Source organism: Leptospira congkakensis, assembly GCF_004770265.1.
In the GTDB taxonomy this organism is placed as follows: Bacteria; Spirochaetota; Leptospiria; order Leptospirales; family Leptospiraceae; genus Leptospira_A; species Leptospira_A congkakensis.
This window is the reverse complement of sequence record NZ_RQGQ01000022.1, coordinates 1-57,671: the sequence shown is the minus strand read 5'-3', so window position 1 is coordinate 57,671 and position 57,671 is coordinate 1. Positions and strand designations below refer to the sequence as shown.

General features: G+C 37.2%; 54 protein-coding genes and 1 riboswitch (1 of these 55 running past the window's edge). Of the genes, 26 read left to right on the top strand and 28 right to left on the bottom strand.

Annotation, left to right across the window (positions count from 1 at the left end):
* Positions 1-24, top strand: partial view of a GAF domain-containing protein gene (locus EHQ70_RS18345; protein WP_135588906.1) — the end only. Its footprint begins 1,071 nt before the window's first position; 24 of the gene's 1,095 nt are visible here — the last part of the coding sequence; the start codon falls outside the window, past its left edge; the stop codon is at positions 22-24.
* Between the two features lie 73 nt (positions 25-97).
* Here the strand turns inward: EHQ70_RS18345 and EHQ70_RS18340 are convergent, their stop codons facing one another.
* A complete protein-coding gene (locus EHQ70_RS18340) occupies positions 98-463 on the bottom strand; it encodes a DUF4180 domain-containing protein (protein WP_135588904.1) in 366 nt (121 codons plus the stop codon).
* Between the two features lie 229 nt (positions 464-692).
* On the opposite strand from EHQ70_RS18340, the gene EHQ70_RS18335 reads away from it, so the two are divergent.
* Together EHQ70_RS18335 and EHQ70_RS18330 are read left to right on the top strand one after the other, a co-directional pair.
* Complete coding sequence (locus tag EHQ70_RS18335; protein WP_135588902.1) at positions 693-1,052, top strand: ArsR/SmtB family transcription factor; 360 nt, start codon at positions 693-695, stop codon at positions 1,050-1,052.
* Positions 1,033-1,545, top strand: a complete 513-nt coding sequence (locus EHQ70_RS18330; protein WP_135588901.1) for an SRPBCC family protein — start codon at positions 1,033-1,035, stop codon at positions 1,543-1,545. The genes EHQ70_RS18335 and EHQ70_RS18330 overlap by 20 nt, the downstream gene beginning before the upstream one ends.
* 162 nt (positions 1,546-1,707) lie before the next feature.
* Here the strand turns inward: EHQ70_RS18330 and EHQ70_RS18325 are convergent, their stop codons facing one another.
* The 4 genes from EHQ70_RS18325 to EHQ70_RS18310 all read right to left on the bottom strand — a co-directional run bounded on the left by EHQ70_RS18325 (position 1,708) and on the right by EHQ70_RS18310 (position 6,765).
* Positions 1,708-4,194 (bottom strand): NACHT domain-containing protein, encoded by a 2,487-nt coding sequence (locus tag EHQ70_RS18325; RefSeq protein WP_135588899.1) that lies wholly within the window; start codon positions 4,192-4,194, stop codon positions 1,708-1,710.
* 195 nt (positions 4,195-4,389) lie between these two features.
* Positions 4,390-4,806 carry a restriction endonuclease gene (locus EHQ70_RS18320; RefSeq protein ID WP_135588897.1) on the bottom strand — a complete coding sequence of 139 codons (417 nt, stop codon included), beginning with the start codon at positions 4,804-4,806 and terminating at the stop codon, positions 4,390-4,392.
* A 127-nt stretch (positions 4,807-4,933) separates the two neighbouring features.
* Entirely contained in the window at positions 4,934-5,638 is a 705-nt protein-coding gene (locus tag EHQ70_RS18315; protein ID WP_135588895.1) for an SDR family NAD(P)-dependent oxidoreductase, read from the bottom strand.
* Between the two features lie 53 nt (positions 5,639-5,691).
* The gene (locus tag EHQ70_RS18310; protein ID WP_135588893.1) at positions 5,692-6,765 is read right to left on the bottom strand and encodes an alpha/beta hydrolase; all 1,074 of its coding nucleotides are present in this window, start codon (positions 6,763-6,765) and stop codon (positions 5,692-5,694) included.
* A 59-nt stretch (positions 6,766-6,824) separates the two neighbouring features.
* Between EHQ70_RS18310 and EHQ70_RS18305 the strand changes: the two genes are divergently transcribed.
* The 8 genes from EHQ70_RS18305 to EHQ70_RS18270 all read left to right on the top strand — a co-directional run bounded on the left by EHQ70_RS18305 (position 6,825) and on the right by EHQ70_RS18270 (position 14,667).
* The gene (locus EHQ70_RS18305; protein WP_004785316.1) at positions 6,825-7,991 is read left to right on the top strand and encodes an acyl-CoA dehydrogenase family protein; all 1,167 of its coding nucleotides are present in this window, start codon (positions 6,825-6,827) and stop codon (positions 7,989-7,991) included.
* 242 nt (positions 7,992-8,233) lie between these two features.
* Positions 8,234-8,707 (top strand): GNAT family N-acetyltransferase, encoded by a 474-nt coding sequence (locus EHQ70_RS18300; RefSeq protein ID WP_135588891.1) that lies wholly within the window; start codon positions 8,234-8,236, stop codon positions 8,705-8,707.
* Positions 8,708-8,798: 91 nt separating this feature from the next.
* Positions 8,799-9,755 carry a YHYH protein gene (locus EHQ70_RS18295; protein ID WP_244288414.1) on the top strand — a complete coding sequence of 319 codons (957 nt, stop codon included), beginning with the start codon at positions 8,799-8,801 and terminating at the stop codon, positions 9,753-9,755.
* A gap of 26 nt (positions 9,756-9,781) precedes the next feature.
* Positions 9,782-10,348, top strand: coding sequence for a toxin-antitoxin system YwqK family antitoxin (locus EHQ70_RS18290; RefSeq protein WP_244288413.1), 567 nt, complete (start codon positions 9,782-9,784; stop codon positions 10,346-10,348).
* Positions 10,345-11,058, top strand: a complete 714-nt coding sequence (locus tag EHQ70_RS18285) for an SCO family protein (RefSeq protein ID WP_135588889.1) — start codon at positions 10,345-10,347, stop codon at positions 11,056-11,058. The genes EHQ70_RS18290 and EHQ70_RS18285 overlap by 4 nt, the downstream gene beginning before the upstream one ends.
* A gap of 119 nt (positions 11,059-11,177) precedes the next feature.
* A complete protein-coding gene (locus EHQ70_RS18280) occupies positions 11,178-12,965 on the top strand; it encodes a PAS domain S-box protein (protein ID WP_425270056.1) in 1,788 nt (595 codons plus the stop codon).
* A gap of 65 nt (positions 12,966-13,030) precedes the next feature.
* Positions 13,031-13,618, top strand: coding sequence for a DUF6962 family protein (locus tag EHQ70_RS18275; protein WP_135588885.1), 588 nt, complete (start codon positions 13,031-13,033; stop codon positions 13,616-13,618).
* A gap of 41 nt (positions 13,619-13,659) precedes the next feature.
* Positions 13,660-14,667: a sensor domain-containing diguanylate cyclase gene (locus tag EHQ70_RS18270; RefSeq protein WP_135588883.1), complete on the top strand. Its 1,008-nt coding sequence runs from the start codon at positions 13,660-13,662 to the stop codon at positions 14,665-14,667.
* Positions 14,668-14,678: 11 nt separating this feature from the next.
* Here the strand turns inward: EHQ70_RS18270 and EHQ70_RS18265 are convergent, their stop codons facing one another.
* The 6 genes from EHQ70_RS18265 to EHQ70_RS18240 form a co-directional block, all read right to left on the bottom strand.
* Entirely contained in the window at positions 14,679-15,215 is a 537-nt protein-coding gene (locus EHQ70_RS18265) for a DUF6428 family protein (RefSeq protein WP_135588881.1), read from the bottom strand.
* Positions 15,212-15,649 carry an arsenate reductase ArsC gene (locus EHQ70_RS18260; protein WP_135588879.1) on the bottom strand — a complete coding sequence of 146 codons (438 nt, stop codon included), beginning with the start codon at positions 15,647-15,649 and terminating at the stop codon, positions 15,212-15,214. Before EHQ70_RS18260 ends, EHQ70_RS18265 begins: the two co-directional genes overlap by 4 nt.
* Positions 15,642-15,989: an ArsR/SmtB family transcription factor gene (locus EHQ70_RS18255; RefSeq protein WP_135588877.1), complete on the bottom strand. Its 348-nt coding sequence runs from the start codon at positions 15,987-15,989 to the stop codon at positions 15,642-15,644. The genes EHQ70_RS18260 and EHQ70_RS18255 overlap by 8 nt, the downstream gene beginning before the upstream one ends.
* A 145-nt stretch (positions 15,990-16,134) precedes the next feature.
* On the bottom strand, positions 16,135-16,944 hold the full coding sequence (locus EHQ70_RS18250; protein ID WP_135588875.1) for a hypothetical protein: 810 nt from the start codon (positions 16,942-16,944) through the stop codon (positions 16,135-16,137).
* Between the two features lie 29 nt (positions 16,945-16,973).
* The gene (locus EHQ70_RS18245; protein ID WP_135588873.1) at positions 16,974-17,936 is read right to left on the bottom strand and encodes an NAD-dependent epimerase/dehydratase family protein; all 963 of its coding nucleotides are present in this window, start codon (positions 17,934-17,936) and stop codon (positions 16,974-16,976) included.
* The gene (locus EHQ70_RS18240; protein WP_135588871.1) at positions 17,933-19,111 is read right to left on the bottom strand and encodes a DUF445 domain-containing protein; all 1,179 of its coding nucleotides are present in this window, start codon (positions 19,109-19,111) and stop codon (positions 17,933-17,935) included. Before EHQ70_RS18240 ends, EHQ70_RS18245 begins: the two co-directional genes overlap by 4 nt.
* A gap of 285 nt (positions 19,112-19,396) precedes the next feature.
* Between EHQ70_RS18240 and EHQ70_RS18235 the strand changes: the two genes are divergently transcribed.
* Positions 19,397-23,128 carry a Cna protein B-type domain protein gene (locus EHQ70_RS18235; protein ID WP_135588869.1) on the top strand — a complete coding sequence of 1,244 codons (3,732 nt, stop codon included), beginning with the start codon at positions 19,397-19,399 and terminating at the stop codon, positions 23,126-23,128.
* Positions 23,129-23,256: 128 nt separating this feature from the next.
* Here the strand turns inward: EHQ70_RS18235 and EHQ70_RS18230 are convergent, their stop codons facing one another.
* Both EHQ70_RS18230 and EHQ70_RS18225 read right to left on the bottom strand, forming a co-directional pair.
* Positions 23,257-24,039, bottom strand: coding sequence for an ABC transporter ATP-binding protein (locus tag EHQ70_RS18230; RefSeq protein ID WP_135588867.1), 783 nt, complete (start codon positions 24,037-24,039; stop codon positions 23,257-23,259).
* Positions 24,032-25,504: an HDOD domain-containing protein gene (locus tag EHQ70_RS18225; protein ID WP_135588865.1), complete on the bottom strand. Its 1,473-nt coding sequence runs from the start codon at positions 25,502-25,504 to the stop codon at positions 24,032-24,034. Before EHQ70_RS18225 ends, EHQ70_RS18230 begins: the two co-directional genes overlap by 8 nt.
* Positions 25,505-25,605: 101 nt before the next feature.
* Here EHQ70_RS18225 and EHQ70_RS18220 point away from each other — a divergent pair, with 101 nt between their 5' ends.
* Positions 25,606-25,818, top strand: coding sequence for a hypothetical protein (locus EHQ70_RS18220; protein WP_244288412.1), 213 nt, complete (start codon positions 25,606-25,608; stop codon positions 25,816-25,818).
* Here EHQ70_RS18220 and EHQ70_RS18215 read toward each other — a convergent pair.
* Both EHQ70_RS18215 and EHQ70_RS18210 read right to left on the bottom strand, forming a co-directional pair.
* Positions 25,815-26,969 (bottom strand): 6-hydroxymethylpterin diphosphokinase MptE-like protein, encoded by a 1,155-nt coding sequence (locus EHQ70_RS18215; RefSeq protein WP_244288411.1) that lies wholly within the window; start codon positions 26,967-26,969, stop codon positions 25,815-25,817. The genes EHQ70_RS18220 and EHQ70_RS18215 overlap by 4 nt on opposite strands.
* A gap of 276 nt (positions 26,970-27,245) precedes the next feature.
* The gene (locus tag EHQ70_RS18210; protein WP_100735070.1) at positions 27,246-27,725 is read right to left on the bottom strand and encodes a DNA primase; all 480 of its coding nucleotides are present in this window, start codon (positions 27,723-27,725) and stop codon (positions 27,246-27,248) included.
* 147 nt (positions 27,726-27,872) lie between these two features.
* Here EHQ70_RS18210 and EHQ70_RS18205 point away from each other — a divergent pair, with 147 nt between their 5' ends.
* The 3 genes from EHQ70_RS18205 to secA are packed head-to-tail and all read left to right on the top strand — an operon-like array spanning position 27,873 to position 31,907.
* Positions 27,873-28,454 (top strand): hypothetical protein, encoded by a 582-nt coding sequence (locus tag EHQ70_RS18205; RefSeq protein WP_244288410.1) that lies wholly within the window; start codon positions 27,873-27,875, stop codon positions 28,452-28,454.
* On the top strand, positions 28,451-29,140 hold the full coding sequence (locus EHQ70_RS18200) for a type 1 glutamine amidotransferase (RefSeq protein WP_135588857.1): 690 nt from the start codon (positions 28,451-28,453) through the stop codon (positions 29,138-29,140). Before EHQ70_RS18205 ends, EHQ70_RS18200 begins: the two co-directional genes overlap by 4 nt.
* A 10-nt stretch (positions 29,141-29,150) precedes the next feature.
* A complete protein-coding gene (secA, locus tag EHQ70_RS18195; protein WP_135588855.1) occupies positions 29,151-31,907 on the top strand; it encodes a preprotein translocase subunit SecA in 2,757 nt (918 codons plus the stop codon).
* 169 nt (positions 31,908-32,076) lie between these two features.
* On the opposite strand, the gene EHQ70_RS18190 is transcribed toward secA, so the two are convergent.
* The 5 genes from EHQ70_RS18190 to EHQ70_RS18170 all read right to left on the bottom strand — a co-directional run bounded on the left by EHQ70_RS18190 (position 32,077) and on the right by EHQ70_RS18170 (position 39,381).
* On the bottom strand, positions 32,077-32,934 hold the full coding sequence (locus EHQ70_RS18190) for an LIC_13355 family lipoprotein (protein ID WP_135588853.1): 858 nt from the start codon (positions 32,932-32,934) through the stop codon (positions 32,077-32,079).
* A 53-nt stretch (positions 32,935-32,987) separates the two neighbouring features.
* Complete coding sequence (locus EHQ70_RS18185) at positions 32,988-33,569, bottom strand: hypothetical protein (protein ID WP_135588851.1); 582 nt, start codon at positions 33,567-33,569, stop codon at positions 32,988-32,990.
* A gap of 205 nt (positions 33,570-33,774) precedes the next feature.
* Positions 33,775-33,926, bottom strand: a riboswitch (cobalamin riboswitch).
* Positions 33,927-33,930: 4 nt separating this feature from the next.
* Positions 33,931-34,857: a cytochrome-c peroxidase gene (locus EHQ70_RS18180; protein ID WP_244288409.1), complete on the bottom strand. Its 927-nt coding sequence runs from the start codon at positions 34,855-34,857 to the stop codon at positions 33,931-33,933.
* Between the two features lie 268 nt (positions 34,858-35,125).
* Complete coding sequence (locus EHQ70_RS18175; protein WP_135588847.1) at positions 35,126-37,168, bottom strand: methyl-accepting chemotaxis protein; 2,043 nt, start codon at positions 37,166-37,168, stop codon at positions 35,126-35,128.
* Positions 37,169-37,338: 170 nt separating this feature from the next.
* On the bottom strand, positions 37,339-39,381 hold the full coding sequence (locus EHQ70_RS18170; protein WP_135588845.1) for a methyl-accepting chemotaxis protein: 2,043 nt from the start codon (positions 39,379-39,381) through the stop codon (positions 37,339-37,341).
* 401 nt (positions 39,382-39,782) lie between these two features.
* Between EHQ70_RS18170 and EHQ70_RS18165 the strand changes: the two genes are divergently transcribed.
* Positions 39,783-40,340 carry a hypothetical protein gene (locus EHQ70_RS18165; protein ID WP_135588843.1) on the top strand — a complete coding sequence of 186 codons (558 nt, stop codon included), beginning with the start codon at positions 39,783-39,785 and terminating at the stop codon, positions 40,338-40,340.
* Between the two features lie 59 nt (positions 40,341-40,399).
* Here the strand turns inward: EHQ70_RS18165 and EHQ70_RS18160 are convergent, their stop codons facing one another.
* From EHQ70_RS18160 to EHQ70_RS18135, 6 genes are all read right to left on the bottom strand, one after another.
* A complete protein-coding gene (locus tag EHQ70_RS18160) occupies positions 40,400-40,825 on the bottom strand; it encodes a hypothetical protein (protein WP_135588841.1) in 426 nt (141 codons plus the stop codon).
* 58 nt (positions 40,826-40,883) lie between these two features.
* The gene (locus EHQ70_RS18155) at positions 40,884-42,257 is read right to left on the bottom strand and encodes an outer membrane beta-barrel protein (protein WP_135588839.1); all 1,374 of its coding nucleotides are present in this window, start codon (positions 42,255-42,257) and stop codon (positions 40,884-40,886) included.
* A 178-nt stretch (positions 42,258-42,435) separates the two neighbouring features.
* The gene (locus EHQ70_RS18150; RefSeq protein WP_135588837.1) at positions 42,436-43,722 is read right to left on the bottom strand and encodes a CCA tRNA nucleotidyltransferase; all 1,287 of its coding nucleotides are present in this window, start codon (positions 43,720-43,722) and stop codon (positions 42,436-42,438) included.
* Positions 43,713-44,135, bottom strand: a complete 423-nt coding sequence (locus EHQ70_RS18145) for a Fur family transcriptional regulator (protein WP_135588835.1) — start codon at positions 44,133-44,135, stop codon at positions 43,713-43,715. The genes EHQ70_RS18150 and EHQ70_RS18145 overlap by 10 nt, the downstream gene beginning before the upstream one ends.
* 32 nt (positions 44,136-44,167) lie before the next feature.
* Positions 44,168-44,533, bottom strand: a complete 366-nt coding sequence (locus EHQ70_RS18140) for a hypothetical protein (RefSeq protein ID WP_135588833.1) — start codon at positions 44,531-44,533, stop codon at positions 44,168-44,170.
* A 2-nt stretch (positions 44,534-44,535) separates the two neighbouring features.
* Positions 44,536-44,949, bottom strand: a complete 414-nt coding sequence (locus tag EHQ70_RS18135) for a ribonuclease HI family protein (RefSeq protein ID WP_135588831.1) — start codon at positions 44,947-44,949, stop codon at positions 44,536-44,538.
* A gap of 211 nt (positions 44,950-45,160) precedes the next feature.
* Here EHQ70_RS18135 and EHQ70_RS18130 point away from each other — a divergent pair, with 211 nt between their 5' ends.
* Complete coding sequence (locus EHQ70_RS18130) at positions 45,161-46,150, top strand: class I SAM-dependent methyltransferase (protein WP_135588829.1); 990 nt, start codon at positions 45,161-45,163, stop codon at positions 46,148-46,150.
* 2 nt (positions 46,151-46,152) lie between these two features.
* Here EHQ70_RS18130 and EHQ70_RS18125 read toward each other — a convergent pair whose 3' ends face one another.
* Together EHQ70_RS18125 and EHQ70_RS18120 are read right to left on the bottom strand one after the other, a co-directional pair.
* On the bottom strand, positions 46,153-46,893 hold the full coding sequence (locus tag EHQ70_RS18125) for a motility protein A (protein WP_135588827.1): 741 nt from the start codon (positions 46,891-46,893) through the stop codon (positions 46,153-46,155).
* Positions 46,890-49,073: a hypothetical protein gene (locus tag EHQ70_RS18120; RefSeq protein ID WP_135588825.1), complete on the bottom strand. Its 2,184-nt coding sequence runs from the start codon at positions 49,071-49,073 to the stop codon at positions 46,890-46,892. The genes EHQ70_RS18125 and EHQ70_RS18120 overlap by 4 nt, the downstream gene beginning before the upstream one ends.
* A gap of 120 nt (positions 49,074-49,193) precedes the next feature.
* On the opposite strand from EHQ70_RS18120, the gene EHQ70_RS18115 reads away from it, so the two are divergent.
* The 8 genes from EHQ70_RS18115 to EHQ70_RS18080 all read left to right on the top strand — a co-directional run bounded on the left by EHQ70_RS18115 (position 49,194) and on the right by EHQ70_RS18080 (position 56,957).
* Positions 49,194-50,735, top strand: coding sequence for a cellulose synthase family protein (locus EHQ70_RS18115; RefSeq protein ID WP_167481732.1), 1,542 nt, complete (start codon positions 49,194-49,196; stop codon positions 50,733-50,735).
* Between the two features lie 80 nt (positions 50,736-50,815).
* Positions 50,816-51,094 carry a hypothetical protein gene (locus EHQ70_RS18110; RefSeq protein WP_002973362.1) on the top strand — a complete coding sequence of 93 codons (279 nt, stop codon included), beginning with the start codon at positions 50,816-50,818 and terminating at the stop codon, positions 51,092-51,094.
* A gap of 168 nt (positions 51,095-51,262) precedes the next feature.
* Positions 51,263-52,264 (top strand): ATP-binding protein, encoded by a 1,002-nt coding sequence (locus EHQ70_RS18105; RefSeq protein ID WP_135588960.1) that lies wholly within the window; start codon positions 51,263-51,265, stop codon positions 52,262-52,264.
* Between the two features lie 13 nt (positions 52,265-52,277).
* Positions 52,278-53,168 carry a hypothetical protein gene (locus EHQ70_RS18100; protein ID WP_135588823.1) on the top strand — a complete coding sequence of 297 codons (891 nt, stop codon included), beginning with the start codon at positions 52,278-52,280 and terminating at the stop codon, positions 53,166-53,168.
* A 35-nt stretch (positions 53,169-53,203) separates the two neighbouring features.
* Positions 53,204-53,665 carry a PTS sugar transporter subunit IIA gene (locus EHQ70_RS18095; protein ID WP_135588821.1) on the top strand — a complete coding sequence of 154 codons (462 nt, stop codon included), beginning with the start codon at positions 53,204-53,206 and terminating at the stop codon, positions 53,663-53,665.
* A 4-nt stretch (positions 53,666-53,669) separates the two neighbouring features.
* Entirely contained in the window at positions 53,670-54,548 is an 879-nt protein-coding gene (locus EHQ70_RS18090) for an ABC transporter permease subunit (RefSeq protein ID WP_135588819.1), read from the top strand.
* Positions 54,545-55,324, top strand: a complete 780-nt coding sequence (locus EHQ70_RS18085) for an ABC transporter permease subunit (protein ID WP_135588817.1) — start codon at positions 54,545-54,547, stop codon at positions 55,322-55,324. The genes EHQ70_RS18090 and EHQ70_RS18085 overlap by 4 nt, the downstream gene beginning before the upstream one ends.
* Positions 55,314-56,957 (top strand): PEGA domain-containing protein, encoded by a 1,644-nt coding sequence (locus EHQ70_RS18080; protein ID WP_135588815.1) that lies wholly within the window; start codon positions 55,314-55,316, stop codon positions 56,955-56,957. Before EHQ70_RS18085 ends, EHQ70_RS18080 begins: the two co-directional genes overlap by 11 nt.
* The last annotated feature ends 714 nt before the right edge of the window (positions 56,958-57,671 follow it).

Below are 57,671 nucleotides of genomic sequence, written 5' to 3'. Positions count from 1 at the left end.
GAAAAGGAATCTTCAGCTTCTTAGATTTGGATACAAATTATTTCAGTTTTGTTTTGATAAAAAAATATCTCAACAAAACTTTGTGATTGTGTGATTGTTAAACTTTACTCAGACGAAGAATTCCTTCTTCTTCTGAATTTAGAAAAAAAACATCTTTTCCTGAGTTCATTTCGTAAATAAAATCATTTAGGCTTTTGCTAGAATAAATAGAAAAATCGCCGATGATTGCTAGTTTCATTCGGTAGTTGATTATCTTTTGTAACACGATTCCTGCTAGTCCTGTTTTTAAATCAAAGAAGTCTTCCGCAAAATGAGATAGTTTCAATATGAAGCGATCACATCCAGAATCGTATTGAATTGTGGCAAACAAATCCAGGGCAGAGGATCCGTCCGTGATCAAAGTTTCGTTTGAGTCGACTACTGCGATTTCAATATTGTTTTTGTTAATTTTACGAATGTTCATTGGTTACTTTGCAGATCCATTTGAGATATTCTATGGATTTTCGTAGTTTCATTAAAGTTTTGATCTTTCTTTAGACAGGTTCGAGATCCGGTTTTAAAGGAACCTTGGAGCCAAACGAAAGAAAAACTGAAAAATCCGCCGGCAAAGGCAATTGTTTTCCTCATTTCTTTTCAAAATAGATTTGACATTCCTATATTATATATCTAAATATTTATATAACCAATTAGTTATGCAAACACTTGACGCTACTTTTTCTGCCCTTGCTGACCCCACTCGTAGGGCCATCCTTATGCGCCTTGCGAAAGGTGATTTAACCGTTATGGAACTTGCCAAACCGTTTCGTATGAGCCAACCTGCTATTTCCAAACACCTCAAAGTTTTGGAAGAGGCTGGACTTGTTTCTACTACCATCCGAGCCCAAGAGAGGCCACGTAGACTGGAAACAGCACCACTTAAAACGGCAATCGACTGGATCGAAAAATATCGGCAAATGTGGGAAAAACGATATCAAGTGTTAGATGGACTACTTTTAGAATTACAAACAATACAAACCAAGGGAGAGAAAAAAAATGACAACAAACAAAAATGAAGTTAAGTTAGAACGTCGAGGTGAAACAGAAGTTGTATTTACAAGATACTTCGACGCACCAAGAGAATTGGTTTTTGACTGTCATACCAAACCTGAGTTAATGAAAAAGTGGCTAATTGGTCCAGAAGGTATGGTTCTTGATACTTGCGAACAAGATTTGAAAGTCGGTGGTAAATACTTGTATCTCTATGCGGATCAAAATGGAAATAAATCTGGTGTATACGGAACTTTTCGAGAAGTGGTTGTTCCTGAAACTTTAGCCAATACCGAAAATTATATTATGGATATGGCAACCTTCGACCCTAAGGCTCCCGAAGATCCAAATGCCACATTCGAATCACGTACCTTTATTACGGAAGGCAAACGAACACTGATGAGACACCTCTGTCGATATGCTTCAGCGGAAATGTGTAAGATGATGGTGGAATCGGGTGCCGCAGATGGAATGGCGGAATGTTATATGGAGTTGGATAAATTGTTGGCTGAGATTTGATCGGAGATGGAAACAATTCGATAGTAGTGAGCGATTTTGATTTGCCTCGGTTTTATTTCCGAGGTTCAGAATGTTGCATAACCTGTAACGATTAGAAAAAACGTTCTCTTGTTATGAGTTCTAAAAGGGTAATGGATCAAGAGTAATTCCAAAATGAATTAGTTAGCGGGTGTTATCGATACTAATATTTTCATAAATTTTTTCAAATATTGCTTCTTCTGGAAAGTGATACATTTTATTAGAAATAATCACTGTTGAATTCATCTCATTTCTGAGAAATAAATATAACTTACTAAATCTAGAAACATAATTATCGTCGGAATTTAAGTTTTCCTTTGAAAATATGAGCAATTCTTGTATAGGTTTTTCAATCCTAAAATTATTTGAAAATGGAAGAATTGCAATTGTTCTAATATAAAGCATGAATAATTCATTCTTTGAGTCTCTTATGTGTTCTAATTTTGCATAAATAATTTTCAAGATCTCGTCATATTCCATCTTGAGCTCTGCTTCAATCATGAGTCTCGTCAAAAATTTTAGTGTTTTTAGCGATTGATTAAGTTGTCTGTCATTAATGATATTATTTTTAATTAACTCCAGAGATTGAGTAAAAAACTCACCAATTATTTTTTCTTTCAGGTTTTCGCTGAATTTACTCATAGACAAAGCATAAAAGATATCATACATCGCTAATGAAAAAGTTTTGTTTATTTTTTCGTCATTAGTTTTTAGCGCATTTAGAATAAAGGTAATCCATTCGAATAGAAATATTTTATTGATGCATAGATCATTGAAATTTTCGGAAAAAATTGAAATCAGAAGGCGTGAATAATCGTTATCACTCTGCAGGTGCTTCAAAAAACAAGTATCAAAGATATCCTTGTATTTGTTTATTAAGAGTAGCTTGGAGATTTTGGTTCCAATTGATAAATTGTAGTATTTAAATAAATAATCAATACAGTCTTCAACTAAATCTTTGCTTATAAGTATTTCATCGATTAAGGAATTAAATAGCAAATCCAGGAGAGGTTGAATTTTTTCTTCGTTGTTTAAGTTATAACTAATATTCTCTAAAATTAAATTTATTACTTTTTTGCTTTCTCTGCCTGATAGAACGTTATACAATAGGATTGTTTCTTTCCATGATTCTTGAAATAAAAATTTTTCAATAATATTTTCTTTCTCTAAACTTAAATTTTGTGGTAAAAATCCTTCTTTGATCGCATATGCAGCCAGAAATTCCTGAAATGTTAAATGTCTAAATTCATAAATTGCTTCACTGAGCCCGTTAGAGTAATCGAATCCGGCCATTACCAATAGACTTGACCTCATTTCAATTTTTTCTACGAAGTCGTTTACGGAAATAGTGTATTCAATTTCTGGAAAAGCATCTCTAGACTCTTGTAAAATTTTTCTTAATTTATTTAATGCAATTCTAGCCTCTCCACTTTCCATCATATAATATGCTAAATAACTTAATTGAGGGAGAACTTGATCTTTATCTAATATTTGGTATGATTCTATGTTCCAAGTCATTAGTAGAACTTCAATTGCTTTGTCATAGAGGGTTGATCTTTTGGTCGGAAGTTGACCAACCCATCTTTTAACTAAAAGCAAGGTTGTTAGTAATAAAGGATTTTTAGCAATTTTTGTTATTCGATCATAATCACTAATAGACTTTGCAAGTGCAATTGCTTCGTTAGCTCTTTCGGCAGAGGTTCCATAGATAATGCTATACCATTTAGATACTAGTGATTCTATATGAAAATCATCAAAATCTGCTATTTCAAAATGGTAACAATGATTTACTAATGAAGAGGCTATAATTCTGTAGCCTGTTTCTCGTGATGTAATCAAGAACTTTATTTTAGGATAAGCATCCATAAATTGTCTGAGCTTATTTATAAATCTAGTTCTAATGCCTGGTTCAGAAATTTCATCTAGGCCATCTACAAGAATCAAAAGCTTGCCTTCTGAAATATAATCATCAATCAGTGATTTGAATTCCTTTTCATAGCCAAGTAATTTTTCTGAACGAGTAAAAGTGGAATATAGTAATTTAGTGAAATTTTCTAAGTTTAGAAAATCAAAATCTCTACATCTAATCAGAAGTGGTAGAAATAAAGTGTTATTATTCGAATTATGTATAGATTCTCTGAAGTTTTTTGCGTGATTTATTGCTATATTTTTCAAAAACATAGACTTTCCGCTTCCCGGCATACCCAAGATTACAGAATTATAAGATAAGTTAAGAATTTCCTCATCATGCAAGTTGTTGAAAAATGGAAGTGGATAGAAATCCATATCCATATCCATATCTATATATGTCTTTTTGTTATGGGACTCTAATAGAGCTTTTCTTTCTGCTTTGAATTCTGGATATTTTTGGTCTTTTTTCCAAAAAATAAATCTGAGTTGAACATACAAATTTTCAATGTTTACTTTGGTATGCATCTCATTGTCTGAAGGCAATCCATCGAAATATATGCTTCCTAATTCTAACTCTAAATGTTCTAAGTAGAGTAAAATTAATGACGTTCTATCGATTTTCTCTTTAATCTCTCTCTCGTTTTGAACCACTAACACTTTAACCTGAAAGAAAAGCGGAATGATAATTTCTTCATAAAATATAATATATTGGTTTAACATTGTATTATAAATATAAGAAATTCTTATATTGATAAGCGTATCCTCTAATTTAGTTCGATCGACTGCTTCATTATATTGGCTTTTTATTGTGGGATTTCCATTGAGTATTTGGAGAATCCATTTATCTAATTCATCTTTATCTTCGAAAATTCGAGCATTGAAATCGGAAAGTAAAGTTTTTGCAGATTCTGTAAATTAACTAGCAGTCACAAGATAATAATCAAATTTTTTTTCTTCAATAAATTCTTTATTGAATAAGGAGTTTAAACAGAATTTAATAATTTCTTTTGCAGCAAGTGATTTATCAATAGGTGAATTGTATCTCTTGCATTGAACAACACCATTGTTTTTTCCAACACTTGAAAGAATGATATCTCTTCCGCCATCTTTAATACCTCTGCATAAGTGGACTTTATCAAAATTACTTTTGATATGACTCAGCTTATTTTTATCTGGATATTTTATTACACTTTCAAAAAGAGTATATATGAAGATTTCAAAAACTCGATGATCTAGGTCATTAATCGGATAATCCTTTATATCTTTATAGGCAAACGGTGGCTTGCTATTTGCTAGCTCTTTTTTTATTAGATCTTCTGTTAAAATTTTCATTTAAAATATGAAATCCTTTTGATAAATGTAGCTAGTTGTTGATATTTCCAATATTACTCAAGTTACTGATCATTCATTTAGTAACCCTATGCTTGTTCAAACGATTAACAAAATCTGTTTTGCATATCTACCAACTAATCTCTTTTTTATCCCGAAAGAATTTTCCGGTTGGCCCACTATCCGGTAACGTTGCTGCCCAAACGATGGTTTCCGCACCTTTTTCCACAGGCCTTGTGGCACTGGCACCGCCCATATCCGTTTTCACCCAACCAGGGCATACCGAATTGATTTTGATATTTTTTCCCACTGCTTCCACACTAGAAAGAGCCGTGAGCGAGTTGATCGCAGTTTTTGAAATGCGGTAGGCTGGATACCCACCGCCCATTTCTGATAGTTGTCCCATACCTGAGCTAACATTCACAATGCGACCGAAGTTATTTTGGATCATCATCGGTAGAAATACTTGAATCATTCGGAGTGGGCCGTAAAGATTCACAAGAAGGGTTCTATGTAGGTCTTCACTTGTGGTATCAAAGAAAGAACCGGGGTCAGCAAAAATCCCCGCATTGTTTACAAGGATGTCTAATTTCCCAAAACTCCCTGTGATGGTATCGAGTGCTTCACTGATACTTTGTTCCTTGGAAACATCAAGGGAAAGGATTTCCCCTTTGCCAACGGCCTGAACAGCGGCAAGTGTATCTTCTGCTTCTCCAGGATTTCGGGAACCTATGAGAACATAGATTCCTTGTTTTGCCAGATCGATGGAGACTTGTTTTCCAATCCCTCGGTTGGCCCCTGTGACAAGTGCAATGCGTTCCTTGGATTCTTTCATGGAATCAAATCTCCTTTGGTAGTTTTGACCTACCGTCCTTTTATAGACTGTTTCTACTTAGACTTAGAAAGTTCGGTTAGCCATTTTTCTGTTTGTGCTTCGATAAAGGCTTTGTCTGTGATGATCCACTTAGACATCAGAACGTGCATTCCATTTTCGACTGCCACTTTCCTGTTGAGAGGATTTGGCGTTTTGTCCAAACCAAAATTGGTATACCCTTCTAACATTTTAGGAACACTCGCTGTTGGGTCTTGTTCTTTATCACTTTTGTAGTAGTACAAAAGTAATGCGGGAGAAGTTACTTTTCTAAACACATCAGGAACAGCGGCATAATTTCGTAAATCATTCACACCAGTAAGGGCTGCAAAGTATTGCTCCGGATACCAATAGTTATTTCTTTCTGGCAACACCTTGGGATTGTTATTATGCGCGGATGCTCTTACTTTTCCTTTGAGCAAATGGATGAAGGTAAGTCCACCAGGATAGTTGAATAAATTCAAACTACTATCCACTGGTGCGTAAAATGGATTTGCTAAAACCAAACCATCTACTTCTTCTGGGTACTCGGACGCAAGCCAAGTGGCAAGAAGACCACCCATGGAACTTCCAAACACAACCACACGATCTCCTTGTGACTGCATCATATACAAAGCTTCGCGCGATGCATCTAAGTAGTTGTTAAAATTTTGATCCCTTTGGTCTTCTTTGTTGGTTCCATGACCTGGCAAACGAAGTAGGTAAGTATTGGCCTTGAATTTTTTAGCCAACTTTTCCATCACCTCTTCTCCTTCTGCACGGGAAGCACCGTATCCATGAATGTATAAAAAAGCTAAGGGAGTTTTTTTCCCAAAACTGATATAACGTTCTTCGTTACCTGGTCTGTGATTCTTTTGTTTGCTTTCGTTTAACTTCTCTTGGAAGTAAACTTCAAAGTTCGCATAACTTAGATTTGCTTTGGGTTCGTATTTCGGTCGGCCAGAACAGGTAATTAGGACGAAGGAAACAGTGATTAGGAAAACAGCAGACAGCTGTCGAAGGTTGTGGAATAAAGAACACGATTTAGCCATACAAATGGAAAATTTTACAATGAATTTGCTTTCTTGTAAAGAGAGAAAAACCCTTGGCATAGGAAGGGTCGTACGAAAAAAGGTAGTAAATACCCCATTCTCAGAAGGAACATCCCGGAATGTATAGCCAATTCACAGAGCAACAACTTGAAATCAGAGATTTAGTTCGTAACTTCGTAAAAAAAGAAATCCCACATGAAGTCGCATTGCACTGGGATGAGAAAAACCAACACCCAACAGAACTCATCAATAAAATGCGTTCGGAACTCGGAATTAACGGTCTTGTCATTCCAGAAGAATACGGTGGATGGGGACTTGGCGCGATCGAGCAGTGTTTAGCCATCGAGGAACTTTCTCGTGGATGCCTAGGAATCGCTCTCGGATTTGCTTACACTGGTCTTGGAATCCTTCCAATTTTAAAAGGTGCCACTCACGAACAAAAATTAAAATGGCTTCCTGAAATTGCAGACGGAAAGTTCGGAGTTTCTTTCTGTTTGTCTGAGCCAGGTGCTGGTTCTGACGTTCCTGGTATGACCACTCGTGCAGAGAAAAAAGGCGACAAATGGATCATCAACGGGGCGAAACAATGGATCACTGGTGCATCTGATGCACAAGCCTTTACTGTATTTGCTTATACTGATAAAAATCGCGGAACACGTGGAGTTTCTTGTTTCTACGTTCCACGTAACGCAAAAGGTCTTACTGTTGGTAAAAAAGAAGACAAACTCGGAATTAGAGCATCTTCCACTCACCAAGTTATTTTTGAAGATTGTGAAGTAGGTGAAGACGCACTTGTAGGAAAAGAAAACCTCGGTTTCGTTTACGCTCTTCAAACTTTGAATGCTTCTCGTCCGTTCGTAGCGGTTATGGGTGTGGGTGTGGCGCAAGCAGCACTTGACCACGCAGCTCGTTATGCTCGTGAGAGAGAACAGTTCGGAGTTAAAATCGGAACTTTCCAAGCAGTGCAACACATGTTAGCTGATATGTCTATCAAAGTAGAAACTGCAAGAGAGATCACTTACAAAGCAGCTCGTCTTTCTGATGCAAACGATCCTAACCTTCCAAAATACTCTGCGATTGCAAAAGCATACGCTTCTGAATGTGCGGTTCAGTGTGCTACTGACGCAGTTCAAATTTTTGGTGGATACGGATACACGAAAGAGTATCCTGTTGAGAAGTTGATGAGAGATTCCAAAATTCTCACAATCTTCGAAGGAACTACTCAAATCCAAAAGAACGAAATTGCAGCTTACGTAATCAAAGAAGCAGCTTCTAAAAAAGACTAATTCAAATATTCTAATAGAATACTGAATTGTTTTTAAATGGACCCTCTGGCATTGTCAGGGGGTTTTTTATTTTGGGGTTTGCTGGGGTGTACAGGATTGGATGTACGTATCCCCGCCCTGAATTGGGTGGGGTGTGACCACCCGCCACCCAATGACTTCCCTATACAACACCTTCCAATTTCTCTCCACCTAAAAATAGGATTTGCAAATTTAAATTTCTAAACGTTCATCTTTCTACATTTATGAATCAAAATTTTACCATTCGAGTCGTCGAAACCATAGATCCAAACTCCAAACAATGTTCGGATCATCTCTGGGAGGAAATCCAAAATCGATACGGTTTCCAAGCACCCAATCCAATGGATTTCCAAGATTTTTTACCTCCCCAAGGTAGGTTTTTCATCGCTGAACATTCCGCGACAGGTGAAGTTATGGGATCAGTCGCTTATACAAAGTTCAATGATTTACAATGCGAGTTGGATGCAGTTTATGTATTTCCCAAGTTTCGAAAGAATAGCATCGCTAAATCTTTGTTAAGCGAATTAGAAAAACAAGCCCAAATCGACGGTTATTCTTCTATCATCCTCCGAGCGGGCGCACCACAACCGGAAGCTCTTGCATTATACAAAAACTTTGGATTCAAAGAAATTCCCGCATTTGGTAAATGGGTATCAGATCCTACGGCCATTTGTTTTGAGAAAAAAATAATTCTCTAAAATCATACTTCTGAATTCTAAAGGTTTTTATCAAAACGCGCATTGTGGCAATGGAGTTTTGTGCGGATAAATCCTTAGTGCAAATCCGAGATTGTTTTCTAATGATTTTATCGAAATTCCTAAACAATTCAAAAATAAACTTTACATACGAATTTCTGTTCGTATGTTTTTCCCTATGTTTAAAAAAACATTATCTTTAGCGTTTGTTTTTGTTTTCTCTATGAACTGTGCCGGTGAAAAAAAAGAAACCGACCTAACTTCATTCGCACTACTTGGACTTCTCAGTAGTTCCTCCAGTTATACGGGAACTTGTACAACAACCTTTGGGGCGGGAGTTCCTAATTGGATTCAGACAAGTTTCACATGTGTGACGGTGTCTGTTAGTGGATCCAACTATGTTTTTAAGTTTAACTCACTGCCAACATACAAAAGTATTTATTGGGGTTCGTCTAGTGCGGGTTACGAATCTACTATGTATGTGAACTCAGGCCAGGCAAATGCCAAAAATCCCAATTTAATCAAATCACAAAATTATACCTTAACCGTTCCTATGGATAACCAAAATACAACCGCAACAACTTCAAGTTTTGGTATGATTGGAGTTTCTACGAATGGTATTGCCATCTACAATGACCAAGCAGCTCCTGGAGACTCTCTTTCTACTGAGTATTATACATTTGATTCCTCACAAGGACATCCTACGAATACTGGTGCCTACCATTACCATGTAGAACCACCAAAAATTTCCAATAACGATAGTAACTTAGTTGGGATCGCACAAGATGGGTATTTGATTTTTGGAAAAAAACATAATGCGATAACGACAGGTCTGACAACTGGATTTACATTAGGTGGTGCAAATAGTAGCACAAAGTGTACGGATGCTGGTTCCAGTACTGCTGTGCCAACCACTTGGGCAGGGGCAACGAATTACAATACAACCAAAACGACTAACACGGGTCATCATTATCATGTGAATAATGGGACAGAGGTCAATGGTATCCTTCTTTCTGGTAAACTCATCGGAGCAGGCGGGTCCGCAAACTAATTCATTTTAGTGATTCATTAGAATTCGTGAAACTAAAACAAATTCCTATTTTTATCTTCCTACTTACCTCTCTACTCCATTGTGGAGAGGTAGTCATGGATAACGATCCTGAAATCAGTCTTGGTTTAGAAAGTACCTATTACTACAAAGGCCAGAAGTTCTCAGGGAAAATGAAATCAATCCATCCGAATGGAACCATTCGTATCACATCTTTTTGGAACGGCCTTGAAGACGGACCAACGATTGATATTTTTCCCGATGGCCAAACCAGTGCTGAGTATTTTTATAAACAAGGAAAACGGACCGGTATTCATCGAGGTTGGTATGAAAATGGCAAAGCTAGATTCCAATATTCCTATCAAGATGATCTAGCCGTAGGAGATCATTGGGAATGGCATGATGATGGAAGGGTCTATCGGTATGCTAAGTTTGAAAATGGAATCAATGTTGGGACTAAAGTTTGGCGTAAAGATGGAAAAATTTATTCCAATTATACCTATTCGCCTGAAAGATTATTCGGAGTGGTAGGTTCTAAACTTTGTTTTAAACTCAAAGGTGACGAAACAAATAAAAAAACAGTAATCAATCCATGATCATTTCCAATCGTCTATTCTTCTGGTTCGTTTTTATATGTATCTCCAATACCATTTCTTGTGGTTGGTTCTATCGAGAAGATGGAGAAAAAGATTCTAAGTTAACATTCTTTGATACTCCTAAAAAAGATACTCTGCCATATTTTCGTGGTCGCGATTTGGAATCTTTTTGGATGGATAAAAATCTAAAACCTTCTGATGCGCGAAAGGTAGACACCTTCACGTTTAAAAATCAACTCGATGAGAACATCAGTGAATCACATTTTAAAGACAAAGTGACAATCGTATCATTTTTTTTTGCTAAATGCCATGGCCTTTGTCCCAATATCATTCGAAATTTAAAATTTGTACAATCTGAAATTGCAAAATCTAAGGACATTCAAATTGTCTCTTACTCAGTGACTCCAGATTTGGACACTCCTCCTGAATTGAAAAAATTTGCAGAAGAAAAGGGGATTCATTCCCGTTATTGGAATTTGGTCACAGGAGATAGAGAGGAAATTTTTAAAATTGCACGAAATACATTCCAAGCCGACACAAATACAACAAATAAAAATGCTACTAAAGACTTTGTTCATTCAGAACAAATTTTTCTAATAGATAAGGATTTATACTTTCGCGGAATTTATAATGGAAATCGAAGTGAGTCTATCAAAACAATGTTAGAAGATATCAAAATTCTCACTAAGGAATCTGTTGTAGCTAAATAATGGATTTGTTTTTCATTTTTAATTAAAAAAAAAGGCTGACTTATATTTTTTCCTCTGTGAGAATCATACTCCTGTTTCAGGAGGTATGACTGTTTGTGGAAAAAGAAGATAATCAAAATATAATCCCTCCTTCAAATGCAAAAGGAGAAGACAAAAATCACAAACTCATACTTCGTCAGATGGAAACCTTGGGGAAACTCGGGCATTGGGAAGTAGACTTCGTGGCTCAAACTTTACATTGGTCAGAAGGTGTGTTTCATATTTTGGAAATGGATCCTTCTGACATGCCTGTGGACTTAGAAAAAGGATTTTTATCTGTCCATCCAGATGACCGCGAACGTGCTGTCAAACATATGCAGGAAGTTTTAGAAACGGGAATCGATTACGATTTAGAATGTAGGCTCATCACCACTACAGGCAAAGTAAAAATCATTCATTCCCTTGCTGATGTGGTTCGAAACGAAAAAAATGAACCCTTACAAATTGTTGGAATTTTCCAAGACATCACCGAACAAAGAGAAGCTTATCAAAATCTTTTACAAAAAGAAATGAGACTAAGTTCCATCTTACAATCAGAACCAGAATGTGTGAAAGTAGTTTCTCCAGATGGGATTCTTGTTGAGATGAATCCTGCCGGTTTACAAATGATCGAAGCAGACCATCTAGAAGATGCATTGGGTCAGAAAGTAGAAAACTTAGTGTATCCAGAAGATTTAGTATTTTATCAATCCTTACATAAAAATGCTCTCCAGGGAATTCAGTCCAGTGCACGATTTCGAATCATTGGTTTTAAAGGAACACAACGTTGGATGGAAAGTACAGCAGTTCCTCTCACCAATCAAACGGGAGAAATTATCTCTGTGCTTAGTGTCACACGTGATATTTCCGAAAAAGTGATCGCTGAAGAAAATCTAATTCGTACCAAACAAAATCAAGAAGCACTCATCAATAGTACTTCCGATTTGGTATGGTCACTCGACTCTAACTTCCGTTTGATTGCTGCAAACCAAGCCTTTTTGGATGTGATGGGATTTCTTCTTGGGACAATTGCCAAAGAAGGGGATTCTGTTCTGATTCTAAACCAAGGAGAAGCCTTCTATGAAAAATGGAAGGGTTATTATGAAAGAGGATTATCTGGAGAAACTTTTAAATCATATGAAAGATTCATTAGTCCCATTACAGGTAAAGAGGAACATCGCGAAGTATTTTTTAATCCTATCAAAAATGGAAACAAACAAATTTCAGGCCTTGCTTGTTTTTCCAAAGACATTACCGATTTGATAGTAAAACGAATGGAGCTTGCTTCGAGCGAAAAACGTTACCGAGCCCTCGTAGAAAATGGGGCAGATGCCATCGCCATACTTAGCACAAATGGTAATCCTAAATATGTTTCCCCTTCCATTACAAAAGTTTTAGGATACTCGGAATTGGAAGCATTGGATATGAATTTGTTTGATATCATCCATCCCGATGACATTCCCAAAATCAAAAATCGTTTGGAAGAGGTTGTGACACTTCCGGAAGGAAACTCTCTTCCAAGTCATAATTTCAGAGTCAAACATCGGAATGGTTCTTGGCGTTGGTTGGAATCTACGATCACCAACTTAATGGATGATGAGAGTATTGGTGGGATCGTAGATAATTTTCATGATGTGACCGAACGAGTTGTTCAGATTACGGCCATCCAAACCCAAAACGAAAAACTAAAAGCCATTGCTTGGACCCAGTCTCATGTGGTGCGAAATCCTTTGGCCAAACTTATGGGGATTGTGGATTTGATCAAAACGGGCACTTTGTCTCCTACGGAAGAGCGAAAAAGCCTGGACCATCTCATCGAATCAGCAAAGGAACTAGACGAAATCATCCAAGACATTGTGCTAAAATCGCAAAGAGTCATAGTTCCTTGAATTTATTCTAATCAGGTAATTTATTTTATCTTGCATCTTGTACTAAATTAGTTCTAATTCGTGCCATGGTTTTCTCAACATTTCTTTCGGACTTAGTCCTATCCTTAGTTTCCCTGGCGATGGCTTACCGGTTCGTCGGAAAGTCTTCCATTCCCTCTCGATCTGCACTCTATGGATTTGCCATCATTGGAATTTCTGCAGGGCTCGGATCGATTCACTTTCTCGGGATAAACACACTCGATTCTATCTATCGTTTTTTTGTGGGATTGTCGGGATGTGTAGGTGTTCCTCTTTTAGGGTTGGCGTTCTTTCACTTCACTTTTCGTTCTTTGTCGGAAAAAACTTTTTTCCTTTTCATTGCTGTCGCCTTTCTTCTTTACTTAGCTTTCTCTTATCTCTATCCACTAGGTATTTATTCGACAGTTGTTGGTGGAATTGCAATGTTCATCATTCTTATCAGCTCTCTTGTTCGATTTCCTAGAAAATCAAATGCAGCAGTGATGGGAATCATCGGTTCTGTTTTGTTTATTGTTGCAGGTCTAGTGATTGGTACTAAAGGATCAACGGGTTCTATTCTGAACGTTGATATCTTCCATATCTTACTTGCAATTGCCAATTACTGCATAGCAGAGGGAATCAAAAAATTAAGCTAGATTAAAACTGAGGAGTTTTTAGAATATTTCCAAGTGTGACTATGGAAAACTCCTCTAATTCAACATTAGAAAAAATATTAAAACTCCAAACAGAATTAACAGCATCCAAACCAGATATTCCTTTTCTTTTAGATCTCATCACTCTTCGAGCCAAAGAGATCACAAACTCTGATGGGGCTGTATTCGAACTTGTCGAAGGTGAAGATTTAGTTTATCGAGCAGCAAGTGGAATGGGAGAAAAACAAATTGGACTTAGGATTCCAGTCAAGGGAAGTTTTTCTGGTTTAAGTCTACAATCTAAAGAAACGTTATATTGTGCTGATTCCGAAATGGATGATCGGGTCAATAGAGATGCTTGCCGCAGAGTGGGCCTTCGTTCCATGATCGTACTTCCTTTGTATTCTGATTCTGAGGTTCTCGGTGTTTTAAAAGTACATAGTGCTGTAGTCGATTATTATACAACTAACGAAACTTATGTGCTAAATATGTTGTCGGGAACTATGGCTGCTATTTTGCACAATGCATACCGTTGGGCAGAAAGAGAAAAAAGCCTTCAATCTATGGCCTACCTTGCCAGTCACGATGCCCTCACTGGTGTTTACAATCGTTCTGCTTTTTATGATTATTTGAGAAGGGGACTACATAGAGTCCAAGATGATCCATCTTTTCTAACAGTTGCTCTTTTTGATTTGGATGGTTTAAAAATTGTGAATGATACCCATGGTCATGCCGCAGGAGATTTTTATATTTCTAAGTTTGCCAGTCGTTTTTCCCATTTGCTCCAACACCAGGATGTATTTGCGAGGCTCGGCGGTGATGAATTCGGTCTCATTATGATCCACCACGAGTCAAAGGAGTCTACCTTAGGACATTTGAAAAACCTAACCAAAATGGTGGAAGGAGAAGTTCAGTTTGATACCACCAAATTGGAAATCAAAACCAGTATGGGCCTCTCCTTTTCTCCCGAAGATGGAACAGAACCGGAAACCTTAATGGCAATTGCTGATAGCCGTATGTATGAACACAAACGGTCTAAAAAAGCTGGATAAGGTTTTTAGACCTAACAACAACCTGCTGGTTCCTCTACATTTTCTTTAGATTTCGGGGAACAACAAGCAGAACTGGATTTTTCTAATTTAGGGAAAGTAACCACATCTTTTGGCAATCCGCAACTGACACTTGCCTTACATTCTGTTTTTCCATCTTTCAACTGGATGACAAAGGAATTTTCCTTGGGTAACATCTCGGACACAAAGTATTGCCTCATTGCTGTTTCGGTATTTCCAAATTCGATTCGTAATGTAGCATCATTCGGAATATCCATAGAGCCATTTACTTTTTTTAGAATGGAATTTACTTTGGCAAGAGTCATGGATTCGGTATCTCCTTCCACTTTTGGTTCTAACACTTGTAAAATGATTTCAAACCAAGAATCTGATTTCCCACCACAATCTACAGATTGAATTTTTGCTAGTTTGAACTCAGTGATATGATAATTCGGAAATATCTTTTTATTTTCACCATATTCAAATTTTAGATGTAGTTCTGGATAGAGGTCCAAACTGGTTGTAAAGTCCTTCCAAGTAAGTGTTTTCATTTTGTTTTCTCCTGTAATTCCTGGTTTGTAAACGATTCGCAATATTTTCGAATTTCTTCTCTCGTTTCTGCAAAAGCTTTTTTAATTTCTTCTTCAGTTCCTATTTTTTTGGAAGGATCAGTAAAGTTTTGATGAAACTTTTTGGCATCACTTGGAAAGTAAGGACAATTTTCTTTTGCATGGTCACAGACGGTGATAAGGAAATCAAATTGGATATCTTTGTATTCGTTGATGTGATTTGAAGTATGGTTTGAAATATCAATGTTTACTTCTTTCATCGTAGCGATGGCTTTTGGATTCACCCCATGAGTTTCAATCCCTGCGCTATACACATTCGCTTTTTCTTTTGCATAGAACCGCATCCAACCTTCGGCAATTTGGCTCCGGCAACTATTTCCTGTACAAAGAATTAGAATATTTTTTTGGTTATTCACAACAGTTACCTTGATTTTGGTTTTTGTAATTTTGAAGGAATTGGATTTGTTCTGAAAATTCCTGATAGGCTAGGTTCAAATTTTCCCAGTGGATGCAATAACAAGAGGAAGTCCCTTCGACTTCTCCTTTCACGAGTCCACCCTCTTTCAGTTCTTTCAAATGTTGAGACACTGTGGATTGGGCTAGCGGCAGAATCTCAACAATTTCTCCACAAACACATGTTTGTTTTTTTGCCAATACTTCTAAGATCGAAAGTCTTGCAGGATGGGAAAGAAGTTTGGTAAAGGCTGAGATCTTCTGGATCTTTTCCGGGAATTCTGTTTTTTTGTTCTGAGCCATAGTTTATCGTAAATATACGATAAACAGATTTGGTCTATTCCTGTCAACGGAAATGAGAGGACTTTCGGGGAGGTATCCCCCTTTCAGGGGGATGAGAATGAAAAAAATAGACCAGGAATCGGTTTTAGTGCGTGTGTGAGGGTTTCTAGAGGCCAGAACTGTCGGGAATCACCACAGGTTCATCTGAGGTAGGAGTATCTGGTTTTACATCTGCGGGCGTATAACCATTGTCATTTTGTGGTCTCGGTCGGTTGTCCCATTCTCCTGGATTTGGTTTTTTGTTTCCTTCCACAGAGAACAACCATCCATCCTCATCTTTGTTTTTGGTTCCTTGTTCGCGAGGAAAGGAATCAATTGGCCTTATGGTAATAGATATGTATTGGATGATTCTTTCGTCTTTAATTGGATCTAAATGCGCCAAACTATCGTTACGCCATCTATTTTTAGTGCGAGTTTCTCTTCGAAAACTTTTCATCACCAAATCTAAATCTTTCGAATATTTTGCGTAATGGGCTCTGGATGTTTTTGCTTGGATCACATAATACATGCCACCCTTTCGATGAAACAAAAATCGATTAGAAACCAATTGTTTGTGCTCTGTATAGTGTAACACGATGAAGACGGACTCATCAAATCCAGCTACTTCGTTTTCCAATATTTTTTCCCGAACGAGTTTTAAGTCTGGATATTTTGTGAGAAAGGTATCTATCGTTTCTTCAATAAAGCGGTCGATATCGTAGTCTTTGGTGCGTCGAGCCACATCAATTTGAAGGACAGCTTCGCGATTGGTTTTTGAAAATTGAATCCGGACTGTATCGGGGTGGCGTAAAACTGACTTTGCCCAACCTCTTGGATATTCAAATGCAAAACTGAGTGAATCTTCTATCCACGTTGCTGCATCCAAATGAGAAAGAGTAAGACATAATAAAACAAGTAGGCAAAGTCGCTTTTTCATACTTAGAATATCGGCCCCCAGTACCTTAATTATTGATAGTCAGTGAGTCCTTTTCGTAAATCTCGTTCTGGAAAAATTCCCAAATTTTCCCAAGAAGAAGGATCATGGATGGCCACCGATTCGAGTAAGGGTTGGAGTGGAGACCCATGAAAAGGTTTCCTTTTGAGGAAGGCCAAAATCCGGAAGGCCAATTCCAGAATTTTTGCAAAGAATCCACCAACCGGAACTGGGAAAAGAAATTTATTTATAATTCCTAAACTTTGGAATGTCTGAATGACTTGGTTTACGGTTACAAATTCAGGGTGAGAGAATACATAAACAAGTTTCGGGGTTTTTCCATCTAATGTTTGTTTTGTCCATGCCACTAATGCTTTTGTTGCATCGTTTATATGGAGGACAGATTTTTTTCGAGAGGAAGAAATATAAGGATAAATCTTTAATTTAGAGAGAGATCGTAATTTTGAAATAAAACTTTTGGTTCCTTTCCCATAAATACTTGCCATTCGAAAAAGCGAATAAGGTTTTCCAGAATTTAGGATATAGTTTTCCGCTAGGGCTTTGGTTTTTGCATAGATGGTGGTGCCCATCCTTTCGCTGTTTATGTTTAAATTGATTTCTTTGGATCCATAAACAGAAACAGAGCTTACAAATCCAAAATGAGGAATGTTTTTTATTTTAGCAAATTCGACAAGTAACTTTGTAGAATTAACGTTGATTTGGTGGTAAACTTCTTCTGTGACTTTTGCCCCAGAAACTACGGCCGCTAAATGTAAAATCAAATGGATTGGTTCTGGAATTAAAAACTCTTCGGGATTTTTTATTTGAGAAAGATCCCTTTCATAAAATTTAAAATTTTTATGAAACCGAATTGAATCGGGAAAATTTGCATAGTTTTTTCCGATGGCAATGATTTTGTAATCGCTGATTAGTTCTTTTAATAATTCTTTTCCAAGAACTCCGCTTCCTCCTGTGATGAGAATTGTTTTTGTCATACGAGAAATACCATTTGAAACCATCCCACAACTGCACCGAGAGCAGCTCCCACTAAAATTAATAACAATTCATCTTCTTGAAAGGCAGATCTTAAAATAGATTCAAATTCTTTGGGTGGAAGTGCCGCCATTCGATCTCCCATCATCATTTCAATTTCTAAGGCAGATCCTAAATACTCTTCTAAATGAAATGATTTTTCTACGGCATTGTCTGCCATAGCCACAGCAATCCTTTCTTTGGCTGCATCAAACTCTTCGATTTTTCCAGAAGCATAAAGGGCAGGTTTTGCAAGGAAAGTAATTGTATCTACATGGTGGATCACTTCCTTCCGAATGATGTCGATGATCTCTTTGGATGCCTTTCCAAAAATTAATTCTGAGAGAATGTTTTTTGGAGTTAGAATTTTTTCACTCACCAACTTTGCATAGAGTCTAGAAACTTCTGTTTGTCTTTTTAAAAATAAACCTTGGTAAGTAAAAATTCCTAAAAACTTTTTCGGGAGTAAGGGGCGAAAGATCATCTCAAGAGCAAGGTAGTTGGTAAGATATCCTACAATCACACCTTGGATGGGAAGGGTCCAATTTAAGGGAAAATAAATCATAAAAATCATTTGGACAAGTCCCAAAAGAAATCCAAAATAAAATCCTGACCTTTCAATGAATCGAAACTCAGGAGCTCCTACTTCTTGGAATAGTTCCACAACAAGACCAACATTACTGCCAGATAATTTCTTTAGGACTAAGGTTTTGACATCAAAAAGGGAATCAATGTCCTTTTGGAGTTTACGGATTACCTTTCTGATCGTGACTCCACTTTCCCGTTTGACCTTATGATATATTTCTTCTCTAACGACTTCAGGAATCATATCCCAAAGTTTGGGATCAAGGCTATCCGAAAATTCTCTCATCGTATAGCGAATGCTAGGCTCCAGTGCAGGTAAAAAAACTAACTCTGCTTTTTTGGGATCTACTTTTAAAAAGACTTCTTTGATATTCAAAAGACGTTCCGTGATCACATCCACGGACTTACTGGCCATTTTATGTGCTTTTCGAGGGATGATTCCCTGCCAGCCCAAATAGGGAGGGATTCCGACAAATTGAATGGGGTAGAAAGTCATCTTCAGGGCCAGCCAATTGGTCACCCAACCCACAAATCCATACGTGAAGGGAATCATTAGGAGTTTCCATTGTTCCGCTGTCAGCCCATTCTCCCACATTCCGCTATGAGTAATCCCTAGGAGATAGAACAAGGGCAATCGAAATTCCTTGCCGAGGTGATTTTTCCGGCAAGGAATCGTAACTTTTGTTATTTTTTTGCCGATAGCCCTAAAAAAGGTTTGATTTGTGTACGGAAACAGACTACAAATGGTACACTTTGGTAATTCCTTAGGTATTTCCCGAAGTGTATTAGAAAATCTGTGGTATAGCCACAAAGCGAATTTGAATAGAGGGTAAGTCTTATGCGTGTTCGGGGAATCATAACAGTTCTCGTTCTTTTATCTCTAACGGTTGTGGGTTGTTCCCGCAAAAAGAAATCAATGCCGTTCTGGTTCTTGTTAGGAATCGGTGGTGCTGTATCCGATGCAAGAGATGGAGTCGTGACTCCTCCCGATTCCAACGGGGTTCCTCTCCCGCCTCCTGGTGATGGTGTGACACCAACAGATCCAGAGGAAGTTCCTGGCAACAATTCCGGACAAGAAGTGGCTACCCATGGCCCAGCAAGGGTGATTGGAACCATCGTTCCTGTCGTGGCTGGTGTCCCTGCCAACGTTGTTTGTGGAAACCCTGGTGCCCCAGCGGCTCCTGGATGTATTGATCTTACTTTAATCTCTGTTAGAATCGAAGTAGCAAATGGAGAAACAAATACCCTCGTTGCCTCCACTTATGCTGCATCCAATGGTAAATTCCAATTTGATTTAACTGACCTGCCTAACAACAGCTATCGAGTCCTTATCAATACAGGATACGGTCTCAATTATACTTACCAAGACTTTTCATTTGTTTTTGATCCCACTCAAAACCCATATACTTTAGTAAATGTAGGAAATCTTCTCGCAGAACGTTTGTATTACGGACAAGGCCCTGCTCAATTTATTGGAGTGGTCACTAGTCCTGGATTTTCTGGCGGCGGGGTAACCGTTCCTGCAGGCCCTATTGCTGGGATCACAGTTACTATTGTTGATTCGAACGGAAATACTGTGGGAACCGGAGTCACTGGTTCTAACGGTTCCTATGTCATCAATATCAACCCTCTTCCTAACGGAAATTATACGGTAGTATATTCAGGTGATTCAGTAGAAGTATCTGGCCAACCCTTTGCCAATACCTCTGAATTCATTCATTACACATTCCCTGGAACCAATCCAAATACTGTTGCGCAAGTGGATTTAGGAGAAACAAGCCTTCCATGGATGGCAGCAACAGAAAGTGACCTCCACTTAACAGGAAATATCCTGAACGGAGCACTTCCTTCTGACTCTACTTCTGTGTTCACAATCAAATTAAAGAATGAACAAGGTGCGATTTTACAAACAGTTCAAATCACTGGAAATGGAAATTTTGCCATTGAAGGAAGTTACCTGACAAATGGTGTCTATTACATAGAAGTATCAAACCCTGTTTTTTACACAGTGTCTCAATCCTTTTTATTTACGGCTTCTCCTACTGGAGGAACCAAAAACGTAGCCATTGCTGATCCGATCTATATCGTTGCCAAACCTTCTCTTGTGACTGGGTTTGTAAAAGATGCAGGTGGTGACCATGTTGCGGGAACGGTGATCAACGTAAGACCATCTACAAACCAAGCACCATCTCGCCTATTGTATTTGAAAGATGATCCTAAACTTGGAAACGCGGTCAAACTTTGGATTGTTGAGGCACTGAGTGCCGTTGCTGGAACCAATTGTTCACTCAACCAAGCAGGTTCTATTTGTTCTTGTGCTGTGAATCCAACTGCTTCTTGTTTGGCGACGGTACAAGGTTCTGGCCCATGGGGATACCAAACTTATGGAAACAAACTTTATGAAGTCAATCCAACAACCAAAGAAGTATCCTTCCTTGGTGCAAGTGGGCTTTGGTCATATTACATTTCCGCTCCTGGATTTGAAAACTATTGTGGATCCAATCCTTCTCCTTGTTCTTCCAATCCACTCCAAGTGAGTTTGAATGGAGTGAACTACAATGCGGGAACTATTTCTCTCACATCGATTGCCACTCGTTCGCAAATCCTTGGAACGATTTCGATTCGCGATACGGCTCCTTCTGCTAACTCCGTCCATACCAACCAATCGGGACTTTTTGTGGTTTTGCTTGGAAACACTGCAGTGGATGGTTCCAGTCTCGCCCACATCACAACAACTTCTGCGGGACAATTTAGTTTTGGTGGTAGTTCTTATGTAGTGACTTTACCAACCATCCTTCCTGTTCCTTTTACAAATGACGAAGCCGGCCGAGTCGGTTATGCTTTATACCAATTGGGGACAGGTTCTGCTACAACTCTGGCACAAACGCCTAGCGTTGCCAAGGCGAATGATAGCAATGCATCCATTGATGTGATTAATGGTAATGAATACAACTTCCGTCAAAGTTCTTACCAACTCATCGTTGTGGATCGAGTGGCACCGTCTTACCAATCTAGTTACTTATCTTCTACAAGTTTGCGAGTAGACACATCTACTGTAGCATCAAACCAATATGCATCCACTCCTGCTGTGTTTAACGTAAACGGAACTGTGATGCATAGCCCAAGAGCCACTGTCACTGGTGTGGTGACAGATGCTGTATCCACTCAAAATGTGAGTGGTGCAACCGTGACACTCGGCCGTTTGGTCGGTGGTAACTTTGTTGCTGATGTTCACAGAGACTGTTCTGGTGGTTTTGATTCTCCGAATTGTTCTGTTTCGTCCGCAAGAAATTCTGGTTCCGACCAAGTAGTGGGATCTGTTTCTTCACAATCAAACGGAAGTTATAGTTTTCCATTCCTTTCACCAGGTTCTTACCAACTCCGTGTGGAAAAAAATGGAATCACTACTTACTTCCCTGTAGAAGTGGGAACTGGTGGAGGAACTGTGGTTGTGAACACTCCTATCATTACAAACGACGGACGTGGTCATTTGTCTGGTTCTGTTAGAACTCCAGGCGGATTCTCTTTCCTTGGAACGTATTCTTTGGAGATTGTAGATCCTAACGGCGGGACATTACGTCCATCTGCTGGTGTCCAACCGTCTTCCATTGCAACGGGAGCAACTGTCTTCTCAAATGCTAGCCAATACACAATTTTCAATATCAACGCAGGTCGTTGGAAAGTTCGATTTGTCTCAGCAGGTTATGCATCTGTGGAAGGAATTGTAGACATCCAAGCAGATGTGACCACTAACTTTGATATCATTACCTTTGTTCCAGGAAGCCAAACCAGTGGTTCTATTTCTGGACGAGCATTGTCGGCATTGTATAACACAGGAGTTTGTAACCTAACAGCCCGCATTCGACCAGGTGTGAATGTAAAATCGGGAGCCTATGCTATCGATGCAAATGGAGTTACAATTGCTTCTGTCAAAACATCTACTGACGGGTCGTATGTGATTCCTTCTGTGCCACCAGGCAACTATACTTTAGAAGTTTCTGGTTCTGGAAAACGAGGGGATTGTACTTCGGTTTCGGAAAACTATTCCACTACTTACAGAACAGTAGTTTCTGCAGGTTCGGAAACACCGGCAAACCAAAACATACTTGTGACACCAATCCTTCCTGATAACGAAATGCGAGTGGTTCTTTCTTGGGGTGCGAAACCTCGTGACTTGGATTCGCACTTACAATACGGAAATTCTGCTAACAATCGCATTGTTTGGAATAACAAAACTCCTCTCGGTACTGGTAACGGAAGTTTGGATTACGATATCACAACTGGATATGGTCCAGAAACAATCACACTCCAAGGATCGGTTTGGAGCCAACCAAATCGTTATTACAGCATTTACAATTGGTCTGGTGAGGCCCTTATGGGAATCTCTGGCGCCAATGTTCGAGTTTTTAAAGGAAGTGTGGGAGAGGTGAGGAACTATTCCATCGCACCAAACCATTCCAATCGTTGGTGGAAAATCTTCTGTATCGCACAAGACAAATCCATCTCCGACGTGGGAACCGCAGGTTGTAGTGCTTCCAACTTTATTGAAAGGTCCATGTATTCCAATTAGTTGGTAATACAGTAATCACGAATACTAATGGTTCTAGACTGTATTGAAATCTACGATACAGTTTAGAACTAGAAGAAATCGACGAGAGCAGTATCTGTTCTTAAATAAAAAGAAAACTAGTTTGAGAATTAGGAAAGGACAGTAACGGAATACTGTCCTTTTTTTTCGTTCACTTGTAAATCGAGATCATAAAGATCCGAAAGATTTTTGTCCGTCAATACTTCTGACTTTTTCCCAAAACTAATTACCTTACCTTCCTTTAATAAAAGAATTTTGGAAAAGTCTTCGGGAATTTCTTCGATCCTATGGGTGATGAGAATTCTTGTGAGTTTGGGATTGTTATCTTTTAATTGAGATAAGGACTTTCCAAAATCGGTTCTAGCAGTGATGTCTAAAGTTGCAGTTGGCTCATCTAAAACTAAAATTTCTTTTCCTAATCCAAAAGCTCGCAAAAGTAAAACCTTCATTTTTTCCCCAGATGAAAGTGTGGAATAAACTTGGTCTTTTTTGTGGATTAGGTTTATCGAGCGTAACAGTGATTCTGCGGTCTTTTCTTGTAATTCTGTTGGGTCTTTATAAAGTCCAAGGGTACCGATCACACCGGTTAGTACCATTTCAAATGTGGTGAGTCTTTGTAATAAGGTTTCTTGGTGCCCGGGTTGCACCATTCCAATTCGGTTTTGTAAAGGAGCCATTGGTGTTTCACCATAAGTTTCCCCAAATGCAGAAATGGAACCAGTGGTGGGCCATGAATAACCAAATAGCAAATTGATAAGAGTCGTTTTTCCGGCTCCGTTCCTTCCTATGATGGCAAGAGAATCACCTTGGTTCAGTGAAAAATTAACATTGTCTAAAATTTTTTTGTCTGTTCTAACATAGGAAACAGATTCAAAACGGATCACTTCACTCATTCGATTTTTTAAATAATAGTTCGATTTTATTCACTGCAGCAGAAAACACATCGATATTATCTAAATTAAATTTTGCGAGTAGGATTTTGTCAATCGCATAGAATCCTTTTTTCTGTTCATGATAATCAGCCATCATATTTGCCATATAGATGACTTCGACTAAGTCCCTTAATTCCGGAGGTGCCAAAAAAGGTTTGTGGTGGTATTCAATGGCAACACGAAGGTCCATTGGGAATTCCCATTTTTCAGCAAGTAAGGCTCCGAGTTGTGGGTGACTGAGTCCAATTGCCATTTCTTCTAAAAGAGTAGAGTTTCCTGAATCGACACCTCTTTGGTAGTTTTCAATTTTTTTGAAAAAACCTCGGTCTACAGAAAGTAAAAGGAACTTTCCGATGTCGTGTAACAAAGCACTGACGGCAATAATATCGGCAATTTTATTAGTATGGTTGTTTTCTGTGGCCAGGTACCTTGCGTAATAACTGCAACGGCTGGAATGATCCCAAACATCCATCATCTTGCCGTATTGACCATCCATAATTTTGCGAACCCCGGATACATAGAGAAGGTTCCGCAAGTTTTTGAGTCCTACAACTTTCACCGCTTGTAAGATGGAACTTACTTGGCTTCTGTTTGCAAAAAAAGCAGAGTTTGAAAGTTTTAATAGGTCAGCAGAGAGAGCTGGATTTTTTTCGATTTCTTGCGAAATCATGTGTAAATCGGAATCTGGATTGTTACATAGTTGAATGATTTTTGTAAGAGAATGAGGGAGTGGCGGAAGACCGTCAATTTCGTTGAGAAGTTTTGTTTTTAAGTCTGTTTGGATTTCAACAGGAGTGGTGACTTCTGGTACAGATAATGTAGCGCGTGTTATTTTGTCGTTTGTAAAGATTTTGAATTTTTCAGAACCAATTCCAGAGTTTTTGAGGAGGAGTTGGATGAGTACTAACCCTAAACCAGCAGACTCTGTACTGTCGGAAACATCGGTAAAGGCATCAGAAAGATCATTATAGTTTTTTGCGACTTCGATCCTTCGGTTAATGCGTGATAGTTCTTCTTTTGTAATGGGTGCGTTGTTTTCTACGGCGAAGTGAATGGACTTTCCTTCTACCTTCATGAGTAAACTGATGTAGTAATTTCCGCCGTCTAACCGATCCAATTGTTCGTTCCACTTCATGATGATGTTTTCTTGGAACCGGGACATTCCCTTAGCATAGTCACCAGCGTTTTGGATGTCTAAATTTTCACGGGTAAAGTAATCGCGTTTTGCATTTGCTTTGTTGGCATTCATCAGGAGTTCTTTAAGGACAGTGAAGATGACTTCTACCAAATAAAGTTTATCCATATACCCCATTACATGGACAAGTAATGCGTATATCTCCTGATTTTGTTCTTCTGTAACAAAGTAAAAGTTGATTCTAGATTCTTTTGCGGTTTCTAATTGAGATATAATTTCTTGAAAATTCACAAACGCTTTTTCCCGTAACACTCTTATATTTTAAATTCTTTTGGATGCAATAGATATTTTTTATTCACCCGATTTCTATTTTGTCCCAGGGGTCTTGTATAGTGATATCAACAGTGGAGGAAATCACTATGGATATGTTAGACCAAATGAATTTGCATTTACTCATGCAGGAGAGATTAGAAAAAATTTTAGAAGATATCGAAAGAAGGCCTAAGGAGAAATCCAAAAAAACAAAAGCTTTTGATCGAATTCCCGCAAACAAAGAACGCGCTGAGTGGAATCTACAAGAAATACCGGTTCTATTTGGTGCTTAACTTAGTGAAAACCGCAACCAAGTATTAAGAGTTTTCCTATGGATGATGCCGGAATGGTCTTGGTTAGCCCACTTTGCCAATTCTGCTAATGATGGGGGAAAACCCTGAAATGTTTTTACAGAATGTCCCTGGTTCTTTATGGATGGGAAACTGATTTCTTTGGCTTCAGAAAGAAATTGAATGCCGGAAAAAGAATCTTTTTTGTTCATTTGTTCCCAGGCAGTTTGATTTTTTCCTTTCCGTTCACCAGAATACAAACGTTTGGTGGTGAGTTCTAAACTTTTTTTCCGACTGATGTCAGGTAAATAATATCTTTCGTATCCTGTGCCCTTACAATGGGACTTCCCACGTTCTGCTAAGTAACTAACACCGCTCACAAAAAATTTCCTGTTTTCTATCGATTCCGTAATGGATTCTACCATCCCGAGTAAATTCAAACTAGGATTGGAATAATGCGGCCATTTTTTTCCTAAACCAGTTTGAAATAAATGTTCTACAATTTGATCCAAAGGGTGTCCGGTATTGACTAGTATTTTGGGATTTGCCAGATCAAAAATATAGGATGCTCCACCTAACCAAGTGATGATGGGAATGTATTTGGGAAGGTCTAATAAAAAATGATAGGTTGTTCCTCGACCAGAATCAAATGAAACAATATAATCAGGAATCACCCCGTTTGGTAAGAGGTATCCGAGGGCTGTGTCACTGGCAAAAATAAGAAAGTTGTCTCTTTCTTTTTGAATAGTGGGTAGATCCAATTCCAAACCAGGACTTGCTCCCAGAAATAACACAGATGTTTTTTCCCCTGAAAAGGATTGGAACCATTGGAAACTCGTTTTGTTGGAAAAAAGACCGATTCTATTTTTTAAATAATTATGTGTCCATAACTTACTAAAATGTTGGATTGTGTTTTGATTGATCTCGGTTGTATTTAATTGCGATTGAAAGTTTGTTTGGCAGTCTTTTATAAGTTCAGGAAATAATCTTTCATAACTAGGTGTTATGTACAAACTCCATTTTGATTGTGCAGAAAGTGAAACACCAGGAAGATTTTTAATTTTCTCTTTTAAATTTGACCAATTGGGACTTTTTCCTGTAACAAAAAACAAAAACAATCCCTTGGATTTCGCTAAGTTTTCCAAAATTTGCATTTCTGTTTGGAATTCTATTAACTCATAAATTTGATTATGAGGCTCCCAGAAAACAATGGTTTGGTGGTCGTTTGGTGTTTCTAAATAGGATCGAACAATGTGTAAAGCTCCAGTTCCAAGGATTACAGGAAGGGAATCGGAACGAAGGTTTGTGAGAAATCGAGAAGCCTCCTTTTCAGGGGAGACTTTCGAGTGTAGATAAGAATTGTCGGGAGTTTGAAAATTATAGAGAAGGTCGTTTTGAAAGTGAGGGATTAGAGGAATGGGAGTAACCTCTTAGTCCTCTTCATCCTCGTCTGCATCATCGGAGTCGTCATCTGAATCGTCGTCGAAGTCATCATCGTCATCTGAATCGTCGTCGTCATCATCAGAATCATCACCGAACTCGTCTTCGAAACCATCTTCCAGTTCCGGTTTACGTGCTTCTTCTTCAGGGATAAAGTCTTCTTCGATATCTTCTTCTGCATGAGGAGCAAAGGAAGTCCCTGCAGTGGATGTAACACCTGCCAGTTTGTCTTTTTCCGCTTGGAGGAGTGCTTTTTCTTCAGAGGAAAGGTATTTCCACTGAACCATATCGTTAGTAAGTGCGTATAATGCTTGAACTGTTAGTTTACGGTTCTTTAATTTTTTAGGTAGAGTGATTTTTTCGATTTTGTCAATCGTACTGAAACCGGCCACACAAGTTTCGTATTTTTTTTCCCGGCAAAGTTCTATTAAGGATACGATATCGAAGTCTTCTTTATGTGATTGGCTCATGTTTTTTGATTCCCCGGAGGAAGTGAGTGGAATGTTAGACCAGCCTGGGGGGTGGGGGTCAGATGTCAAGGGAAAGTTCGAAAACGGGCTTTACAGACCTTCTCGTTGTCCAAACCATGGGGATGGATCGTCCAATATATGGGCATTATGAAGAACTCCCTCATTTTAATTGTTAGTTTATGTCTCATTAGTTGCGCCCCGGCAAAATCCTCCTATTTTGGAGAGGAGTCTTGGGTCGGACTTGCCGAAAGTGGTGCTGAAATTTCTTTCTCCCAATTGGGGAAAGAGGAAATAGCCCTCAATGTTTACTCACCAGACTGTGTTCCTTGTTGGAAAGAGATTCCCGCACTCAATCTTTTACATGCCGAAATTCAAAGTCAGTTTCCTTCGAAAGCTTTGTATATGGTTGTAGATCCTTATCAAATTGTTCCAGATGTGACCGACGAGCGCCCGTTTGGTGAAGTCTACCAGTTGGCAAAACAACGAATGGAAATCGAAGTCAAAAATAGAAAAATCCAGGTTCCTATTGTGTTTATGAAACCACCTTTTCGTGTCAAAGAAGGTGGGTTGATTACGGGAACACCTGAAACAATGTTGTTTGTCACAAAACCTATGCGATTGTATTATAATTTTTTAGGATCAATTTCGGAACAGGCTTCTGCTGAAGTCATTCGAAAAGATGCCAAGTTTAATTTTTTTCGATACCAATTTGGAATGGAATCATTGTGAGAGCAGTATTCATAAGATTTATAGATTGTGAAGGTCCAGGAATTTTAGAACCCTTACTTCGGGAAGCCGGCTATCGAATCAGTTATCAAAATGCTTATGATAGACGAGTTCACCTCATGCCAGAAATTCATTTGAATTTTGATTTGATTGTTATGTTAGGTGGTCCGCAATCGGTTGCCGATCCTGCAGAACAAGAATTTTTTAAACCTTATTATGATATCGTAACAAATGTAGCTGCATTACCAGACAAAAAACTAATTGGGATTTGTTTGGGTTCACAAATTATTGCAAAGGCATTAGGTGCCAATGTTCGTCCTGGGACCAAGGGTCCAGAAACTGGATTTTCTGACTTACAAATTTTAAAACAGGAACATCCAATTTTTAAAGGGATTGATAAAGAATCAATTTTAGCATTCCACCTTCACGAAGATATTTTTGACATTCCTGTAGGTGCAGAACATTTACTTGCTAGTGAATTCTATGCAAACCAAATGTTTTCTTATAAAAACAAAATTTTTGCTTTTCAGACTCATCTGGAACCAACTTTAGAAATGTTGAATGTTTGGCAGACAGTTCATAAAGAGTTTATCGCAAAAGGAACTGGTGATTTTTCTGAGATCGCTAACAAACAAAAGGTAATGGCAGAAACAGCTAATACCATATTTCGAAATATTATAAATTTATAACGGACTCGGTATGTTTCAAAAAATATTAACAATTTTATTCGGCAGTAAGTATGAAAGGGATTTGAAAAGACTGAATCCTATTGTAGATGCTATCAATTCTTTTGAGCCGACAATCAAAGCAATGGATGACGAAACGTTGTCTCATCAAACGAAAAAGTTTAAAGAAAGGTTGGCCTCTGGAGAAACTTTAGATGATGTTTTACCTGAAGCATTCGCAACAGTTCGTGAAGTGGCTTATAGAACTTTGGGTATGCGTCATTTTGACGTGCAGATGATGGGTGGTATTTCCTTACATTGGGGAAACATTTCTGAAATGAAAACTGGTGAAGGTAAAACGTTAACTTCTACGTTACCTATTTACCTAAATTCACTTTCTGACGAAGGTGTTCATGTTGTTACAGTAAACGACTATTTGGCGAAACGGGATGCAAATTGGATGCGCCCTGTGTATGAATTTTTGAAAGTTTCTGTTGGTGTCATTCAACATGATATGGATCATGAAGAAAGAAAAATAGCTTATAATTCTGATATTACTTATGGAACCAACAACGAGTTCGGTTTTGATTACCTTCGTGATAACATGGTAAGTTATAAAGAACATCGCGTACAAAGACAACATAACTTTGCGATCGTGGATGAGGTGGATTCAATTTTAGTGGATGAAGCGAGAACTCCGCTTATCATTTCTGGCCCAGCCGAAGAATCCACAGACAAATATCTGAAAGTTGATAGAATCATCCCAAAACTCATTGAAGGTGAGGACTATGAAATCGATGAAAAAGCAAAAAATGTAATTTTGTCGGAAGCAGGAGTTCATCACGTAGAGGAACTGTTAGGTGTTGATAACTTATACCAAGCAGAAAATATTGAACTCGTTCACCACGTACAACAAGCTTTAAAAGCTCATAAGATTTTTTATAAAGATAAGGACTATGTGGTTCAAGGCGGGGAAGTCATTATTGTTGATGAGTTCACTGGTCGTTTGATGAAAGGTCGCCGTTACTCGGATGGTTTACACCAATCTTTGGAAGCAAAAGAAGGTGTTCCGATTGCGCGTGAATCGCAAACACTTGCATCCATTACTTTCCAAAACTATTTCCGTATCTATAAAAAGTTAGCTGGTATGACGGGAACTGCGGATACGGAAGCGGAAGAATTCAAAAAAATCTACAATTTAGATGTGATAGTCATTCCTTCTAATGTAAAGATCCAACGTTTGGATATGGCTGACCGTGTTTATAAAACAGAACGTGAAAAGTTTGATGCTGTAGTTAAAGACATTCAAGAAAAAGTAGCTAAAAAGCAACCGGTATTAGTGGGAACAATTTCCATTGAAAAATCGGAAGTGTTGTCTAAACTTTTAACTTCACATGGGATTGCACATAATGTATTAAATGCAAAACAACATGAGAGAGAATCTGAAATTGTTGCCAATGCGGGTCGTCCTGGTGCCATTACGATTGCTACGAACATGGCAGGTCGTGGAACCGATATCGTTCTTGGTGGTGCACCTAAATACAAAGATGATTTGGAAAAGTTAGATGAACTTAGTGAATCCTCTGGAATTAAAGCCAAAGCAGAACTAGAAGTTATTTATAGTTTTCGTGAGTATCTGATCAAACAGAAGTTTGAAGATGCTGAATCAAAAATATCTGAAATTAGAAACGATAATATCAAAAAAGAATGTAACAAAATTCTAACAGAAGCCAAAAAATGGAAAGTAGATCATGACTTCGTGATTGGTGCTGGTGGGTTACATATCATTGGTTCGGAACGACATGAGTCACGTCGGATTGATAACCAGCTCCGTGGTCGGTCTGGTAGACAAGGTGACCCAGGTTCTTCGAGGTTTTATTTATCCCTCCAAGATGATTTGATGCGAATTTTTGGATCCGATCGAATTGCTCGTATTATGGATACACTCAAGATGCCAGAAGGCCAAGAGTTAGAACATAATATGGTATCCAATGCCATCGCTCGTGCTCAGAAACGCGTTGAAGGCCATAACTTTGACATCAGAAAACACTTGTTAGAGTATGATGATGTGATGAATCGTCAAAGGATTTATATCTACGGAATTCGTAATGAACTTTTAGACAAAGGTAACATGTCGCGAACCATCGCAGATTTTTTTGATGAAGTTGTTGAGAACCAAGTAATTGTTTATTGCGAAGGGAATAATGTTGATGCTTGGGAAACTGAATCACTAAATGAGTGGTTACAAAGTTTAGGAATCACAGAAACTATTGATGCAAAACAATTTAAAAAGGAATCGAATCCTCAATTGAAAGTATTTGAGATTGTTTCCAAACTTGTAAAAGATTTGTATGAATTCAAAGTTTCTTCCATTGGCGAAGATGTTTGGAGATCGATCGAAAGAAATGTATTTTTAGACATTCTGGATCATAGATGGAAAGAACATTTGTATGCAATGGATCATTTGAAAGAAGGAATTTGGACTGTTGGTTACGGTGAAAAAAATCCTTTGATTGAATATAAACTACAAGGATTTAAGATGTTTGATCAGTTGGTCGAAAGTCTTAAAAATGAAGTGGTTTCCTTCCTATTAAAAATTGAAGTTACTGACTCAGATCGTAATCAAGATGAATCATCACCAAAAGAATACAAAAAAATTGGTGAAGAACAAAGAGCGGAAGTGGATATGTTTGGGAATGAAGTGAAATCCAACAAAACTAAAGCTCAAGTATCATCCACAACTAGTTCTGGTGGTGGATCAGAAAGAAAATCTAGTCGTAGAAAGAAGTAAGAAAAACTTACTTCTGTATAGAAAAACAATCCAACTCTGATGAGAAGGTTTTCTCCTTAGGTAAGGAGTTGGATTGTTTGAATTCGTTTGTTATTCATTTGATTCTAAATTTTAAATTTTTTGATTTTAAAATCAATCTCTTAGCTGTTTAAACTAAAAGTTCTCTCAATCATTCAACGGATTTAGCAACCACCCCATCGATATCCGATCCATTGGTATATGAGTGAGGGTATACATATCCTGATCCTGTATTTGGATTGATAACCGCCGAGGCAGAAGTCATTTTTATAAATTTAAATCCATTGTTTTGGATATTGGTACGAGCGGCCGCATCACAATTGGCACCGGGTCCACCAACGATTAAATCATCAAGATTGAAGCCATCACCACCACCTAACAAAAATCCACTTCCTGTGGATGTAAACAATTCATCTAAGCTAAATTGTTTGGTGGCCATATTGTAAAGAACCGGTCGAAGACCACCAAATCCAGGCCAAGAAGAAATTTTATTACTATCGGCTACACTTGGATTAAAACCACTGAGATCGAAACCACAGTAGTTTGTACCGTCAAAAGAAACGTGGACTACCATTGGATCAAATGCATATCGATCGCTAGTATCTGAAACCTTAAAGGGGTTTTCATAAACTATAAAATCAATTCCAGTAACGTTCTTTACTGTTTTTCCTGCCCATGATAAAACGATGGTTGCACCAGCTCCTGTTAAATTTAATGCATAAACATCTAAAGATCCAGAAAACTCTCCACCACCACAAATGCCATTGATTGCTTTAGATGAGTTGTTGAATCCACTCACATTGGAATTGGCAGAGACAACTGTATTTGCAATGGGAATCGATGTTGGGAGGGTAGTTGGCGGGCATGGACCCACAGAAGAAGAGTTTGTTAGTGGTAGAGCTAATAATGGCAACAAGAGGTCATTATTTTTTTCCTTCTCAGAACATTGCAGAAAAGTCAAAGTGATTAAGAATAATAATAGAATAGATTTTATTTGAAACTGACCCACGAATTTTCTCCTGTTTGCCTTTATCCAATTGAATAAAGGCAAAGTTTTTGATATTAAAAAGTTTTAGTTAAGAAATTAAATGCAAATGATCCATTACAACCTGCTGCTTTGGGATTTGTAGTATAAACAGTACCAGAAGCTTTTCTTGAAGATAAATCTGTTTTTGTTTCAGCTAATGTTGGTTTGCCGTTAAATACATCACAAATTAAAATTTCATTGTCAGCAGTAATTGTCCAAATTAAGGCCGAAATGTTTGCATTGTTTTTTGGTTTATAATAAAGCACTCGATCTGTGTTGCTAAATTCCACGATTTCAGCGTTGACTCGATATGTTGAAGTCCCTGCACCATTTACATAATCAACATACAAATAACCTGTTGTAGTTCCGAAATTGGATTGGATAGAAACTGTATTAGAGCCAGGAGTGTTACATGTTCCTGCAGAACAACTAGCTTGAAAGTATGTTCCTCTAATTTCAATTTGACCAGCTTCTTTTGCAGAAGCCTCTGCTGTTTTCAATAATCCTAATACTAAATTATTGTCAGCTTCCGATTTGTTTACTTTACCATTATCTGCACATGCTGTGACTAAAAGTGCAAACAGCATTACGAGTGTTAGTTTTAGTGTAGTTTTCATTTAGATTCTCCTAAATCTTGATTTGAATTTAGGGGAACGCGGACAGGAAATAGGTTTATCCACGTCAAAAGACGAGAAATCTTAAAATCTATAGATAGATATGTAAGTAGTGTTTTTTCCATACGGTGCCCCGAGTTTACCTTCGGGGCCCCTTTACAAAATCTGTTGTTAGAACAGAAGTGTGTAAGTGTGCAAAGTTCCCAATCCACGAGAAAAAATTGCGGGGAAGATCTGGCTTATCATCTAACATAGCTTAAGCTATGTGTATGCATCACAGTTGCGGGTCAGCACAGGACTTTCACCTGTTTCCTCCCTAAAGGTAATGCCACAGTCCCTACCTCCATATTTTTTGTCAATACATTTAGTTTGTCTTTGTTTTGTCTGACAAGGTTCTTAAAAAAGAAACAAGTAAGTCAATCTCTGAATCATTAATTATACGGTTCAGATTGTAATGGTTCATACGGCGAACTGCTTCTTTGATAGTGGAAACACTACCATCATGAAAGTAAGGTGCTGTCAGGGTTACGTTACGTAGAGGTGGAACCTTAAAGAAAAATTTATCTTCTGGATTATTGGTAAATTCAAATCTGCCTAAATCATTTGTATTGTAAGAATGTACTGTATCTAATTTTGTAAATTGAGACCCACCTAGAAGATTTTGTTTGTGACAATTTGTACATCCCACATCTAAAAATATTTTTAATCCTTCTAATTCTTCAGCCTTTAAAGCAAAAACATTTGATTCTAAAAAATCATCGAATCTAGATTTTGATACTAGGGACCTTTCGAAAGCCACGAGTCCTAATCGAATGGAATGGATACTCGGAGCCGGCGATTCGGGGAAAGCATTTGCAAAAAAAGAAGTGTAACTGGAGTCATTTTGGATTCTTGTTAATAGTTCTGTTTCCGATGGCAAAGACATTTCAAGTGGATTTACAAATGGATCAATAGCTTGTTCGTACAATGTACTCCGTCTGCCATCCCAAAAAATAATCGGCAAAAAACCAACATTGAGTATCGTAGGAGTATTTCTTTTTCCTTGTTGTCCAAATGTTCCTCGTGAAGTGGATTGGCGATCCATCCCAGCTGCATTTCCATCAATGGGATGACAAGTTAAACAAGATTGGACATGATTCGAAGAAAGTTTGTTATCTCTAAAAAGTTTGTTACCTAAACTAATCAAAGTGGCATTATCAGATTCAGAGCCAGGAACAGAATTTGGTAGAATTCCAATTTTTTCTCTAGCAGATGTTTGTAATTCCGATGCGTAGGAAAAATTTGTAATCAAATATAAACTAATCCAAGTATCAATGTTTGGGTTAATTTTTTCTTGGCTTGGGTTTAAAGAACAGCTAACGAAAATTAAGCTAAATATTATAATAATAATTTTTTTTGTATGTAAACTTGTGAAAAAATCTGACAAAGATAAGAACATAGGAACCAAACAAGGAATGGAACCTTAATCCATCAATTCTATTTTTGGATTTGGTTTTAAGAGTTTAGTAAAATTTCAACAAATGACGTACGAATTTCATAAACTCAAATCGCAAAATTGATTATTTTGTATGGAAAGAGTTGGTTACGATCGCAATGGTTCCTGCAATTTCTCCTATCTTTTGGCTGACTTGGTTTAGATCTTCTGAGTTGTTTGCAAGCTCTTGGGCATTTCCGGAAAGAGTATTGATTGTATTTACCATATCTTCAGATGCTTTTTTCTGTTCTCGACTCGAAAACTCAATGGTTTCTGCCATTTCCTGTAGGCCGTTTAATTCGGTTGTAACATTGATTAAACTATTTGTTTGCGTAGTCATTTCTTCTTTTAAGCCGTCTACACTATTTTGCATTCTTTTCGATTGTTCTACGATTTCACTAAGTGCATTCACCGTTTCATGAACATAGTTTGCACCGATATCCACTACGGAATTACTTTTATCAATCAGTCTTTTGATGTTCTTAACAGAAAATTGTGTTTTGTCAGCTAACTTGGATATTTCTTCTGCTACTACTGCAAAACCCATACCGGCGTCACCTGCACGAGCCGCTTCAATACTTGCGTTTAACGCGAGTAAGTTAGTCCTTTCTGAGATATCGGTGATTAAATCAACAATGCCTGTGATTTCTTTTGTAACAATATGAATCTCTGACATTGCTTGGTTTGTGTTTTGAATGGAAGTATTTCCTAAATTGGCTAAATTTGTAGAGTTTATGGATTGATCTGTTAATTGTAATAGTGCTTTCTCTATATTAAAAATTGAACTTTCAATTGTTTTCATTTCTTCTGTAATTTTGATAATATTTTTTGTTTCGTTTGTAATGAATTGAAACATGATTTCAAAAGAAGTAGTAAGTTCTTCCAGTGATGCAGCAGACTCTTCCGAGATAGAAGCTAAAGAAGAAGCATTGTCAGAAACCGATATAGCATCTTCTTTTAATTTGTAAGATACTTTTTCTGAATCACTCACAGAAATTTTCAATTGATTCATGATATGATTTAGATTATTCAGAAAAAGATTGATAGAGTTTGTTATATTTCCGATTTCATTCGAACCAAAGTTGGGAAGAGTTTTTGTTAAGTCAGCTTCACCACTAGAAAGTTCGTTTACTTTAGAAAGGACAGTGATCAAAGGGTATTTGATGCTTCGAAAGATAAAAATAACAAATATTGTCGAAATTAGTAATGAAACAAAAACTAAACTTATGTTGATGTTTCTTTGAAACGATAATATTTGGATTCGGTCGTTAACCAATTTCTCAAGAACGGCAATTGAATTGTTCTGAATATCCCCGACTACTTTTGTACCTCTTTCAAGTATTAAAAACAGTTCTTCGGATGTTTTTGGTTTTGTATTTGATTGTATGAATGTTTTTTTTAATTCTAATAAAAAGTTTTCACAAGATTTTTTTGATTCTAAAGATATTTTCTTTAGGTCTTCTACATATGGTGATTCATCTTCAATCGATTTTTTATGAGACTTCTGTATTTCTTTGCATGTTGATTCTATGAAGTTAATTGAGATAAGCGCTTTTGTATAACTTACACTTGAATATTGACTGCCATTTTGGGCTGAATTTTGGTATTCATCTCGAATGATTTCATTCAGCACTCCTATGTTTTTTAAAATTTCGGGAACTCTAAAGAAGGTAATTTCCATTTGATAATATGAATTCACTTCTGGATCTAGGATTAGATTCGAGAAGTCACCCACCTTCAAGGCTAACTCTTGGGTATCGTTTAAGAAATTTCTTGTAGTGGGTTGATCAAAACTTTCTAGTTGATCGTATTGGTTCCAAGCAATTAGTTCTTTAGTTTCTGGTTCCAATAATTCAGTACTTTTTATTTGTGATTTTGCAGATTCTAACAGAGGTAAAAGTTCCTTTGTGTTTTCCTCACCAATTTTGAATCGTTTTAATCCTTCTCGATAAATAGAATAAATTGGTTTGATTGCTTGGATTCCTAGATGTTCTTTTTTCGCAAATTCAATCGTACCGTTGAGTGACCGTACTAAAATAAGCAGAATGATTAAAAGCGATACAATTAAAGGGATGGGTAGAAGCAGAAGTCTGCTCTGTATAGAAAACTTAGAAAGAAATTTTGACATAGAACTGTATATCTCGCAAGGAGTAGATTAAAAAAATCTACTTAACTTCTAACGACTATTAACAGCCAATTAATCAATCATTTATTTTTTTATAGGAACGTAAGGTATAAAAAATCAAAAAGAAATTTGATACCTTATCATTTGTAAATATAACTTATAAATACTAAAAGTTAGTTCGTGCGGAATGAGTCTGCAATATTTGAAATAGAAATTGCTACTTCACTAATGGTAATACTCACTCGGTTTAAATCTTCTGAACTTTGAGCAAGCTCTTGGGCATTTCCTGAGAGTGTATTGACGCTGACTACCATATCCTCCGAGGTACGTTTTTGTTCTTGGCAAGATGATTCGATTGATTCGGCTAATATTTTTAATTCTTTAACTTCATGGGAAACATTTGCCAAACTATTTGATTGAGAAGACATTTCATTTTTTACTTTTCCAACTCCTATTTGGATTCGATTTGATTGTCCTACGATTTTACTTAATGAATTTACCGTTTCGTTCACATGACTCACTCCGTTATTAACAGCATGATTACTTTTTTCGATGAGGTTCTTTATATTTTTAACAGAAATTTGTGTTTTATCGGCTAACTTCGATATCTCTTCTGCAACTACGGCAAATCCTCTCCCAGCGTCACCTGCACGAGCTGCTTCAATACTTGCATTTAGAGCAAGTAAATTGGTTTGCTCTGAAATATCAGTGATTAAGTCAACGATACCGGTAATTTCATCTGTCACAGACCGAATTTCTACCATGGATGAATCTGTACTACGAATGGATTGATTTCCCATATCAGCAAGATTGGTAGAGGCAATTGATTCTTCGGATAGTTGTAAAAGTTCTTTTTCTATGCTACTGATAGAATCTTCAATGTTTTTGATCTCTTCTGCAATTTTAAAAATGTTTTTTGTTTCATCGGAAATAGACCCAAACATAATATCAAAAGAAGATGAAAGTTCTTCCAATGAGGCCGCTGATTCTTCTGAAGTAGATGCTAAACCAGATGCGTTATCCGAAACAGAGAGGGCATCTTCTTTGAGTTGATTGGATACTTTTTCTACCTCCTTTACTGAATGTTTCAATTGACTCATAATTTGATTTAACTTTTTTAAGAATTCGTTGATTGATGCCGTAATCTCTCCAATTTCGTTGTTACCAAATTCAGGTAGTTGTTTCGTCAGATCAGCATCACCGCTGGACAATTCGTTAATTTTTAATAAAACTTTTTTGAGAGGATTGTTGATACTACTGAAAATCGTAAGAATTAATAGTATCGATAAACTTAAAGTTACAATCACGATAATGATATTCGTCATACGTTGTAATTTTTGTTCTGTTAGTCGTTCTTGAATTAAATTCTCTAAAATTAAAATGGAGGAACTTTGAATCTCTGCACCGATAGCTGTACCTTTATGGATAGTTGTAAATAAAGTTTCGGCTGATGTTGGTTTAGTGTTTTCTTTTAGAAAAATATTTTTTAATTCATCTATATATGATTTACATGCATTGGTGGTCTTTATAACAGTTTGTCCAATTTTCTCTGCATGTTTTGGTGCATTCTCTAGACTTTTTTTGTTTGATTTGTTTATGTTTGCACAAACAGTTTCGATTGCATTGATTGAAATAACTGCTTTTGTGAAAGTAGTGTTGGTGAAATTTTTTTGATTTTGATTAGAACTTAAATATTCATCTCTAATCACTTCTTTGAGTAGAGCTACATTTTTCCAAAGTTCAGGTATTTGGAATAAAATAATCTCCATTTGATAGTAGGATTCTAGTTCGGGATCCAAAATTAGATGAGAATGGTCGCCGATTTTGATTGCCAATTCTTGTGTGTCGGATAGAAAATTCAAACTTGTTTTTTGATCAAAACTTTCGTATTTTAAATAAGATTTCCATTTAGTAATTTCAATTGTATCCTCTGCCAATACTTCAGAAAGAATGATTTCCTTTGATCCTTTGTCTATCAAAGGTTTTAATGTATTTGTTTGTTCCTGACCAATTTTTAGGCGTTTTAATCCTTCTTGGAATACAACATAAACAGGTTTGATGATCTGAATTCCTTTTAGTTCCTTACTGGTAAATTCGATATTTTCATTTTGCATTCGAACGAATAATACTAAGAGAACTAATAAAAATACAAAAATAGGTAAGGGAAGAAGAAACAATCGTAAACGTATTGTTAGATTAGAATAGAATTTTGACATTTGAATTCTCCCGTTCTCTGTGATGGCCGGATTGAATTATGGGCTTTTTTTCGAAATTGAAATTACAAAAATAGGGGAGTGGAAATTTTTTAGAATTTTTCAAACCCATCAGTTTTCATTTGGGGTGGACACAATTCGGAATTCTCCTAGGTTTCGCAATTCTGGAGTAAAATGGAAAAATTCCCCGACTTTGGTTCCATGGATTTCCTGGCTTTTAAGCTCTTTGATTAGTTTGTTTTCATTTTAGCATCATCGGAAAGAAGTATCGTTTTTAGATTCAGTGTCAAATCCGAAAACAGTAAATAAAGTATGAGAAATAGATAGAACAAGTATACTTAGAAATTTCCAAAGAATTTTACATATTGCTTGGAAGATTTTGAGTCTAAGTATAACATAGAAAAATGAAAAACTCTATCCTCATTCCAGCAGTTATGATCCTTTCCTTATCTCAATGTTCTTCTTCCGAAGAACGTATCATTCAGAACAAACAAGTTTTGTTTGAGAACTGTATGGAAACTTTTAAAGATGAGTCGAAGTGTAATCAACTTCTTTCTAAATCTGAAAATGATCTAAAAACAGAAGAAGACAAAAGAAAAGCCCAACGAGACGCTCTGACCGAAGAAGGTTACAATGGTTTAAAGATCAGAGAGGTAATGTTACAAAAACTATACAAACAAACTCGAATTTTTGTTAAGGAATATTTGGGAGAACCAGATCACATTACTTACAGTGGTGATGGAGAGGTATTGGTTTACACTCGCCCGATTTCGATTTATGAGCCAGGAGCAGAACCTGATGAAGAAATTTATGTTTTCTTTAAACGTAACATGGTTCGAACAGTAACTGTAGTAAAACCAGCAAGCGTAAGATCACAAGGTTTTAGTTGGGGAAAATGGTTAAAGGATTCAAAGAAGAATCAAAATGAACAAAAGGGTTCAGACCATCTGGAAGAGAAATAAAAAAAGAGTGGGGGTTTCCCACTCTATCTAAATTCAAGTTTAGATTCAAACCAACAAACTTAGTAGTATGTTGGTGCTGAAAAAACTACTTTTGAAGTTGCATCAACATTTGAAGTAAAAGTTAATGCGTCTTTGAAAGCATCAACTGCTGCAGTAGCAGAAGCATATTTGTTTTCTGCTATGTTACATTTCAATGTATTGTATTGTTTTGCTACATTTGTTTTGATAACACTGTAATCAGCTCCAATTGTTTGGTTATCTGCAATAGTGACAAGGGAACAGTTTGCTCCAGCGTCAATTTGTATTTTTGAACCAACACAAGAATTGATTAACATTACCGAACCAACACAATCCGCTTGTGCACCAACTGGGATGTGCGGATTTGTCACAAGGTAAGTAAGAAGAGTTGTGTTTTCGTTCTTTTTCGTAGAAGACTCAGCACAGCTTACAAATGACATCGCAGTTACAGTCAATATCATTGCCATGGAGACGAATCCGGATTTTAATTTGATGGATTTCATATTTTTAATATTCTCCTTTTCCTTAGAATGTTGCAACAACGCCTAAAGTTACACCGTGTTGATACGTTTGAGGTTGCCCTTTTTCGTCAGTGAAAACTTGACCTTTTGCTTGGTCTCTTCTGAAGTCAACTTTGATGATAATGTTGTCTCCATAATAGTAAGTAGGTGTGATTGTAAACGTTTGAGCGCTTCCTAGGTAATACTTTGTGTTGTTGTATCCAAGGCTACCCATGTATTGAAGGTCATGTCTTCCTGCAGTGTTGTTACTAACACCAAGTGGACCACCGTTTTTGGAATCATCAATTCTTTCGTAACGACCTGCAAGAGCCCATTTGTCAGTAAACTTATATCGGAACCACAAACCATATGTTTTGTAAGTTCTTTTTGCATTACTGTCATCACGAGTTAAAGAGAACTTGTTTCCATCAACATCAACTTGAGTTGTAGGATCGTTCAAAGTAGCCGCCGCACCGCTTTTATCTCCTTGAGTATAGTCAAATGAGATAAGAGTTTTGTCGTTTGGAGTAAAGTTAACAATTACGTTGTTAATTAGCCAATAATCGTTTTGGTAACTAGCACGTTTTGCGTTGATAGGAGTTCCATACACTTCGTTCATCCAGTAGTCAGCATTGGATGGTCTTGCGTAAGTTACGTCCACGCCATACAGTGTGTTCCATGTTACTTTAAGTTTATCAGAAATAATGTCGTAAGAAACTTGCGTTCCCACAGCTTTATTTTTGTTAACACCGTCCCGGTAAGTAGACACGTTTGCATTGTTATACGCAGTTATATCTGAACCAGTTCCACCCACACTATTGTATAGATAAAAACCTAAGTTCAATTTATCCGAAACTGCTAAGTTTGCTCTAGCACCTGTGTTGATGAACGGGATTGTGTTAAAGAATATGTAACCAATCGTATAAACAGGGTTATCTTTTGTTTCCAAAAGTTCATAACCAATGTGCGTGGCCATCTTACCCATATCAACAGTCAAACCTTTTAATACTGGGAAGTAGAATGAAACGTATGCTTGTTGGAGCATGTTCATGTTCACAGTACTATTTGTTTGGTTATAAGGTGCTTCTTGATAAACGTTGTTTTGACCGTTTTGGAAAACAGTTCTAAATCCCCAAGGACTATCTTTGTCCGCAAGTTTCTGCAAATCAAGTGCTGCAGCTGAGACACCGAATTGTTTGTTTTGCGTGTTGAAAGTTCCTGAAGCATCACGTTTTGCTCCTTCCACGTTGTTTGCAGTATACATATAGAACACATCTACGTAACCGGAAACGTTGATCTTATCGTACCAAGATTTTTCTTTTGTCTCGCCTTGAGCAAAGAGTGAACTTGAAACGAGCAGGGCAACCGAAGTTGCGAGAAGATTATATTTATTTCTCATTTGCCATTTCTCCTATGTGAACTTGTTGTGCAAGTTGTGTACCAGGTTGGCGGATCTTTTCTCGGCTAAAGGAAGAAAAAATAGAAACAGTGTATTTGAATGAGATCTGGCGGAAAAAAAATTATTTTTTGATTAATAAAGTAACATCTGCCGGCTCAAACGAGAAAGGTTCCAGAAATTAATTGATCAAATTGTTTATTATCTGAGCAGAATGATGCAATAGTCTAGAATATTCATTTTCTTTAGGCGAGTGTAGGACAAGGTCTAAGAGTTGGTTTAGGATGATCCCATAACTGGTTTTGGCTAAATTGGGGAAGGATTCGGCGAGATGGTTCCCGTTGAATTGCAAATCGGTCAGGAGCAAGGGGGGATTTTCCTCCCAAATTCGGGTCATCTCCGAAATAGTGGGTCCAAAAACCGGGCTTAGTTTTTGGAGAAAGGAGGCATCCATCGTAACCCGTTTTTGAAAATGGCGCTTAACGGGCGCTAAATAGTATTTTTTAAAAAACAATTCATCCGGTTTGGCCAAATTTTGATTTGTTTCCCAGTGGGATAATAAATCAAAAAACAAAATGCAGTCCTTTGTATTTTGACCTGAGAATTTTAAGGTTCTTAAAATTGTTTCTAAATCTTTAGAAACAATTTCTCCGAGTAATGCATAAAATGCAAATGCCAATTGCATCCCTGTTAACTCTTTAGAGATTGAATCCAATCGTTCTAAGATAGGAGTTTTAGGAATCAAATGATTGGGAAGATTCGGTAGAAAAATTTGAAAGATGTTTTCTTCTGCCAGAAGTTGGATCATTCTGGAAGGTTTTGAACCTAAAAAAGATTTTAGAACTTCATCCTGAAAACGTTCTAAAGATATTTTTTTTGTAACATCTTTGGTTTGATGAATTGCATTTTTTGTTTCTACTGCAATTGTAAAATCCAAAGTACTTGCAAATCGTAATGCACGAATAGGACGTAAACCATCTTCAGTAAACCGCTTGATGGGATCACCGATTGTACGAATGATTTTTTGTTCGATATCTCTCTGTCCAAAGTGTTCGTCCACAAGAACACCTGTTTTGATATCGAATGCAAGTGCATTCATTGTAAAATCTCGTCGTTTTAAATCTTCTGATAATGTAGTTCCGAATTCAACATGATTTGGTCTTCTACCATCAGTATAATCTTTATCAATACGATAGGTAGTAATTTCATAATTGATTTTGTCCAAAACCACTGTGACTGTTCCATGTTCGATGCCTGTATCGATAACAGTTCGAAAGAGTCTCTTTACTTGGTTGGGTTCTGCATTTGTGGTAAGATCATATTCTTTGGGAATTTTACCCATAACCAAATCACGAACAGATCCACCAACAAGGTAACATTCAAACCCTGCTCCTTTCAATTCAGAGTCAATGTGAAATAGATGGTTTAAATAGTTGTTGGGGACAAGGGATTGGATGTCTATTGGCAATTTCTACATTTGCCTCTAAAAACGATTTCAACTGATTCCGTTGAAAAACCTTTTAATTGTTTGGTGGAAGGTATTCCATTCCAAGGATCGTCGATACATTCAATTTTACCACAATTGTTACAAATTAGATGACCATGTGCTTTTGATACAATATGATTACCATCAGACTTTAACTCGAAATAGGTGACGCGATCTGTTGAATGTAGTGAATTTAAAAGGTTTTTTTCTTCTAAATCAGATAAGGCTCGGTAGATGGTAACTCTGTCCCAGGATTCCTCTTTGGGTAGTTTTTCCATGATTTCCTGGTGATTTAAAGGTCTAGGGGATCCTTGGAGAATCGATAAAACTTGTTCACGGTTTTTTGTTACCTTAAGTCCGATTTTTTTTAGAATTTGAGAAGGATCACCAGCCATGATTTGTTTATCCTGTGGTGGGGGGAGATTGTCTATTCTAAAATCACGTTTGTTTTCCAGATTTCCCAATACCGTATTCCCATTCGCGTATGAACTTGTAGAAATTCTTCAATTTCCTTTCCTTTGCTTTTTTCTACAATTACGGGGGCAATACCCAAATCCAATCTTCGATTCAGAATGGTGTCGATTTCTTCCTTTGCTAATCTTGCAGCACTTTCGCAGTCTTCCTTTCTTTCAAGGAGTTGGGTTTTATTTTTCTCACAAAATGTGGCTGATTGGAAAGAAGATCCTGATTCCAATAAATCATCCAGTTGGCGAGTTGCTGATTTTTTACAATTTGATAAAAATGTGACCAGAATCAAAAAGAAAAACAGCAATAAAAAAGCTCGCGTTCGCATGATTAATCCTTTGAATCTTGTGCTATGTTTGCTAGTTGATCGGCTCTTGCATTTTGTTCTCTTGGTATGTATTGAATATCAAAATTTAAAAAAGATGATTTTAATGATTCACATTTAGTTTTAAAAACAAGAAGGTCTTTGTTTTTTACTTTGTATTCACCTTTCATTTGTTTGACGACAAGTTCCGAATCCAAACGAAATTTAATTTTTTGTAAATTTTGTTTGATGGCTTCTTCCATTCCGCGATACAAGGCTTGCCATTCTGCCACATTATTTGTGGCGTTACCTATTTTCTCCGAGATAGAAAAAAATTCGATTCCATCATTGTTTTGGAAGGATACTCCGATGGCTGCAGGACCTGGATTTCCGCGGGAACTACCGTCACAATAAATGAAGGTGGTATCTTTTGTAGACATAGCCGACAGTCTTTTCCGTGAACGGATACCCACCAATCAAAAACATGAACTGAATTTAAAAAAATCATTTGGATTTGGATTTATGAAGGACTTTTTCGGCGGGCCGTGGTAGATGGAGCGTATTGGGTGGCGGGTGGATAACCCCACCCAGTCTAGATAGGGCGGGGACATCTACCTAAAAATCCCAACCTCCCCTAAAAAAGGAACTTCCATGACCGAACGGGGATTTGGTGCCCTTACCATGTTTGAAAACCGCCTTCGCAAATTAAGGAAGGAACGCGAAAAATGGGCAAAACGTGAATCTATCGAATGTTATCGCATCTACTCGGAAGATATTCCGCAAGTGCCATGTATTTTGGATCGTTACCCTAACGGGCTTGTCTTGTATGATAAAAGTTCATTACGTTTCCAACTGGAAGAAGGACACGATGAACGTTTTGATCGTATCGCCTCCATTGTTCGCGATGTTTTTCAAATTGATGAAGAACATTTATTCTTAAAAAAACGTAAAAAACAAAAAGGTTTAGACCAATATGATAAATTATCGATTGAAGGAAACTTTGAATGGGTAAAAGAATCCAATTTAGAATTTCGAATCAATCTTTCTGATTATTTAGATACGGGTCTTTTTTTGGATCATCGTATCACAAGAGATTGGATACGAAAGGTCTCAAAAGGAAAATCAGTTTTAAATTTATTTTCTTATACGGGCGCATTTTCCGTTTATGCAGCGTCAGGTGGTGCAAAAAAGACAAAAAGTGTAGATTTGTCCAAAACTTATTGTGAATGGGCTTTGAAAAACCTAGAACATAATGGATTCAAATCAACACATCATCAAATTGTAAATGCAGATATTTTACAATGGGTGGAAGAGGAAATCAAAAATCCAAACAGAGAACGTTATGATTTAATTTTTTTAGATCCACCAACATTCTCCAATAGCAAAAAAATGTACGAAGAGTGGGATGTTCAAACCAAACATAAAAACCTACTTTTGTTATTATTAACAAAGTTTTTAAGTGATGACGGGGAAATCTGGTTCTCAACAAACTTTAGAAAGTTTAAAATGGAAGTTGCGGATGAGGAATGGAATCAACGTGGTTTTAAGTGTACAAATCGTACGAAAGAATCCATCCCAAAAGACTTCCGCGATGAAAAAATCCACCAATTGTTCTGTATACAACCAGAAACAAAGAATTGATTTTAATATTTTACAAAAGGATCAATTCGTTCTGCGAGGATCCTTCGGTTTTCGCCCGACTGCAACGATAGAATTCCTCTCATAATGGCTTGACGTTCGTTGCTGTCTTGTTTGGCGATCACTTTGAGTTGATTTGAAATTGGCAATAGAATCAAGTTGGCAAATGAAATTCCGTAAAAGGTTGCAATAAATGCTGTTGCAATTCCTTGCCCAAGAACTTTGGTTCCTCCATCTAGATTTTCTAATACAGTAACGAGTCCGAGAACGGTTCCAATGATTCCTATTGTTGGAGAAAATCCTGCGGCTGTTTCAAAAACTTTTGCGGACTTTAAATCATGTTTTTCTTCTTCTTCGTGGGCTTCCCATAAAATTTCTTCAATGGTTCTGGGATCTGATCCATCTACAATCAATTGGATTCCTTTTTGTAAAAATGGGTTATCTAATTTTTTGGCTTCATCTTCTAAAGACAAAAGGCCATCTTTTCGTGCTTTTTCCCAAAACCGAAAAAAAACAAGTTTGAGATCGGTTTCTTTTTTTCTCGAAAATACAAATCGTGTGTCCCTTACTGCTTTTGTGACTTGGGATATAGAATAAGATGCAAATGTAGCACCTAACGTTCCGCCAACGATTAGTAACATTGCCGGTAAGTGAAAGAAGGAACGTAACGATGCACCTTCAATCAAAATGGCTACGAAAACCGATAATACGGCTGCGAGGATTCCGAGAATTGTGGAGTGGATCATTGGATTCTTGCCCCTTTCACATCTGGTCTAAAACTAGACCTTCGAAGTGAATCTTTTTTTTCTATAACTTCATTTTTTAGTCTTTCCCAAATCACGGAATTTGAATTTTCTCTCATCCGCGTTCCAATGATGGGTTCAACTTCTTTCCAATTTTCTTGGTTGATGAATAATCGAATGCGAGCTAACTCTAGTTCGTTGGCCTGGTCAATTTGATTGTTCAGTCGATAAAATCGTTCCAATGAACTCATGGTCCGAAGTGCATTGCTCCAATCTCCTAAGGATTCAAACATAGGGATAAGAGAATTCCAAGCAAATTCTTGGAATTCAGTATCAGAACTTAGATCTTCAAGAATAGGAATGTATTCTGCTTCGGGAGTTGTAAACTTCAAACTATTAAATGCAATTCTTAATAAATCGAGTTTAGGAGGTTCAAATTTCCTTGCGACCGTAATTGCATCTAATGCAAGTTTGTTTTGCCCTATATTGTGATAAAATCTTGCATATTCGGCAAATGATTCATAATATAAATGTTTGATTTCTAAGGCGTCTTTTCTTAGATCTCCGGAAGAATATTTTAAGATTGAGTCCAACGCAGCGACTACTTCTAAAGTTGTAGCATTATCTAGTTTTTCGGCAAAGTATTTGAGTTTCCAATCTACTGGAAGAGAATTTGCAAATCCTATTTTTGATTCCAAATAACTTGGATAATAAATGTCAAAATTCCAATACGATTTTCTGCTGAGGAGTGACAAAGCATTGATATGATGAAATTGATTGGATTTGTTTCGCGTGGTAAGGATTAAGAATGGGTGCTGTTCTTGGCTTAGTCTTTCTATATAAGATATGATCTGCGATTGATTGGAACTTAATCCTAAAACAACAGTTTTACCTTTGATTTCCGAACGTTTCGGAAGGAAGGGATTCGAGGCAAAAGGTAAAACCGATTTATAAAAAATATAATTTTCATCGTTAAATGCGATATTTGTAATCGCAAAAGGGATGGGGTCAAAAATTTCTTTTTTTGAAAATGGAGAATTTGTTCGTATTGTTGGTGGTGAAAAGAAAAACAAAACTGTTAGGGTTGCTATCCCTAACATTAAAATCCTTGGCAATCTTACGATGTGTTTTTGCATCAAGTAAGGATAAACTAAAACAGGGACAAATAACAACGCGGAGACGGTTCGTATCCCCATTGGTAAATTCCAAAAATATAATAAAAAAGATAACCCAAGGTAAATACTAGTTTCTAGACCAACAAACATATATTCTTTGTAAGCAGTTTTGTTTGGTTTAAAAAATCCAACGATCGAACCTGTGATAATACAAAGTGCAATAAAAAACGAACTCCAATAAGTTTGGTAGATAAAAAAGAAAAAAGCAAAAAGTAAAGCGACCCTACCGATTAAAAAGACAGCCTTTGTTTCTTTTTTTAATCCACCGAGCAGCGATAACACTCTTCCGAAAATCACTGAAAAAGATATGGAGAGAATGAGTGGGATTTTGGGCCCAGGTTGGAAATAAATATGTAAGATACAATAGGAGATTAAAAGTGAAAGTGCAGATCGATAAAAAGGAGTAAATAACGGATGTTTGCCGATTTTGGATCGAATTTTGTAAAACTTACTGGATTGTGGATTTTTTTGTATAAATGCGCTAATCAAATAGAGTGACAAAAGTATATAAAGGACAGCTAACAAAACCTTCATGGAGTAGTTTTGGTTGGGTTCAAATAAGGAGTAAAAAGTAAAAGCTGTTACTCCAAGGGCAAAACTTAAAAATCGAAAATCACGTAAAGAACCTCCATAAATTCCAACTGCGAATGCAGATAAAATTCCACTCACTAAAACCAATTCAAATGAGAAGATATAATCGATTAAAAACTCTGCGGAGTTTGCTCTTAGGAACCAAAAGATTTGAATGATGGCTACAACTAGAAGTGCCGTTGCTAAACTGACAGGTAACGTCTGTTTGTATTTTCTATAAATAAATCCAACAGAAAAAGAAACGACAAGAAGGATTTGTAATATTGGGTAGGCGGTGTCTGTACGATCAATTAAGGCAAGTTCAGATCCGGCTACATAAAAGAATAGAGAGAGCACATAACCAATCGAAAGGCTAAGACTAAACTCGAGTGAGGGGAAGAGGCCGGTTTCCCAGAAACGTTTCCATTGAGAATCCATAGAATTTGCTACCAAAGATGTTGGATAGGCCACATTCGCAAACTAAGAAAATCTTATTTTATTTGGCGGTGCACAAAATGTTTGACCAAATGAGCCCTTGTGCCGATTTTGACTATAACTATGCTCACGTTTTTATCTATATCGTTTTTGGTTCTTTACGGCTTTGATATTTTGGTTCTGTTCTACTTCGGGTTACACACCTACCTAATGGTGTTTCTGTATAGCAGATACAAACAAAATTGTGCGGAGGATGAGACCAAACTCCTTTCTTTAAAGGACAAAAACCTTCCTACAGTAACGGTCCAACTTCCTATTTTTAATGAATTCTATGTAGTTGATCGTTTGATCGAATCTGCATGTAATCTCGAATACCCAGCAAAAAAACTCCAAATCCAGGTTCTTGACGATTCCACTGACGAAACCATCGAAAAGGTTGCGACTCTTGTGGCTCAGTACAAGAAAAAAGGAATTTGGATCGAACACGTTCACAGAACGAATCGTAAAGGTCACAAAGCGGGCGCCCTTGATGAAGGGATGGCAAAAGCAAAAGGGGATTACATTGCCATCTTCGATGCCGACTTTACACCAGACTCAGATTTTCTCCTTCGCACTATGGGATACTTCGAGGATGAATCCATAGGAATGGTTCAAACTCGTTGGGGTCATATCAACGAAACATATAATATCTTAACCAAAGCACAAAGTTTTGGAATCGACGGTCACTTTATGATCGAACAAGTCGCAAGGAATGGGGCAAGCCTTTGGATGAATTTCAATGGAACTGCCGGAATCTGGAGACGTTCTTGTATTGAAGACGCTGGTGGATGGGAACATGACACCCTAACGGAAGACTTCGATCTTTCTTACCGCGCTGAACTCAAAGGTTGGAAATTCCGTTATATCAAAGATGTAGTTTGTAAGGCAGAAATCCCTGCAACAATGAACGCATACAAAGCACAACAATTCCGTTGGTGCAAAGGATCCATCCAAACTGCTGTGAAACTCATCCCACGCATTTGGAAATCAAATGAATCTTGGAAAATCAAAGGTGAGGCCATCACTCATCTTATCAATTATTCCGTACATCCACTCATGATCATCAATATCCTTCTCACGGCACCTCTTCTACTGATGGAATATTGGGCAGGATTTAAAATGGATGACCTCCCTATGGAAATTCTTTTTGGTTCGGCAGCAGTGCTTTCCATCGGATCCATGGGACCCGTTATTTTTTACGCATATTCCCAAAGAGAAATTCACAAAGATTGGAAATCCAAACTGATTTATCTTCCTATCCTTGTGATGATTGGAACAGGAATCGCTGTGATGAATACTTATGCTTGGGTGGAAGCAGTTTTTGGCGTCCAATCAGGTTTCAAACGCACTCCGAAACTCAGAATCGAGAAAGAAGGAGATAGTTTGCAGGACAAAATCAAATATGTGGTTCCTGTTGATTACCGCGCTTTCCTTGAATTTTTTATGGGTGCTTATTGTGTATTTTGCATCTACCTTTCCTTTGTGGTCGGAAAGCCATATATGATCGGTTTTATGGTTCTCTATTCTATCGGTTTTTTCTATGTCTCTTACCTTTCTGTAGCCGAGTCGTTTTGGAAATTCAAACCAGCGACCAAAGCAGAAAAGGAACTTCGTGCCGTCGCTTAAGGAAAGAGCGACGGGTACTTACTTGACGAAACCTTTCCTTCCAAAAAGCTGTATTTTCAACCTAGATTCAGGGGTCTTCCATGAGTGAAAAAGTCTACTGCGCGAACTGCTTGCATTGTGTTGTCGTTCGCCAATACGAATCGGAGCAAGATAAATACATTCTTCGAGTCAAATGTAACAAGAAGAAATGGTCTAAACGTTCCGGTGAAGAAAAACTTTATAAATACTTTACTGTAGCTCGTCGTATGCAAACCAACTGCGAGTATTATGAAGAAATGGGAGAGATTCTACCTTATATCAAGAACTTGAAAAAAGAACTCCCAATCAAAGACGAAATCTACATGGTGAAAGCCGTCTAAATTATTATCGGCGTGTTGTTCCCCAGGTTACCTCGCGCCTTCGCTCGCAAACTTCATAAAACTGAAAACAAAAAAGAACGGACGATTCAGGGTCAATTCCTGATCCCCGTTCCCGCGGGCAGCGTTCTCTCTGATTCCTATCCCACACGAGTGACTCATGGGCAAGTTATGCTTGCACATAACGGGAAAAAGGTGCTTGCACCTGTCAATGGAGTCGCAAGTCTCACACCAGACCACAAACACTTTCAAATCAAACAAGATGGATCTTGGTCTACAACTTCTCCTTTTCAATCCAAGAAGTATGATTTAAATTCTTTATTAGATTCGTTTGATGTAGGTGCATTGTATTCTTTAGATTTGATTGAAACTCCTCTAAAGGATTACTTTCAAAAGTTTAACAAAGATTCTGCGTTTAAGATTGTTTTATCACCATTTTGTAGATACCAACATTTGAATTTTGAAGAGATGATCCTTCGTGATATGAAGGAAGCGTATCTATCTTTCGTTGAACTTTTACGTTTGATTTTTCCCAAAGCAGAAGTATCTAATTTTTTTGAAGATCAAAGTTTAGATTTTGAACATCCGAATGGAATCCCTGAGTATTTTTTACATAAACAATTCCACATACCCGTGGATAAAACTAGAAAGTCATTAATTGGATTTGAAGTTTTATTTTTAGGTGCAGAAACCATTTTTCATATTTTAAGAAAGTTATATTATGAGGAACCATTTACCAAAAGGCATCTTGCTGTGTTTTTGGTGGATCGTAAAGGAAGAATGGATGTAGAACCGCGTCAGTTTTTTTTGACTAACGGCCAATCATTAGCATTCATCCCAGCAAATTTAGACAAACGATACAAAATCGCTTCCTTTGAAACAGTATTTGAAGAAGTAAAACCTATGGACGTTGGTTCTCTTGGTAACTTTAATATTTACGAACATTACGCAATTACTCTTTATGAAAAACTTCCTGCTTCTAGAAAAGAATTCAGTTGTATTGATTGTATGGAGTGTAACAACTATTGTCCCACTCATGCAAATCCAGTTCAATTGATCAAAGGAAAAACAGAAGAGTTTGAAAAGAACCTTTGTGTGTCCTGTGGAATCTGTACAGTTTACTGTCCGTCTGGAATTGATATTCGGAAACGAATTGAAGGAGTTATGGCTTAACTGTCGTTACCGTATGCTTAAGAACCTTTATATTTTATCTGAAAATAGTTGGGGGGTAAAATCCTCAGAAATTTTTGCCGATTTTTTCTATTTTTTAACATTGATGGGAATTCTTGGCTATGAGCTCGCACATGTCATACCCATTCCTGTTTTACCAATTGTTATCACTTCTATCATCACATTAGTATATTTTGGTTTTTGTATTCGGGCTAACCAGTCGCCGTATTGGTTAGGACTTCTTTCTCAGTTACTCATAGTTTTTCTTTTGCTGCCAACAACTTGGTTACATCCTGTTTTGTTACCGATTGCGTTTCTTTTTGCATTGGCCGTACACTATTTGTTAGGCCAACTGTATTCGCTACGAGTTCCTATCTTTAGTTTGGTTCTTTTTTTTGTTTTGCTGTGGGATGTTATTTTTTCCTTACTTGGATATTCGTTGCGGACTCCTGTGGAACTAATTCCTTGGGTTGGAATTTCTTTTGAAAATTCGCTTCTCCCTTTGACCTTACCATGGTTTAGTAATCTTCCTTTGAAGGCTGTAGACTATATTTCTTTTGCTGATAGTCTGGGGATTTATGCGCTCGTGGGAATTGCTTGGGTATCTTTTCGAAGGACAGTTTTGTTAGGCTTTTTTCTTGGTTGGCTTTCTGTATTTTCACTTTGGGGGATTGGATTTGGGAATTTGAGTTTCAATTGGATTCTCTCTTATTCTGCACTTGCCTTCTTTTTCCATATGAGTCCGGGTAGAAATTTTTACGGATCTTATTATGTTTCCTTACTGAGTTTTGTCATTTTGCTTCCCATTGCCTTTTTTGTGGGTAAAATGGGGATAAGTGCTGTTTTGGTTCTGATTGTTTTTTTTCTTTTGGAAGGCTTACTTGTCAGGGTTTTTCTTGGAAAATAAGCCGATCTTGAAAAGGTGGGAGTAAGTTATACCATATGAATCAACTTCTGGAGATTCTTGACCCTAAAAATATCATTTTCGATTTCAAAGCATCTACAAAAGAAGATGCAATCCGAAAGATGATTTCTCATATGGTCGCCTCACAATCATTAGATCCGGTTCACGAAGAGGAAACCGTTTCTTCTTTGATGAACCGCGAAAAATCAATGTCTACAGGTATTGGGAGTGGAGTGGCTATTCCTCATTGTTCAGTTCATTATGTCAATGAATTGAAATGTGCTATGGCCATTGCACCGCAAGGGATCGACTTTGATGCATTGGATCATGGATTGGTGCAAATTTTTATCATGCTCATTGTTCCAAAAAACAAGTTTCAAGATCATATCAAAACATTGGCTTTGATTGCAAAAACACTCAACATTCCGGAAGAAAGAGAAAAACTCATCAAAGCCAAAAATTTCGAAGAAATCCAAAAGGCCTTCCTTTCCAAAAGTTAACCCAGTGAAGTCGGAAGTTTTCCGTTTTCTGTATTTTTTACTACTGCTATCTTGTATCAGTAGTTTTGTCTCTGAGTTTCATACAAAAGATAAATCTTATTTATACGCTGATGCTGGAATTTCGGAGATACAAAGTCAGAAAAAAGACTTTCTATCTTCTTATATTCTTTTTTGGAATTCTTTGATTTTTGAATCAGGTGGTAAAACGGAAAATGGAGAAACTGTCTACTCGCATATAGGAAGTAGATTTCTTTCTACTTTTCATCTTGCTATCTTTAGTATTCTTTTTGGATCGCTTTTTGCTTTTGGACTTTCGCTTGCTGCAACATATTTTCGTTCAAAGGTTTTGTATAATTTTGTATCCTTTAGTTCTAATTTGATACTATCAACTCCTATCTTTATAGTCGCCATATTATTGTTAATTGTATTTTTTTATCGACTGGAATTGTTTCCTCCCGGCGGGTATGAATTCGGTAACACTTACTATGTTGTATTACCTGGAATTACATTAGGTTCTCGTATTTATGCACGAATGTCCTTATATCTTTTACCTGAAATTCGCAAAGAAGCCGACTCAAAATATACACAATTATTATTAACAAGGTCTTATCCTTGGAGTCACATCATTGGTAAGGAAGTTTTTTTGAAAGTGCTTCCCATTGCACTTATCCTTTTGGTTTTAGATTTTGGATCTCTTTTGTCTGGTGCTATGGTCGTTGAAGAGATTTTCTTTTTCCCTGGAATTGGAAAGTCTTTGTATTATTCCATTAAATCGATGGATACTCAGTTACTTGCAACTCTCCTTATGTATTCTGGAATTTTGTTTTATGTTTTGAATCGAATGGGTTTTTATCTACAACGATTTTTTTCGGGTGGGGTATGAAGATAAAAGTTCATACAATGATTCGGTTATTCTTTTTTGGGTTAGTTTTCGTCGGTGTTTTTTTATTACAAGCACCAACGAATGTGGATCTGACAAATAACAATTTACCAATTTTCTCTCCAGGTTTTTTTGCAGGTACGGATAGACTAGGCCGAGATAACTTGGCTTTGTTTTGTTATGGATCTTTATCCACCATTATTCTGGTTGTTCCTGCACGAATTTTTACTATCTTTGTATCTTTTTTATTGTCTGCGGTTTCTCTGTTTTTTCCTAAACGATCTGATTTTATACTTTCGGGTGTTGTTTCTGTTTCTCTCGCTATTCCTTCGTTACTTTCTGCTTTGGTCGTGATGAGTTTGTTGCCAGAGAATCCTTTTGCAATTTTTATTGCGATTCTTGTTTCTGATTGGGCAATATCTTATGAAACCCTCACTGCAAAAATTCGGGAAATTAAACAAAGTCCATATTTGTCGGCCTCATTTTGTATGGGAGCAAAACCTTATCAGTTAGTATTGTTACATTATTTTCCAGCACTTCGGGATATGTTTGGATTTTTGTTTTTTTCGGGACTACCAGCAGTAGTTATGACAACGGCCTTATTTTCCTATTTAGGAATCCAGACATCCATTGGTGATACGGGGCCTGGGCTTGGAGAACAGATCTCATTTTCTAAAGATTATTTTGATAAGTCACCGGTTTCCGTTTTGCTTCCGGTAGTTGCCATTTTAACTTTGGTGTATTCTTTGGGATCTAACCAGAAAAAGAATGAAACATAGAATTTCAGCATTATTCATTATTTTGGGACTTTTGTCCAATGTTTTGCCATTATACTCCATTGATGATTATTATAATTTTCCAAAACAAAGTTATAAGGGAAGTGTAACTTATGAATCATCCCGCAACTTATGTTTGTTTTCCTTTGTTGCGATTACTCCTGATCCAACTAAAGAATACTTAATCAAAGGAATTCCTTCTGTTCTGATTTCGGAACTTCGAAATTTAGAATATACATATGTGGAACATCCAAAGGCAAATGTTGTTTATCATTCCTTTGGTGAATCACCAGTAATGACTCTTCAAGAGAAAATCGATGCAGAATCTCCCAATGTAAAAAGAAAAAAGAAGGAAATTGCCAACGAAAAAGATTTGGATGATCTTAGGTCAGGAAAAAAACAGCTGGCTCCAGAAAAAGATCCTCGTTATGTGAAGGTTACAATCAAACAGATTTGGGATAAAAGGGCGCCTTCGCCTGATGAATCCTTTGGACTCGCTTCAAAACTAAATTGCGATTATATTATTTCTGGTTCGTTTGAGGTGAAAGATAACGAACTTATAACTAAAGTTTTTCTTTATGATGACTTTGACGGGAAAATTATCCCTTTTGATCACAAAACATCCGTAATTCGAGCCTATCAGGAAATGGGCCCACTTGGTGAATCCATTCGAGAGAAATTACAAGGAAAAGAAACTATAGCTGTTGATATTTCTGCCGGAGGCGAAGAGGGTGCTCTTGTTTATTTAGATGGGATATATTTGGGAAAAACTCCGATGGTCGGCAAAAAATTCCCAATCGGTAAACGGTCGTTATTTGTTTTTAAAGAAGGATTTCATCCTTATAAACAGGAAATTCAGCTAGAAAAGGGTAAACCATTTCTTCTTGATGTTAAACTATCCTTAAAGTTAAGTAACTCCTTTATTACCGTTAATGCCAATACAGAGTCAGATGTGTATTTAGGGATCCAATATCTAGGAAAAACTCCTTTGAGTCGTATTGCTATCCCTACCGGAATGAATCGATTGCGAATTTCAAAAGAAGGTTATATTGATAGTTTTCGGGCTGTGGATGCGCGAGATAATGAAGAAGTAACTGTTGATGTTGAAATGAGAGAAGGTAAAACAGATATTTATTATAAGAATAAACAGAATGTATTTTTAGATCATACCTATAAAGATTTTGCCACCTATTCATTGTATGGTTCTCTTTTGTTTTATGCAAGTTATGTTTATCTAAATTATGCTTCTAGACAAGCTTATTCTGCTGCCAGATCGGATGTAACCCTCGTTAACGCGAGTGCTATTTCTTCTTTTTATCGAAACAATCCAGATGAATTTTTCTTTTGGTATGGAGTTCAAAATTCTATTATCAATGATGCAGAGTCAAAAGCCAGAAATCTGAAACGTATTGCTGGGACCTTGCCAATGGAAAACCGTAAGGATAGACAATTAGTAGCAGGCCCTATGGTCATTATGATGGGGCTGATGCTTGTATCTGCAGCTACGTTTTACTATTTAGGTCTTGATGAGGAAACATTAGAGTTTGGTTATATTCCCCTGAACCCCTCTTCGGTTAGTTATGGCCAGACATCCCGTGAAAGTTATGGTTACATGCAATTTAACCTGCGTTATTGAGAATATAGTCACCCCGCCCTGATTAGGGAGGGGAACTAGACCCGCCACCCAATGGCTTCCTTCTATCACACCCATCCATAACTTCCAACCAACATTTGACTTCCCAGAAAAATTCTCAAATAAAGTTCACCTTTCCTCCGTAATACGAAGTAACGGACTACTGAATTCTTCACCCACCAAACAAAAGAAACCATCCTTTGTTACAATAGATTCCCACAAAGACTAACTTCATTTTATACTTGATTGCCAAAAAAACGCAAACAGACTTGCCGCTTTGGTTTCATACACAAAACTTTACCTGCGGATGCTGTCATCACACCATCTAACAAACAATTGCCTTTCTTTCACCGCCAAACATCCGCAAACGGCACATCGTTTATTGGAATTTGTTGTTAAATTTACACCAAGCAGATATTAATCGATATATTTCTCTTTGTGTCCATCACCTATATTATGTCTCATTACGCGACACCTACACCCACCAATTCATAAAAATAATCTTCATGAACTACGAACTTTTTTATAAAAGCTTGTTGACCGCTTGGGTTTTGAAATTACTTTGGTTTTTACCGCATGATTCTTTAGCGATTCATGAAACCGGTAGCTTGCAGGCGACTGTGGGCGGAGGAAGGGGAAGAACTTCCTTTGCGAAAGCAAAACGAATAACCGACATTTTAATTTTCCACGAGAATACTCCTGGGTGATTAGTCTGTA

Coding starts and splice junctions, on each gene's coding strand:
- EHQ70_RS18320 (WP_135588897.1), bottom strand. CDS start 4,806: ATGAAAATTTTAACAGAAGATCTAATAAAAAAAGAGCTAGCAAATAGC.
- EHQ70_RS18210 (WP_100735070.1), bottom strand. CDS start 27,725: ATGAGCCAATCACATAAAGAAGACTTCGATATCGTATCCTTAATAGAA.
- EHQ70_RS18095 (WP_135588821.1), top strand. CDS start 53,204: ATGAATCAACTTCTGGAGATTCTTGACCCTAAAAATATCATTTTCGAT.
- EHQ70_RS18300 (WP_135588891.1), top strand. CDS start 8,234: ATGAATCAAAATTTTACCATTCGAGTCGTCGAAACCATAGATCCAAAC.
- EHQ70_RS18325 (WP_135588899.1), bottom strand. CDS start 4,194: ATGTTAAACCAATATATTATATTTTATGAAGAAATTATCATTCCGCTT.
- EHQ70_RS18275 (WP_135588885.1), top strand. CDS start 13,031: ATGGTTTTCTCAACATTTCTTTCGGACTTAGTCCTATCCTTAGTTTCC.
- EHQ70_RS18250 (WP_135588875.1), bottom strand. CDS start 16,944: ATGAAAAAGCGACTTTGCCTACTTGTTTTATTATGTCTTACTCTTTCT.
- EHQ70_RS18215 (WP_244288411.1), bottom strand. CDS start 26,969: ATGCAAATTTTGGAAAACTTAGCGAAATCCAAGGGATTGTTTTTGTTT.
- EHQ70_RS18305 (WP_004785316.1), top strand. CDS start 6,825: ATGTATAGCCAATTCACAGAGCAACAACTTGAAATCAGAGATTTAGTT.
- EHQ70_RS18285 (WP_135588889.1), top strand. CDS start 10,345: ATGATCATTTCCAATCGTCTATTCTTCTGGTTCGTTTTTATATGTATC.
- EHQ70_RS18085 (WP_135588817.1), top strand. CDS start 54,545: ATGAAGATAAAAGTTCATACAATGATTCGGTTATTCTTTTTTGGGTTA.
- EHQ70_RS18265 (WP_135588881.1), bottom strand. CDS start 15,215: ATGAAAACACTTACTTGGAAGGACTTTACAACCAGTTTGGACCTCTAT.
- EHQ70_RS18115 (WP_167481732.1), top strand. CDS start 49,194: ATGCTCACGTTTTTATCTATATCGTTTTTGGTTCTTTACGGCTTTGAT.
- EHQ70_RS18130 (WP_135588829.1), top strand. CDS start 45,161: ATGACCGAACGGGGATTTGGTGCCCTTACCATGTTTGAAAACCGCCTT.
- EHQ70_RS18080 (WP_135588815.1), top strand. CDS start 55,314: ATGAAACATAGAATTTCAGCATTATTCATTATTTTGGGACTTTTGTCC.
- EHQ70_RS18155 (WP_135588839.1), bottom strand. CDS start 42,257: ATGAGAAATAAATATAATCTTCTCGCAACTTCGGTTGCCCTGCTCGTT.
- EHQ70_RS18315 (WP_135588895.1), bottom strand. CDS start 5,638: ATGAAAGAATCCAAGGAACGCATTGCACTTGTCACAGGGGCCAACCGA.
- EHQ70_RS18205 (WP_244288410.1), top strand. CDS start 27,873: ATGAAGAACTCCCTCATTTTAATTGTTAGTTTATGTCTCATTAGTTGC.
- EHQ70_RS18145 (WP_135588835.1), bottom strand. CDS start 44,135: ATGGCTGGTGATCCTTCTCAAATTCTAAAAAAAATCGGACTTAAGGTA.
- EHQ70_RS18120 (WP_135588825.1), bottom strand. CDS start 49,073: ATGGATTCTCAATGGAAACGTTTCTGGGAAACCGGCCTCTTCCCCTCA.
- EHQ70_RS18100 (WP_135588823.1), top strand. CDS start 52,278: ATGCTTAAGAACCTTTATATTTTATCTGAAAATAGTTGGGGGGTAAAA.
- EHQ70_RS18170 (WP_135588845.1), bottom strand. CDS start 39,381: ATGTCAAAATTCTATTCTAATCTAACAATACGTTTACGATTGTTTCTT.
- EHQ70_RS18230 (WP_135588867.1), bottom strand. CDS start 24,039: ATGAGTGAAGTGATCCGTTTTGAATCTGTTTCCTATGTTAGAACAGAC.
- EHQ70_RS18165 (WP_135588843.1), top strand. CDS start 39,783: ATGAAAAACTCTATCCTCATTCCAGCAGTTATGATCCTTTCCTTATCT.
- EHQ70_RS18240 (WP_135588871.1), bottom strand. CDS start 19,111: ATGATTCCCTTCACGTATGGATTTGTGGGTTGGGTGACCAATTGGCTG.
- EHQ70_RS18105 (WP_135588960.1), top strand. CDS start 51,263: ATGCTTGCACATAACGGGAAAAAGGTGCTTGCACCTGTCAATGGAGTC.
- EHQ70_RS18185 (WP_135588851.1), bottom strand. CDS start 33,569: ATGAAAACTACACTAAAACTAACACTCGTAATGCTGTTTGCACTTTTA.
- EHQ70_RS18270 (WP_135588883.1), top strand. CDS start 13,660: ATGGAAAACTCCTCTAATTCAACATTAGAAAAAATATTAAAACTCCAA.
- EHQ70_RS18235 (WP_135588869.1), top strand. CDS start 19,397: ATGCGTGTTCGGGGAATCATAACAGTTCTCGTTCTTTTATCTCTAACG.
- EHQ70_RS18135 (WP_135588831.1), bottom strand. CDS start 44,949: ATGTCTACAAAAGATACCACCTTCATTTATTGTGACGGTAGTTCCCGC.
- EHQ70_RS18125 (WP_135588827.1), bottom strand. CDS start 46,893: ATGATCCACTCCACAATTCTCGGAATCCTCGCAGCCGTATTATCGGTT.
- EHQ70_RS18255 (WP_135588877.1), bottom strand. CDS start 15,989: ATGGCTCAGAACAAAAAAACAGAATTCCCGGAAAAGATCCAGAAGATC.
- EHQ70_RS18245 (WP_135588873.1), bottom strand. CDS start 17,936: ATGACAAAAACAATTCTCATCACAGGAGGAAGCGGAGTTCTTGGAAAA.
- EHQ70_RS18340 (WP_135588904.1), bottom strand. CDS start 463: ATGAACATTCGTAAAATTAACAAAAACAATATTGAAATCGCAGTAGTC.
- EHQ70_RS18335 (WP_135588902.1), top strand. CDS start 693: ATGCAAACACTTGACGCTACTTTTTCTGCCCTTGCTGACCCCACTCGT.
- EHQ70_RS18175 (WP_135588847.1), bottom strand. CDS start 37,168: ATGTCAAAATTTCTTTCTAAGTTTTCTATACAGAGCAGACTTCTGCTT.
- EHQ70_RS18310 (WP_135588893.1), bottom strand. CDS start 6,765: ATGCCAAGGGTTTTTCTCTCTTTACAAGAAAGCAAATTCATTGTAAAA.
- EHQ70_RS18160 (WP_135588841.1), bottom strand. CDS start 40,825: ATGGCAATGATATTGACTGTAACTGCGATGTCATTTGTAAGCTGTGCT.
- EHQ70_RS18330 (WP_135588901.1), top strand. CDS start 1,033: ATGACAACAAACAAAAATGAAGTTAAGTTAGAACGTCGAGGTGAAACA.
- secA (WP_135588855.1), top strand. CDS start 29,151: ATGTTTCAAAAAATATTAACAATTTTATTCGGCAGTAAGTATGAAAGG.
- EHQ70_RS18140 (WP_135588833.1), bottom strand. CDS start 44,533: ATGCGAACGCGAGCTTTTTTATTGCTGTTTTTCTTTTTGATTCTGGTC.
- EHQ70_RS18110 (WP_002973362.1), top strand. CDS start 50,816: ATGAGTGAAAAAGTCTACTGCGCGAACTGCTTGCATTGTGTTGTCGTT.